At 70.6% G+C, this 53,256-nt stretch carries 70 protein-coding genes and 1 pseudogene (1 of these 71 running past the window's edge); 18 read left to right on the plus strand and 53 right to left on the minus strand.

The window, feature by feature from the left end; translation table 11 throughout:
- The 46 genes from H613_RS0107280 to H613_RS0107520 form a co-directional block, all read right to left on the minus strand.
- On the minus strand, nt 1-1,782 hold the 5' portion of the coding sequence (locus tag H613_RS0107280; protein ID WP_026923290.1) for a phage tail protein. The gene continues 459 nt to the left of window position 1, outside the view; only the first 1,782 of its 2,241 coding nucleotides appear in the window; the start codon lies at nt 1,780-1,782; its stop codon lies off the left edge, out of view.
- Nucleotides 1,783-2,010: 228 nt separating this feature from the next.
- Nucleotides 2,011-2,556 carry a DUF7426 family protein gene (locus tag H613_RS30715; protein ID WP_156925882.1) on the minus strand — a complete coding sequence of 182 codons (546 nt, stop codon included), beginning with the start codon at nt 2,554-2,556 and terminating at the stop codon, nt 2,011-2,013.
- 9 nt (nt 2,557-2,565) lie between these two features.
- Nucleotides 2,566-3,303, minus strand: coding sequence for a phage tail tube protein (locus tag H613_RS29015; RefSeq protein WP_084546430.1), 738 nt, complete (start codon nt 3,301-3,303; stop codon nt 2,566-2,568).
- Nucleotides 3,304-3,312: 9 nt separating this feature from the next.
- Nucleotides 3,313-3,762, minus strand: coding sequence for a minor capsid protein (locus H613_RS0107295; RefSeq protein ID WP_026923292.1), 450 nt, complete (start codon nt 3,760-3,762; stop codon nt 3,313-3,315).
- Nucleotides 3,746-3,955, minus strand: coding sequence for a hypothetical protein (locus tag H613_RS0107300; protein ID WP_026923293.1), 210 nt, complete (start codon nt 3,953-3,955; stop codon nt 3,746-3,748). Before H613_RS0107300 ends, H613_RS0107295 begins: the two co-directional genes overlap by 17 nt.
- The gene (locus tag H613_RS0107305; RefSeq protein ID WP_026923294.1) at nt 3,955-4,302 is read right to left on the minus strand and encodes a hypothetical protein; all 348 of its coding nucleotides are present in this window, start codon (nt 4,300-4,302) and stop codon (nt 3,955-3,957) included. The genes H613_RS0107300 and H613_RS0107305 overlap by 1 nt, the downstream gene beginning before the upstream one ends.
- Nucleotides 4,303-4,315: 13 nt before the next feature.
- On the minus strand, nt 4,316-4,645 hold the full coding sequence (locus H613_RS0107310) for a hypothetical protein (protein WP_026923295.1): 330 nt from the start codon (nt 4,643-4,645) through the stop codon (nt 4,316-4,318).
- Complete coding sequence (locus H613_RS25025; RefSeq protein WP_051393058.1) at nt 4,633-5,046, minus strand: hypothetical protein; 414 nt, start codon at nt 5,044-5,046, stop codon at nt 4,633-4,635. Before H613_RS25025 ends, H613_RS0107310 begins: the two co-directional genes overlap by 13 nt.
- 2 nt (nt 5,047-5,048) lie before the next feature.
- Entirely contained in the window at nt 5,049-5,471 is a 423-nt protein-coding gene (locus H613_RS25030) for a hypothetical protein (protein WP_156925883.1), read from the minus strand.
- Nucleotides 5,472-5,478: 7 nt separating this feature from the next.
- The gene (locus H613_RS0107325) at nt 5,479-6,672 is read right to left on the minus strand and encodes an SU10 major capsid protein (RefSeq protein WP_026923296.1); all 1,194 of its coding nucleotides are present in this window, start codon (nt 6,670-6,672) and stop codon (nt 5,479-5,481) included.
- A 45-nt stretch (nt 6,673-6,717) separates the two neighbouring features.
- On the minus strand, nt 6,718-7,434 hold the full coding sequence (locus H613_RS29020; RefSeq protein ID WP_051393059.1) for a hypothetical protein: 717 nt from the start codon (nt 7,432-7,434) through the stop codon (nt 6,718-6,720).
- Nucleotides 7,435-7,481: 47 nt separating this feature from the next.
- Nucleotides 7,482-8,102, minus strand: coding sequence for a hypothetical protein (locus H613_RS0107335; protein ID WP_026923297.1), 621 nt, complete (start codon nt 8,100-8,102; stop codon nt 7,482-7,484).
- A gap of 10 nt (nt 8,103-8,112) precedes the next feature.
- Nucleotides 8,113-10,302 (minus strand): phage minor capsid protein, encoded by a 2,190-nt coding sequence (locus tag H613_RS29025; protein ID WP_051393060.1) that lies wholly within the window; start codon nt 10,300-10,302, stop codon nt 8,113-8,115.
- Entirely contained in the window at nt 10,302-11,990 is a 1,689-nt protein-coding gene (locus H613_RS25045) for a phage portal protein (protein WP_211234740.1), read from the minus strand. Before H613_RS25045 ends, H613_RS29025 begins: the two co-directional genes overlap by 1 nt.
- Before the next feature lie 13 nt (nt 11,991-12,003).
- On the minus strand, nt 12,004-13,236 hold the full coding sequence (locus tag H613_RS0107350) for a PBSX family phage terminase large subunit (protein WP_026923298.1): 1,233 nt from the start codon (nt 13,234-13,236) through the stop codon (nt 12,004-12,006).
- A 2-nt stretch (nt 13,237-13,238) separates the two neighbouring features.
- Nucleotides 13,239-14,045: an HNH endonuclease gene (locus H613_RS29030; protein ID WP_084546431.1), complete on the minus strand. Its 807-nt coding sequence runs from the start codon at nt 14,043-14,045 to the stop codon at nt 13,239-13,241.
- A gap of 72 nt (nt 14,046-14,117) precedes the next feature.
- Entirely contained in the window at nt 14,118-14,621 is a 504-nt protein-coding gene (locus H613_RS25055) for a hypothetical protein (protein ID WP_051393062.1), read from the minus strand.
- An 18-nt stretch (nt 14,622-14,639) separates the two neighbouring features.
- Entirely contained in the window at nt 14,640-15,140 is a 501-nt protein-coding gene (locus H613_RS0107365; RefSeq protein WP_084546432.1) for a PH domain-containing protein, read from the minus strand.
- A 167-nt stretch (nt 15,141-15,307) separates the two neighbouring features.
- Nucleotides 15,308-15,520 (minus strand): hypothetical protein, encoded by a 213-nt coding sequence (locus H613_RS0107375; protein WP_156925884.1) that lies wholly within the window; start codon nt 15,518-15,520, stop codon nt 15,308-15,310.
- On the minus strand, nt 15,517-15,987 hold the full coding sequence (locus H613_RS0107380) for a DUF6221 family protein (RefSeq protein WP_026923301.1): 471 nt from the start codon (nt 15,985-15,987) through the stop codon (nt 15,517-15,519). The genes H613_RS0107375 and H613_RS0107380 overlap by 4 nt, the downstream gene beginning before the upstream one ends.
- Complete coding sequence (locus H613_RS0107385) at nt 15,984-16,190, minus strand: hypothetical protein (protein ID WP_026923302.1); 207 nt, start codon at nt 16,188-16,190, stop codon at nt 15,984-15,986. Before H613_RS0107385 ends, H613_RS0107380 begins: the two co-directional genes overlap by 4 nt.
- Nucleotides 16,187-17,035 carry a hypothetical protein gene (locus tag H613_RS29035; protein ID WP_026923303.1) on the minus strand — a complete coding sequence of 283 codons (849 nt, stop codon included), beginning with the start codon at nt 17,033-17,035 and terminating at the stop codon, nt 16,187-16,189. The genes H613_RS0107385 and H613_RS29035 overlap by 4 nt, the downstream gene beginning before the upstream one ends.
- Nucleotides 17,036-17,123: 88 nt before the next feature.
- The gene (locus H613_RS0107395; RefSeq protein ID WP_026923304.1) at nt 17,124-17,519 is read right to left on the minus strand and encodes a hypothetical protein; all 396 of its coding nucleotides are present in this window, start codon (nt 17,517-17,519) and stop codon (nt 17,124-17,126) included.
- Between the two features lie 52 nt (nt 17,520-17,571).
- Complete coding sequence (locus tag H613_RS0107400) at nt 17,572-17,964, minus strand: hypothetical protein (protein ID WP_026923305.1); 393 nt, start codon at nt 17,962-17,964, stop codon at nt 17,572-17,574.
- On the minus strand, nt 17,957-19,102 hold the full coding sequence (locus H613_RS0107405; RefSeq protein ID WP_026923306.1) for a hypothetical protein: 1,146 nt from the start codon (nt 19,100-19,102) through the stop codon (nt 17,957-17,959). Before H613_RS0107405 ends, H613_RS0107400 begins: the two co-directional genes overlap by 8 nt.
- A complete protein-coding gene (locus tag H613_RS0107410; protein WP_026923307.1) occupies nt 19,099-19,641 on the minus strand; it encodes a hypothetical protein in 543 nt (180 codons plus the stop codon). The genes H613_RS0107405 and H613_RS0107410 overlap by 4 nt, the downstream gene beginning before the upstream one ends.
- 53 nt (nt 19,642-19,694) lie before the next feature.
- Nucleotides 19,695-20,198, minus strand: coding sequence for a hypothetical protein (locus tag H613_RS29040; RefSeq protein ID WP_051393063.1), 504 nt, complete (start codon nt 20,196-20,198; stop codon nt 19,695-19,697).
- A 21-nt stretch (nt 20,199-20,219) separates the two neighbouring features.
- On the minus strand, nt 20,220-20,552 hold the full coding sequence (locus tag H613_RS0107420) for a hypothetical protein (RefSeq protein WP_026923308.1): 333 nt from the start codon (nt 20,550-20,552) through the stop codon (nt 20,220-20,222).
- Nucleotides 20,549-20,797 carry a hypothetical protein gene (locus H613_RS0107425; protein WP_026923309.1) on the minus strand — a complete coding sequence of 83 codons (249 nt, stop codon included), beginning with the start codon at nt 20,795-20,797 and terminating at the stop codon, nt 20,549-20,551. The genes H613_RS0107420 and H613_RS0107425 overlap by 4 nt, the downstream gene beginning before the upstream one ends.
- On the minus strand, nt 20,794-21,474 hold the full coding sequence (locus H613_RS25070) for a DnaA ATPase domain-containing protein (protein WP_051393064.1): 681 nt from the start codon (nt 21,472-21,474) through the stop codon (nt 20,794-20,796). Before H613_RS25070 ends, H613_RS0107425 begins: the two co-directional genes overlap by 4 nt.
- On the minus strand, nt 21,474-22,364 hold the full coding sequence (locus H613_RS0107435; RefSeq protein ID WP_026923310.1) for an LvrA C-terminal domain-related protein: 891 nt from the start codon (nt 22,362-22,364) through the stop codon (nt 21,474-21,476). Before H613_RS0107435 ends, H613_RS25070 begins: the two co-directional genes overlap by 1 nt.
- Complete coding sequence (locus H613_RS0107440) at nt 22,365-22,838, minus strand: RusA family crossover junction endodeoxyribonuclease (RefSeq protein ID WP_026923311.1); 474 nt, start codon at nt 22,836-22,838, stop codon at nt 22,365-22,367.
- 192 nt (nt 22,839-23,030) lie between these two features.
- The gene (locus H613_RS0107450; protein ID WP_026923312.1) at nt 23,031-23,411 is read right to left on the minus strand and encodes a hypothetical protein; all 381 of its coding nucleotides are present in this window, start codon (nt 23,409-23,411) and stop codon (nt 23,031-23,033) included.
- Complete coding sequence (locus H613_RS31655; RefSeq protein ID WP_084546433.1) at nt 23,408-23,797, minus strand: WhiB family transcriptional regulator; 390 nt, start codon at nt 23,795-23,797, stop codon at nt 23,408-23,410. The genes H613_RS0107450 and H613_RS31655 overlap by 4 nt, the downstream gene beginning before the upstream one ends.
- Nucleotides 23,790-24,131, minus strand: a complete 342-nt coding sequence (locus tag H613_RS25085; protein WP_051393065.1) for a hypothetical protein — start codon at nt 24,129-24,131, stop codon at nt 23,790-23,792. Before H613_RS25085 ends, H613_RS31655 begins: the two co-directional genes overlap by 8 nt.
- Nucleotides 24,124-24,594, minus strand: a complete 471-nt coding sequence (locus H613_RS0107470; RefSeq protein ID WP_026923313.1) for a hypothetical protein — start codon at nt 24,592-24,594, stop codon at nt 24,124-24,126. Before H613_RS0107470 ends, H613_RS25085 begins: the two co-directional genes overlap by 8 nt.
- A complete protein-coding gene (locus H613_RS25090; protein ID WP_026923314.1) occupies nt 24,591-25,409 on the minus strand; it encodes a Rad52/Rad22 family DNA repair protein in 819 nt (272 codons plus the stop codon). Before H613_RS25090 ends, H613_RS0107470 begins: the two co-directional genes overlap by 4 nt.
- On the minus strand, nt 25,409-25,831 hold the full coding sequence (locus tag H613_RS0107480) for a hypothetical protein (protein WP_026923315.1): 423 nt from the start codon (nt 25,829-25,831) through the stop codon (nt 25,409-25,411). The genes H613_RS25090 and H613_RS0107480 overlap by 1 nt, the downstream gene beginning before the upstream one ends.
- 2 nt (nt 25,832-25,833) lie before the next feature.
- Nucleotides 25,834-26,661: a phage antirepressor KilAC domain-containing protein gene (locus H613_RS29045; RefSeq protein WP_051393066.1), complete on the minus strand. Its 828-nt coding sequence runs from the start codon at nt 26,659-26,661 to the stop codon at nt 25,834-25,836.
- The gene (locus H613_RS0107490; RefSeq protein ID WP_026923316.1) at nt 26,662-27,186 is read right to left on the minus strand and encodes a hypothetical protein; all 525 of its coding nucleotides are present in this window, start codon (nt 27,184-27,186) and stop codon (nt 26,662-26,664) included.
- A gap of 51 nt (nt 27,187-27,237) precedes the next feature.
- Nucleotides 27,238-27,570 (minus strand): hypothetical protein, encoded by a 333-nt coding sequence (locus H613_RS0107495; RefSeq protein WP_026923317.1) that lies wholly within the window; start codon nt 27,568-27,570, stop codon nt 27,238-27,240.
- Nucleotides 27,567-27,806 (minus strand): hypothetical protein, encoded by a 240-nt coding sequence (locus H613_RS0107500; RefSeq protein WP_026923318.1) that lies wholly within the window; start codon nt 27,804-27,806, stop codon nt 27,567-27,569. Before H613_RS0107500 ends, H613_RS0107495 begins: the two co-directional genes overlap by 4 nt.
- Entirely contained in the window at nt 27,803-28,063 is a 261-nt protein-coding gene (locus tag H613_RS0107505; protein WP_026923319.1) for a hypothetical protein, read from the minus strand. The genes H613_RS0107500 and H613_RS0107505 overlap by 4 nt, the downstream gene beginning before the upstream one ends.
- Nucleotides 28,063-28,221 (minus strand): hypothetical protein, encoded by a 159-nt coding sequence (locus H613_RS30720; protein WP_156925886.1) that lies wholly within the window; start codon nt 28,219-28,221, stop codon nt 28,063-28,065. Before H613_RS30720 ends, H613_RS0107505 begins: the two co-directional genes overlap by 1 nt.
- Before the next feature lie 164 nt (nt 28,222-28,385).
- Nucleotides 28,386-28,619, minus strand: coding sequence for a hypothetical protein (locus H613_RS0107515; protein WP_026923320.1), 234 nt, complete (start codon nt 28,617-28,619; stop codon nt 28,386-28,388).
- Nucleotides 28,612-28,854, minus strand: coding sequence for a helix-turn-helix transcriptional regulator (locus tag H613_RS0107520; protein WP_026923321.1), 243 nt, complete (start codon nt 28,852-28,854; stop codon nt 28,612-28,614). Before H613_RS0107520 ends, H613_RS0107515 begins: the two co-directional genes overlap by 8 nt.
- Nucleotides 28,855-29,097: 243 nt before the next feature.
- Here H613_RS0107520 and H613_RS0107525 point away from each other — a divergent pair, with 243 nt between their 5' ends.
- The gene (locus H613_RS0107525) at nt 29,098-29,565 is read left to right on the plus strand and encodes a hypothetical protein (RefSeq protein WP_026923322.1); all 468 of its coding nucleotides are present in this window, start codon (nt 29,098-29,100) and stop codon (nt 29,563-29,565) included.
- A gap of 163 nt (nt 29,566-29,728) precedes the next feature.
- Nucleotides 29,729-30,163: a hypothetical protein gene (locus H613_RS30725; protein ID WP_026923323.1), complete on the plus strand. Its 435-nt coding sequence runs from the start codon at nt 29,729-29,731 to the stop codon at nt 30,161-30,163.
- Between the two features lie 47 nt (nt 30,164-30,210).
- Here the strand turns inward: H613_RS30725 and H613_RS0107535 are convergent, their stop codons facing one another.
- Nucleotides 30,211-31,737, minus strand: coding sequence for a recombinase family protein (locus H613_RS0107535; RefSeq protein ID WP_026923324.1), 1,527 nt, complete (start codon nt 31,735-31,737; stop codon nt 30,211-30,213).
- Nucleotides 31,738-31,763: 26 nt separating this feature from the next.
- Here H613_RS0107535 and H613_RS25100 point away from each other — a divergent pair.
- The 7 genes and pseudogenes from H613_RS25100 to ddaH all read left to right on the plus strand — a co-directional run.
- Nucleotides 31,764-32,351, plus strand: a pseudogene (locus H613_RS25100) (ATPase, T2SS/T4P/T4SS family); the annotation flags it as partial.
- Nucleotides 32,348-33,001: a type II secretion system F family protein gene (locus H613_RS25105; protein ID WP_051393068.1), complete on the plus strand. Its 654-nt coding sequence runs from the start codon at nt 32,348-32,350 to the stop codon at nt 32,999-33,001. The pseudogene H613_RS25100 and the gene H613_RS25105, both read left to right, overlap by 4 nt.
- Nucleotides 32,998-33,621, plus strand: a complete 624-nt coding sequence (locus H613_RS25110; protein ID WP_051393069.1) for a type II secretion system F family protein — start codon at nt 32,998-33,000, stop codon at nt 33,619-33,621. Before H613_RS25105 ends, H613_RS25110 begins: the two co-directional genes overlap by 4 nt.
- 465 nt (nt 33,622-34,086) lie before the next feature.
- The gene (locus H613_RS32555; protein ID WP_211234746.1) at nt 34,087-34,233 is read left to right on the plus strand and encodes a DUF4244 domain-containing protein; all 147 of its coding nucleotides are present in this window, start codon (nt 34,087-34,089) and stop codon (nt 34,231-34,233) included.
- Entirely contained in the window at nt 34,230-34,688 is a 459-nt protein-coding gene (locus H613_RS25115) for a TadE family type IV pilus minor pilin (RefSeq protein WP_051393070.1), read from the plus strand. Before H613_RS32555 ends, H613_RS25115 begins: the two co-directional genes overlap by 4 nt.
- A 167-nt stretch (nt 34,689-34,855) precedes the next feature.
- Entirely contained in the window at nt 34,856-35,239 is a 384-nt protein-coding gene (locus tag H613_RS0107565) for an Rv3654c family TadE-like protein (protein ID WP_051393071.1), read from the plus strand.
- A gap of 461 nt (nt 35,240-35,700) precedes the next feature.
- Nucleotides 35,701-36,552 carry a dimethylargininase gene (gene ddaH / locus H613_RS0107570; RefSeq protein ID WP_051393072.1) on the plus strand — a complete coding sequence of 284 codons (852 nt, stop codon included), beginning with the start codon at nt 35,701-35,703 and terminating at the stop codon, nt 36,550-36,552.
- A gap of 52 nt (nt 36,553-36,604) precedes the next feature.
- On the opposite strand, the gene H613_RS25120 is transcribed toward ddaH, so the two are convergent.
- Together H613_RS25120 and H613_RS29050 are read right to left on the minus strand one after the other, a co-directional pair.
- On the minus strand, nt 36,605-37,174 hold the full coding sequence (locus H613_RS25120; protein ID WP_211234741.1) for a hypothetical protein: 570 nt from the start codon (nt 37,172-37,174) through the stop codon (nt 36,605-36,607).
- Between the two features lie 129 nt (nt 37,175-37,303).
- Nucleotides 37,304-37,819, minus strand: a complete 516-nt coding sequence (locus H613_RS29050) for a hypothetical protein (protein ID WP_026923328.1) — start codon at nt 37,817-37,819, stop codon at nt 37,304-37,306.
- Nucleotides 37,820-38,013: 194 nt separating this feature from the next.
- On the opposite strand from H613_RS29050, the gene pdhA reads away from it, so the two are divergent.
- The 8 genes from pdhA (at nt 38,014) to pstB (ending at nt 48,074) form a co-directional block, all read left to right on the plus strand.
- On the plus strand, nt 38,014-39,171 hold the full coding sequence (gene pdhA, locus H613_RS0107585; RefSeq protein ID WP_026923329.1) for a pyruvate dehydrogenase (acetyl-transferring) E1 component subunit alpha: 1,158 nt from the start codon (nt 38,014-38,016) through the stop codon (nt 39,169-39,171).
- Complete coding sequence (locus H613_RS0107590) at nt 39,171-40,145, plus strand: alpha-ketoacid dehydrogenase subunit beta (RefSeq protein ID WP_026923330.1); 975 nt, start codon at nt 39,171-39,173, stop codon at nt 40,143-40,145. Before pdhA ends, H613_RS0107590 begins: the two co-directional genes overlap by 1 nt.
- Nucleotides 40,146-40,155: 10 nt before the next feature.
- Complete coding sequence (locus tag H613_RS0107595; protein ID WP_026923331.1) at nt 40,156-41,511, plus strand: dihydrolipoamide acetyltransferase family protein; 1,356 nt, start codon at nt 40,156-40,158, stop codon at nt 41,509-41,511.
- 439 nt (nt 41,512-41,950) lie between these two features.
- Nucleotides 41,951-43,399 (plus strand): mediator complex subunit 15 domain-containing protein, encoded by a 1,449-nt coding sequence (locus tag H613_RS0107600; protein ID WP_026923332.1) that lies wholly within the window; start codon nt 41,951-41,953, stop codon nt 43,397-43,399.
- An 83-nt stretch (nt 43,400-43,482) separates the two neighbouring features.
- Nucleotides 43,483-45,285 carry an NHL domain-containing thioredoxin family protein gene (locus tag H613_RS0107605; RefSeq protein ID WP_026923333.1) on the plus strand — a complete coding sequence of 601 codons (1,803 nt, stop codon included), beginning with the start codon at nt 43,483-43,485 and terminating at the stop codon, nt 45,283-45,285.
- Between the two features lie 121 nt (nt 45,286-45,406).
- Nucleotides 45,407-45,604 carry a hypothetical protein gene (locus H613_RS0107610; RefSeq protein ID WP_026923334.1) on the plus strand — a complete coding sequence of 66 codons (198 nt, stop codon included), beginning with the start codon at nt 45,407-45,409 and terminating at the stop codon, nt 45,602-45,604.
- Nucleotides 45,605-45,933: 329 nt separating this feature from the next.
- Nucleotides 45,934-46,788 carry a DUF6042 family protein gene (locus tag H613_RS0107615; protein ID WP_026923335.1) on the plus strand — a complete coding sequence of 285 codons (855 nt, stop codon included), beginning with the start codon at nt 45,934-45,936 and terminating at the stop codon, nt 46,786-46,788.
- A gap of 344 nt (nt 46,789-47,132) precedes the next feature.
- Nucleotides 47,133-48,074, plus strand: a complete 942-nt coding sequence (gene pstB / locus H613_RS0107620; RefSeq protein ID WP_342673009.1) for a phosphate ABC transporter ATP-binding protein PstB — start codon at nt 47,133-47,135, stop codon at nt 48,072-48,074.
- 161 nt (nt 48,075-48,235) lie between these two features.
- Here the strand turns inward: pstB and H613_RS0107625 are convergent, their stop codons facing one another.
- The 4 genes from H613_RS0107625 to H613_RS0107640 form a co-directional block, all read right to left on the minus strand.
- A complete protein-coding gene (locus H613_RS0107625) occupies nt 48,236-49,237 on the minus strand; it encodes a hypothetical protein (RefSeq protein ID WP_156925888.1) in 1,002 nt (333 codons plus the stop codon).
- Nucleotides 49,238-49,308: 71 nt separating this feature from the next.
- A complete protein-coding gene (locus tag H613_RS0107630; RefSeq protein ID WP_026923338.1) occupies nt 49,309-50,169 on the minus strand; it encodes a hypothetical protein in 861 nt (286 codons plus the stop codon).
- Nucleotides 50,170-50,217: 48 nt separating this feature from the next.
- Complete coding sequence (locus H613_RS0107635) at nt 50,218-50,784, minus strand: hypothetical protein (protein WP_026923339.1); 567 nt, start codon at nt 50,782-50,784, stop codon at nt 50,218-50,220.
- Between the two features lie 3 nt (nt 50,785-50,787).
- Complete coding sequence (locus H613_RS0107640) at nt 50,788-52,233, minus strand: aldehyde dehydrogenase family protein (protein WP_026923340.1); 1,446 nt, start codon at nt 52,231-52,233, stop codon at nt 50,788-50,790.
- Between the two features lie 105 nt (nt 52,234-52,338).
- On the opposite strand from H613_RS0107640, the gene H613_RS32000 reads away from it, so the two are divergent.
- Nucleotides 52,339-53,031, plus strand: coding sequence for a DUF2254 domain-containing protein (locus tag H613_RS32000; RefSeq protein WP_026923341.1), 693 nt, complete (start codon nt 52,339-52,341; stop codon nt 53,029-53,031).
- The last annotated feature ends 225 nt before the right edge of the window (nt 53,032-53,256 follow it).

Below are 53,256 nucleotides of genomic sequence, written 5' to 3' on the forward strand. Positions count from 1 at the left end.
GTCCATGATCCGGTCCGGGAGGCCCTTCACCCAGTCGATGAGGTCCCAGAATTTATCGACCGCGCGGTCCTTGAGGTCCCCGATCCAGCCCGCGACGCGGCCGGGGAGCTGTTGCAGCCAGCCGACGATGTCGAGGAATTCGTTGATCCGGTCTTGCACGTAGGAGACGATCGACTGCCAGATGCCCTGGAGCCAGCCAACGAATTCCGTCCACTTTGAACTAAAGAATCCGATGAAGGATGAAATGCCCTCCTGCATCCATTCGACAAAGGACGCCCATTTCTCCTTCAGCCAGTCCCAAGCTTGCCCGATCGCAGCGGTGACCGAATCCCAGTTCATGACCAGGAGGATGATGATCGCGATCAATGCGACGATCGCCAGAATGATCCAGGTGATCGGGTTCGCGAACAACGCGGCATTCCACGCCCATTGGGCGATCGTGGCGACGATGAGGATCGCCCGCCAGACTTTGATCGCGCCGACGATGATGAGGATCGCCGACGCCAAGGGGATCAGCACGGGCGCGAGGTCGAGGACGAGCCCGACGATTTCGGCGAGCGGCGGCAGCAGATCGGAGGCAATCCGCAGGAAGTCGCCGAGCGCGTCGGCGACGGTGTCCACGTCGATGCGGGACAGGGCCTCCCCGATGCGGTCGACCACGTGCTCTAGGTCGGGGCCGACCTCCTCGGCGATGGTCGCGACCTTCGGGGCGAGCTGCGTCGCGAACACGTCGGCCAGCTCCAGCACGATCGGGATCACGGCGTCAGCGACGCGGCCCAGCGCATCGAAGAACGTGTTCAGGGCGGTCTGGCCCTCGGCGGAGTTGAAGAAGTCGGCGAGGCGCCCGGTCAGTTTCTCGACCGTGCCGAGCAGGCCGCCGGACTGCTCGTTGGCGGCCCCGAACACCGAAGAGAAGATCGACCCGACGTTGCCGATGATGCCGCCGATGGTCGACAGCGTGTCCTTCATCGTCTGGATCAGGTCCGCGAGGATCCCCGCGTCCTCCGCCTTCGCGATCCACTCGGCGAACCGGAAGCCCAGTTGCCCGGCGGCGGACCCGGCGTCGGTCAGCAGCGGCGAGAACGCGCCGATGAGGATCGCGATCCCCTCCAGCCACGGCCCCACACCCTGCGCGAACTTCGCGAGCCCGGCCGCGACGTCGTCAACGACGGTCCCGAACGTCTCGACGATCCGCTGGGAGCCGAGCGCCTCGGCGGCAGCCGAGACGACGTCGTTCCACCCCCCGGCGACCTTGCCCAGGCCGTCTTCGAGCAGCGGCAGCCACGTGGCGGCCAACTTCTCGATATCCCCGGCCAGGCCCTGCCAGAACGCCTCCTGCGCGGAGCGGACCACATCGTCCCAGGCGTCGGCCTGGTCCTGGAGCACCGACACGACATCAGCGGCGGCCGGGGAGAGCCGCTCCAGGGCCTCCTCGTCCCCGGCTATGGCGTCGCCCATGTCGGTGAACGCGAGCGTGACTGTCCCGATCGCGACCGCTGCACCAGCGGCGAAGGCGGGTACCGCAGCCGCGAGCCCGCCGACGGCGACCACGAGCTGAGACACCAGACCCAGCACCGGCCCGATCGCCGAGGCAGCACCGGCCGCGCCGGTCGCCAGCACACTGAACGCCGTGGCCTTCCCCAGCACCTTCAGCATGCCGGTCAGGCCGTCCATGCGCTCGGCGGTGTCGTCCATCTTCCTGTGGACACGGTCGATCGTCCGATTGAAGCCCTTGTCGTCGCCGTCGATGATCGCGTTCAATTCGCCCAGGTTCAGAGCCACGGCTCACCTCCCCTCATCTGCGGCGCCCACGCGGCACGTGCGGCATGGACGGTGCCTTGGGTTGTTTCTCGGGGGGCGCGAGCTTGCGCTGAATGCGGGATTCGCAGGTGAGGAGGCCGAGGAGGCGGCGCCTCAGCCACGGCCACGACCGCTGGTCGAGGATCCCGGAGGCGGTGTCGATGCCGTAGATCTCGTGCAGGTCGGCGTCGACCAGGTCCCAGTGGCGCCTTACGAGGTCGCCGAGGGTCGTCTCGGGGTCTTTGTACTCTTCGTAGAGGCCCGACGCTTCGTCGTACTCGCCGACGCCCCACTGGCCGAGCTCGGCGAGCCAGACGCGCGCTTCTTCGGGGCCGCCTTCTTGGCTCGGCGTTCGGCCCGGTTCGCTTTTGGGGTCCCGCCGGACTCCCACACCCTCCGGGCTCCGCTCACGCCGCTCAACACCCACGCATAGGCGATCTGGCCTACCAGCATGGCTTTGCGGTGGGGGACCTTGTCGGCCTCCATCGCGTCGTAGGTCGCGCCCAGGAGGGTCTCGTACAGGTCCTCTTCGGCCTCGTCGGACAGGTGGAGGTCGGCGTCGATGTCCTCGGCGTCCTCCCCGGCGTCGAGGCGGCGTTTCGCCTCGGTGGCCTTGTCGGTCAGGCGGTGCACCCACCGGCCGGTACCCGCCGAGACGTCGTCGACGACGTACTCGCGGGGCCCTGCCTTGAGGTCGAGGAGGACCACGAGGTTGCCGTCGTCGTCCTCCCACACGTGCTGTTCAGCGTCGCTCACGACAGGCCCCTAAGCGGTGTAGGTGTAGGCGTCGGTGCCGGTGGTGGAGGCGCCGTTGGTGGTGGTCACGACGACATCGACCGCGCCCGCACTGCCCGCGGGGGTGATCGCCGAGATCTTCGTGTCCGAGATGACGGCGAAGTCCTCGGCGGCGACCGCATCGAAGGTCACCGCGGAAGCGCCGGTGAAGTGCGCGCCGGTGATGGTGACCAGCTCGCCCCCGGCCGCCGCGCCCGACGACGGGCTGGCAGTCGAGACGATCGGGACCGGCGAGGCGTTGACCGGGTTCGCGATGGTGACCAGCGCCGGAGACGTCGCCGAGGGCGTGACGGTGATGGAGACGCGCTCCAGGTCGGCCATGCCGCCCCCGTCGGGCGCCCACGTGATCAGCCCGTACCCCTCGTACGCCTCCACCGAGCCGTTCTTGTCGAACCAGCGCATGTGGATGACGCCGTCCTCGGGGTCGATCGCTGTCGCCGCGAGCCGCAGCTTCGCGTGCACGGCGTTCTCGACGTGCGTCGAGGTGTCCTTGCGGTGCGAGATGTTCCCCTCGATGCCCCACACGAGCATCGTGCGCGTGGAGCCGCCCCACCCGTCGGACTCGTAATCGTTGTCCTCCTGGTCGGTCGGCTCGGTGCTCGGGGTGAACTCCTGGAGACCGACGACGGTCTGCCAGTCCTCCACGGCGGCGGTGCCCATGTTGATCTGCCAGCGCCATTTGCGCTGCAACGCTGTTGCCTCAGTCATGAGGTGCTCCTATTCGGTGAGCAGCGCGGACGTGCGCTGCGCTTGGATGTCGTAGTTGTCGGACCGCTCATGCCGCCCGTTGCCGTCGACGCCCATCGGGGTGCCGTTGATGTGGTTGATCTGCGAGACCGTGACCTGCCCGAACGTGACGAAGGCGAGGCCGTCGAGGGCGTCGCGGGCGTCGGAGGCGAGGTCGATCGCCGAGACCGGGTCGTTGCGCGCGCCCCGGCAGCGGACCTGCACGCGCGGGGTGACATCCCCTGCACTGTTGCCCCCCGCGGGGTCGTAGTCGGTCAAGACGATGCACCGGTCAGGGCCGGTGGCCCCGCCGGGCGGCATGTAGGCAATGAACACCCCGACCTCATCGGTCGTGTAGAGCCCGTCGGGGCGCCAGACGCCGACACCCGCAGCAGCGAGAGTCTCGGCGATCCCGACGAGGAGGTCACTTGTCCAGGACACGGGCCACCTCCCCGCAGTCCATACAGGCGCGGATCGCGCCGAGGCGGATGATGTTCGGCACCCGGTGGCCGGGAGTCGCGGGCAGGCCGTACACGGTGTAGGAGACCGCCGAAGGGAGCGCGCAGGCGTCGCACCACGCGCCCGTGCGGGCACGGCCGAGGACCGGGTAAAGCGTGAGATGGGTGGACGGCATCAGCCGCGCAGGCTCCGACGGATCTGGGCGGCGATGATCGCTGCGATGGTCTTCGCCTCGGTGTGCATCGGCTGCTCGAGGTATTTCGCCTGGCCCTTTTTCGGGTGGTGGTAGTCGAGCTCTTCATGCTGGCGGACCGCGTACGGCGTATCGAACGACACGGCGGCCGTGCCAGCGGACTCGTCCACGCTGGCCGTCCCGGAGTCCTCGAGGATCGCATCGCGCAGCGGCACGAGCGGCAGCGCGGCACCGAGGAGATGCTCGGCGCTCAAGCGCAGGCCCCTGTTGCGGCCCTCGCGCTCGCGGCGCTTGACCTCGTCGCCGTTCCAGGTGAACCGAACAGCCATCACCGCACCTCCTTCACTCGAACGCCACTTGCAGGTGCGAGGGGAGCGGGAGCGTCTGGCCGTCGAGGTGGGAGACGGCGACCACTTCCGTGACCTTCCCCGAGGGGAGCGTGCCCTTCGACAGCTCGGGCACGTCGGCGCCCAAGTCGCAGTGCAGCTGCGTCGAGGAGACGACCTCGGCGCCGTCCTTGTTCCGGACGACCTTCCGCGTCTCCTCAAGCCACCCCTGCACCGGCATGGCCTGGCCGTACTGCTTACGGCCGTACCCGTCGGTGCCGAGATACGGCTCGATGGACACGGTGTGCTGCTTCCACATCGACAGGAGCCCGGTCACCGCGTCCACGGCTCCCTGTTGGTGAGGTTCTGGCGCCGGAGGATCTGGAGTACGCGCGGGGCGTAGGCGATCCCGCCAACCCGCACCTCGGGCGCGGCCTTCTGGCGGGTGATCGAGGCGGACCCGATCGACGCCGACGACACGCCCGCCGGGAGTTCCCCCTCGGCGAGCCCTGCGGCCGGGTCAATCCCGTAGGAGGTCTGCGCGATCGTCGCGTCCCGCAGCGCCTCGGCGGTGTCGGTGTCGGTCGGCTGGCCGTCGTCGTCGACGTCGTAGACCGCGGTGACGATCAGGTCGTCGATGTCGCGCGAGGCGATGGCGAGCCGGTCGTCGATGTCCTCAGGCGCGGTAGCCCTCCCGTAGGGAGAGGCCCCGTATTCCTCGGCTGTCGCATAGACCGGCTGCGCCATCGCTACTCGCCCCCGTCGCCCTCGGAGCCGTCGAGGTCGCCCTCGTCGTCGCCCTCGGAGCCGTCGGCCTGGTCCTCGTCGCCCTCGCCGTCGGCCTCGGGGGCGTCGGGGAGGGCCTGAAGGTCGGCAACGGTCATCGCGCCCACGGCTCCGTCGGTGAGGCCGTGGACGTGGACCGCCCACGCGACCCACGGCGCCCGCGGCGCCGACTTCGCGGGCCGCTTCGACGGGTCGACGGGGGCCGACTCGACGGCCGAGGACCCATCGACCCATACGACAGCGCCGGAGCGCGCCAGGGTGGCGAGCTCCTCAGCGGGGATGTCCTCGGGGAGGCGGGCGCCGGCCGGGAAGTCGACGCTCGCCCGCCCGGGGCCGATACGGGTTTCGGCGGTCACGTAGCCGCGCTGCACTTCATAGGGAGGCATGAGTCACCTACGCCTTCAGGTTCACGATCTTGCCGTGCGCCATCTCGTTACCGGGCATGAGACCGACCTCGCCGTAGAGCTGGGTCTTCTCGTTCGCGCCGGTCTTGGCGAGCGCCTCGGCGAAGAAGTGGCCCTTGCCGGGGGTCTCCCGGTACACGGGCATGCACTGCTCCATGGAGACGATCGCGAGCTGCGAGGCGGGCATGTGCCGGTTGAGCATGACGTTCAACGGCCCGAAATCGGTGTTGATCCGGTCGACGGTCACGCCGCCGACGTTGCCCTGGAGCTCCTTGGTGACGTACCCCTCGGAGCTGTAGGCGGCGGTGACGGCGCGCTTGAGACCAGAGTTGACCATGATCGTTGCGGTCGCGTTCTCCTGGATGCCGCCGTTGTCGTAGGCGAGCTGGCACACCGAGTCGACGTGGTCCTTGGTGAGGGTCACGGTCACCTTCGTCCAGGACACCGAGCCGTCGGCGGTGATGTCGACCGCGGGGCCGTTCTTGACCGCCGAGACCTTGAACACGCCCGTGGTGAGCCCGTCCTCCAGGACGTAGTAGGTGGTGCCGACGGTCAGCGGGGCCGCGGCGGAGGCGGTCATGACGATCTGGTCCCCGGCGGTGAGGCCGTGCGTGGTCAGGGTGATCAGGTCCGTGGACTCGGCGGCGGCGCCGGTCTGCGCTGCCTCGGCGTCGAGGGTGATCACGTTCGAGGTGATCGCGGCGAGCAGGCCCCGGGTCTTGCGCGGGGTCGTGTTGTCGGTCGGCTTCTGGTAGGTGCCGCGGATGAACGAGTATTCGATGTCGCGGACCATTTCCTTCAGCTTCTGCTCCACCTGCCAGTCCAGCTCGTTCGTGACCGGGTTCGTCGCGTTGTTGTTGACGCCGGCCTTCTGCTGGTCGGCGGCGAGCTTGCTGTAGGACACGCCCACCGAGTCGTGCTGGATCTGCACGATGTTGGTGCGGTTCGCGCGGACCCGGTTGGTCGGGGTCGGCGCGTCGGCGCCCTCAAGGGCGACGTTCTGGCCCGCGGACCGCAGGTCGAAGTCCTGCCACTCGAACTCGTCCGAGGAGGTCTGGCCGCCGCCGGACAGGCCCCCGATCGCCGAGAAGAACGGCGTGTCGCCGGGGGTGAGCTGGTGGAGGATGCCGGTGTAATTGGGCAGGTTGTAGACGGTGCCCAAGCCTGTGATCTTTCCCGCCATGGCGGAAGTCTCCTTACTGGATCATGGGCACCACGGGTGCCCTGGTTACTGCCCGCCCTGGTTGGCGAACTTCTGGTTCTGGAGGCGGATGACCTCGCGGGCGTCGCCCTTCTTCTGCGCCTCGGCGATCTGCGCGTCAAGCGACGCCGGGGGCAGGTTGGGGCCGCCGCCGAAGTCGCCGCCGGAGCGGTGGGCGCCAGCGCCGGGCTGGGCCTTGAACTTCGGGTTTGCGGTGACGAACTCGGTCACGTGCGCTTCGAGCTTCTGGCCGAAGTCGGCCCCGACGTGATCGGTGTCGAGCTCGGCGAGCGAGTCGAGGAACGCAACGGAGTCGAGCAGTCCGTCGGCGTCGACGCCGAGCCGGGGCGCGGCGCGGAGGAGCTTGTTCTCCACGACGGTCTCCCACTCGCGTGCGCGCATCTGGTCGACTTGCGCGGACAGCTTGTCGGGGTCGACGGCTTCGGAGCCGTCGGCATTGAGGCCGTATGCCTTGAGGACCGCATCGCGCTGCGAGGCCGCCGCCTGGGCGTCCTTCTGCGCGGTTTGGTACTTGGTCCGGTAGTCCGCCTCTTTCGTGCGGCCCTTGGTGATGAGGTCCTGCGCCCACTGGGGGAGCGAGGACACGTCCTGCGGGCCGTCCGGCGCCTGGCCGGGATCGGTCGCGGGATCGGTGGTGGTTCCCTGCTGCGGGGACGCTTCCGGCGCCTGGCCGGTCGGTCCCGCGTCGGTTGGCGCGCCTGGCGCCTGCGACGGCTGGGTCATTGGTTGGGTCCTTTCGGAACACCCGGCCGCACACCGCGGCCGGGAGACTAGTAGTCGCCCTTGAGCGACGTGATCAGCGTCGACGCCTGCTGTTTGGTGAGCTTGGCGACGCCCGCGCGCGTGGTCGGCATGCCGCCGATGAACCCGCCGCCTTCGCCGGAGCGGCGGCGCTGGCGCATCAGCGACATGATGTAGTCGACCTGGCGGGGCGTGGCCTGGCCGGTCATCTGCTGCGGCTGGGCGCCTTTGTCCATCTGTTGCCGGAACTGGCGGCGGCGCTCGGCGATGTCCTTGTCGTGCTGCTCGGCCGCCCGTTTGATATGCGGGTCGAGGGCGCGGTCGACTTGACGGGCGGCATCGATACTGGGCATGACCCATGTTTTGGTCTGCCGGTCGAATTTGCCGCCGAGGCGTTTAGCGAGGGCTCGCGCGTCGTCGTGCTCGAACGGGATGTTGACGTTCTTGGGGCGGGTGATACCGCCGATGCGCGGGGCTCGGCCGTCGCGGTTCCGGTCGGCCCGGGCTCGGTCCCTGGTGCTCGGTTTGCTGGCGGTGGGGTTGGCCCGTTTCCCGTCGGCGCCTTTCGGGCGGATCTTGCCGTCCTCGGACATGCGGGCGAACGCGGCCCGCTTGGCCTTGAGTGGCAGTTCTAGGAAGTCGAACGCCATGGTTGCCTCCTCACCTTGCGGTGCCGATCTGCTCGCGGTGCGGCTGGCGCTGCGGGCCGGTTTCGGCGACGTGAGCCCGGATCTGGGCTTGCTTGGCGCGGATCTTCTTGCCGAAGGCGGTCTTCGCGGCGGGGTCGATGACGGCGGCCTCTTGGCGTTTGAGCGCGCGCAGTTCGCGTTCCAGGCGGCGGAGCTTCTGCCGGGCGTGGTCGCCCTCGGGGTCGGCGGTGTGCGTCGGGACCTTCGTGACCCCAGGCAGGTACATTGATATACGATGGCGACAGTTGGACACGACTAGTCCGCCTGCCACATACCAGCCATCCCCTGTCTGAAGGTTGTAGACATGCCCCGCAAAATCCCTGACGTCGACCTTGACGACGTCATCCGCCGTTACCTCGCTGGCGAGAGCCCGCACAAGATTGCGCCCACCATCGGCGTCAGCCCCGCGTGGGTCAGCAAGCGGCTCAAAGCCGCTGGCGTCTCCCGGTCGCCCCTCGAAGCCCGACGGCTGTCCGCTGAGCAGCAGGTCTCCTCTGGCGAGGGATGGGCCGTCGATGCCATCCGGATGCACCTCGAAGGCGTCCCTCAGTCCGAGATCGCCAAGCGCGTCAACCGGTCCCAGTCCACCGTCAGCAGCGTCTTGCTGCGGCGCGGCTACCGCACCGACCGTGGCGAGGCTGAGCGCCGGAAGTGGCAGTCCATGACGGCAGAGCAGCGAGCCGCTCAAGTCGCCGCCGCCCACGAATCCGTGCGCGGCATGGCCCGAACTCTCGACGATCTCGAACGCCGTGCCCTCGGGAAGGAGCGCGCTCGTTCTCACGCCACCCTCGAAGAGCTCGAACTCGCCGAGCATCTCGACAGTCTCGGCGTTGACTGCATCCCGCAGAAAGCCATCGGCAAGTACAACATCGACATCGGAGCCGATCCCGTCGCCGTGGAATTGTTCGGGGGCAACTGGCACGCGGACGGGCGGCATCTGGCTCGACTCCCGCAGCGCGTTGAAGATCTCGCCGATGCTGGCTGGAACCTCATGGTCGTCTGGTGTGCTCAGGGCCGGGGTCTCGACATCCGCGCAGTAGCGCAGGACGTGATCGCCTTCCGTGATCTCGCCCGCCGGGACCCAGCCTTTCGGCGTCAGTATCGGGTGGTTTGGGGTGACGGGGAGTTCATCGCCACCGGCTGTGTGGATGACGACGAGCGGACCCTCATACCAGCGAGCATCAGCCGCTCGAACACCGCTGGGCGCTGAAACGGCCACCTCGGCGGGGAAGCAGTTCGGGTGCATCAGTCCGGCGGCGATGGCTTCGCCGACGGTGGCCTTGACGTCGATGGTGAGCATGTTGAAGTCCTCGATCGCGTGCTCCTCCACACGAGGACCGGCCGGGCCGGAGATCGACAGGACCTGGCCCTCCCAGGGGCGGCAGCGTTTACACTCTTCGGGGGCGTTGGAGACGATCACCAGGTCGGCGCCGGCTTGGGTGATCCGGTCGAGGTGGCCCTCGATGCCGGCTTGTGCGACGGCGGTGCGGGTCGCCATCTCCACGTAGCTCGCGAGCTCCCAGTTGCGGCCGCGCTTGTCGGTGAACCCGGCGACGCCCTTCGACAGCAGGTGCTCCCATGCGACCTGTGCGGCCCTGAGCCTGGTTTTCGTGCCCGCGAGGACGTCGAACACGGGCTGGCCCATGACCTCGCGGTAGGCGTCGTCTTGCCACCGGAGGACGTGCAGGTGCGTGGAGGACATCCGCTGCGTGAGCTCCCGGGCGAGGACCATGATCGAGTCGATGCCGGGCAGGTCGGCCCGGAGTGCGGCGACGGCCTCAGCCAGGCGCATCTCGCGGCGGCGGGCGATCCCGAATAGCCGGGTGATGGCGGCGGCGACACGGGAGCGGCGGGCGAGCCAGTCGACCCACCGTTCACCGGAGAGCCGGGCCATCTCGTCGACAGCGGCGGAAGCGCCGCGCGCGTACGCGGTCATGAGCGCGCGTTCGGCCTCGACGGCGTGGCGGCCTGACAGCTCGGCCAGGACCGCCTCGGACTGGCGCCGGAGCGATGCGAGCGCGGTGAGGCGGTTGTCCGAGGAGGTAGTGATGTCGGTCCGGATGCGGCGGGCGAGGTTCTGCGCGAGGCGGGTCTCGGCGTCGCGGTACAGGGCCGCGAGGTTGGCCGCGAGGCCCTCGGCGAGCGTGCGCGAGACGGGCATTACGCCGCCTCGGTCGCCTCAGGCTCGCTCGCCTGCTCCTCGTCGGCCTCGGTGTCCTCGGGTTGCTCGTCGCCGAAGGACCCGCCGGTGAACTCGCTGGGGTCCTCGGCCTGGCCGATCGCGTACTCCTCCTTGAGCCGCTCCACTTCGGCTTCGACCTGCTTCGCTTTCCAGTCAGGGTGCAGGCGGCGGGCCTTCTCTTCAAGGGAGATCGCGCGCGCGGATTCGAGGTTGGCGAGGGTGCGCGATTCGGTCTCGGGGTCGACGGCTACGGCAGGGGGCCATTCGATGAGGGGCCGCTGCGGAACGATCTTGGTGTTGAACTGGTGGGCGTCGACGGCGAGGAGGGCTTCGAGGATCGCGGGCAGCTCCACACCCCAGTATCGGGCCTTCCTGCCCGTGGTCACGTGGGACTTGCGTTCGTCGGCGTTGACCTCGGTGGCGGTGACAGCCTGGCCGCCGTCGGTGAGGCCGAACGTGGCCGCCGAATACCCGGCGGAGGCGACGATGTCGCGCTTGATCTGGTTCACGGTCTCTTGGTGCTCGGCCCAGCGGATCGGGAACTGCACTTGCGTGATGTCGGTCTTCTCGTCGTCGCCGCCCGCGTTGACGCCCTCATAGAGTTCCCGGTCGAGGTCGAAGGCGGCGCCTTGTCCGGCGCCGAGGTTCTGAAGGTAGTCGGCGGGGACGATCAGGCGGGCCTTGCCGAGTTCGACGTCGCGGGCCCATGAGGAGTAGGTGAGGTCGAGGAAGTCGAGGAGGTCTTCGGTGCCGGAGTAGTCGGAGGCGCCGAGCGCGGAGGCGTCGGGGAGTCCTCTCCAGATCCGGTTGGGCCGCATGTTGGGGACGTAGACCGCGGTAAGTCCGGCGTGGCCGGTGTCGATCTCGTCGCCCCAGTCGATCGAGGACGCGAGACCAGAGGTTTCGGGGAAGTCGGTGAGGGCGGCGAGGTTCCCGAGGCTCGCGAGGCCGCCGTCATAGACGCCGTGGCGGATGATCCCCCGCGGTGTCTCGCCGGTCCGGTCGACTTCGTGGCGTTCGAGGTGGCGGACCACGCGGTTGCCGTTGACGAGGATCGACCGCCAGAACGTGACGGCCCACAGGCGGCCGTACCGCCATTCGGGGACGGCGGCGTCAGGGTGGACAGCAGCGATCCACGGCCGGTCCGGCTCAACCTCCTTGTCCCACACGACACGCAGGTACACCCCGCCCATCGCGGCGGCGATCTCGGCGGCTTCCAGGAACGCGGCTATGGCGCCGTCGTCGATCAGTTCGTCGAGGCGGGTCTGCGTGGGGTCCTCGGCTTCGTCGTCGACATCCCCGCCTTCGCCCTGCTCGCCCTCGTCGGGCTCTGTGCCGGGTTCGTCGACGTGTATGCGAATCTTCGGCGGGTCGGAGAACAGCAGATCGGCGGAGGTCGCGGCGACGTCCCCGGCGAGGGGCACGTGCACCCGCTGGCGGGGCCGAGACTCGCTCTCGGTGTTCCCCCAGAACCAGCGCCTGACGGTGGTGACGAGTCGACCGAGGAAGGTGCGGCGGGTCTGCGGTGTGGCGGCGCCTTCGTAGACGGCGGCGAGCTGCTCGGGGTCGCCGGAGTGCCACGCGGACCATTCGGCGTACTTGGCGTACACCGGCTTGAGGTGCTCGGGCGGCCAGGTCTCTTCGGTTCCACCAGTCGGGAGCGGCATAGGTGTCTCCCTTCTATGCGGCGAGGACGTAGGGGCGCCACAGGCGCCGGGTGGTGAAGATGGCGTACCGGCTCGCGTCGATGCCGTGGTCATCGAGTTTGATCGGGGCGTCTTCGCCGAGGAGGGCCTTGTCGGGGTCCCACGTGTAGCCGGGGATCTCGTCGAGCAGGTGCGTACAGGAGGCGTGGATCTTCAACTTGTCGGTGGCGAACAGGGACGACATGGTGCGGATGCCTTCGATCACCGAGTTGTTGCCCGGCCTGGTGGGGCGGCCGTCGGCCCGGAGCTGCTCGCGGAAGTCCCGGGCGGCGGGGTCGACGACCACCCATGTGGGCTGCTCGGGCTGCTTCGCGAGCCATGCCCGGATGCGCTTGGAGTACTCCACGGGCGAGAGCGATCCGAGCTGGATGCGGGAGTCGTAGCGCCACTCGGAGGTCACATAGAGCCGGTTGTCGTCGCCGAGGCCGAGCATGACCGCGTGCGTGGGGTTGGTGGTGCCGTAGTCGATCCCGGCGGCGAGGTAGCGGCGGATCGCGGGCAGTGTGGGCACGACGTGCCTGGTTTCGTCGAAGGCGTCGAATATGGCGCCGTCGGCCATGACCCACAGGCCCTGGATGAACCGCTTGTACCACAGGCCCACGTATTCGGCTTTGAGGTTGGCGACATAGGCGGGGTCGAGGCCGGGGTTGTCGTCGAGCGTGAAATGCCATGTGGCGAGGTCGAGCTCTGCGGCGCGGAGGATGAACTTCTTGCGGAGCCAGTGCGCCGGGGAGTCCGGGTTGGTGGTGGCGAGGAGCCGCGCGCCGGGGACCGAGAGGCGGGCCAACAGTTGGTTCCAGAACGACTCGGGAACCAGGGTGGCTTCGTCGACGTACGCGAGGTAGACGGTCGCGCCCCTGATGCGGCCTTCGGCGCGGGCGTCGGAGGCGCCGATGAGGTGGACGGTGCGGCCGAGGATGACCGCGGTGGTGGCGCCGCGCGTGTGGTGGACGTGGTCGGCGACGGTCCCGAAGATCGTCCGGTCCTGCAACGGGTCGAGGATGTTCCGCTCGATGGTCTGGAGGGTGCGGCCGACGCATAGAACCAATCCGGAGTCGGGCGCTTCGGCCACGGCCATCAGGAACGCGAGGAGGCTCGCGATCGTTTTACCCGACCTGACTGCCCCCGTCCAGCATGAAATTCTGGCCTGCTTCGACTCGACGATCGACTGGATCTGCTTGGGCGACAGCGGGAGGCTGTCAATCATGCTCACTCCAGTCTGGCGAGAAGCACCTCCAGCAAGGGGCGGTCTTTCTTGGCCGAGTTGCAGGATTGGCAGGCAGGTGCGAGGTTGGTCCAGCGGTCGGAGCCGCCGTGCATGACCGGGCGGATGTGGTCGATTGCCTCGCTTGGACCTCCGCAGTACACGCACGGGTCGGTGGCGATGAGCGCCCGGTATTCCTTAGCGCGGCGTCGGCATTCGTCGGTCATGCCTGCGTTGTTGGCGGCCAGGCGTTCGCGCCGGAGGAGGGCCCATCCGCGCGGGCCGTCGGCGGCGCAGTTGGGGCAGTAGTGGTACGAGCCAGTCTTGCCGAGCGTTCGCGTGAAGACGGTCCCGCATCGGCGGCAGGGGATCTCGGGCTCGGGAGCGCCGCGACGCAGGGTGGCCTTGTAGTGGCCGATGCAGTAGCCCTTGCCGGAGTGTTTCGCGGTGCACCCGTCGACGGTGCACTGTTCACGGAAGGTCGCGATGGTCTTGAGCGGGTCTCCAGTGCGGCGGAGCCGTTGGGCGTGCACCCCGCAGTAGCCGCCCGCGTGGTACGGAGCCTCGCATCCGTCGACTGCACACCCGGCGGCCTTCCCTGCCCCCTGCGGAGGGGCGTCGAAGGGAATCCCTTTGCGCTGGCGCTTGTAGTGCATGGAGCACATGCCCTTGGCGGCGTAGGGTCGTTCGCACTCGTCAACGGAGCAGGAGCGCTCGGCCTTCCATATGCGCTGGTAGTGCATTCCGCACATGCCGCGCCGGGAGGCGGCGGGGCGATCGCATTCGGGCACGGAGCATGTAGATTGGGGCATGTCGGCCTGCTTTCATCAGGTCGTCCACGACCCGGGAGTGTTACCAGCACTCGCCGGGTCCTTTGCTGTCGATTATTCCTCGGGGGTACGACAGTTCTGTTCGTACATCGCGCTGAGCGCCTTGTCGAGTGAGCCCAGAAGCGATTTCGTGGCGTCGGCGCCGGAGTCGTTGTCGGTCACGCGCTCGGCGGCGGTCGTGTAGGAGGAGACGGCGGCGGCGAGGTCGCGCTCGTCGCGGGCGGGTGGGTGCTCGGTCTCGACGGTCACCACGGCGCCGTTCGGGGCGACTTGCTTCGAGCTGTAGGTGTCGGCGTCGAGCCGGTCGAGGACCTTGTGCGCGCGGCGGAGGGTGCGCTCGGCCAGGCGGGCGCGGAGTTCGCGGATGTCGGCGAGCCTCGCGCGCGTCGCGTGGACGGTCTTGGAACGGTCCAGCGCGAGCCCTGCGTCTTTGGCGATGCGGGAGACGCTGGCGTGTCCGACGCCGTGCCGTTCGGCGATGTCGCGCGTGGAGCCGTTCTCGGCTTGGAGGTCGGCCAGGATCGCCGCTCGGGTCTGGTCGTCGATGCGGGGAGGCATGGGCACCTCCCCGTGGGCTTACTGGGTGATCTTGGCGACCGCAGCCCGGTAGGTGGCTTCGTCGATGGTGCCGTTCTGGCGCATCTGGCCGAGTTGGGCGAGCTGTTCGGGGATGGAGGGCCCGGCAGCTTGCGGCGCTTGGACGGGCGCGTGGGCGACGGTGGCTTGGTGCATCCTCATGCGGATGATCCGCTCCAACTCCGCGGGGTCGCCGTCGACGATGCCGCGAATCGAGAGGGTGTGCTCGGTGGAGTGGATCTTGAAGTTCTTGCCGCCGACGGTTCTACCGGCTTCGACGGATCCAATGGAGCCGTAGGAGACGGCCTGGAACTCGTCGCCGCCCAACTTCTTGACGAACAGGACGACTCTGCCGGTGGTGGCGGCGAGGACGCCGAGGCGGGGGACCGACTGGTGGAACACTTCGGATTCGGCGAGGCCGCACGCGGAGGCTACGACGTGTTCGCCGGGTTCGAGGTGGGGCTGGAGCTGTGAGAGGAGCTTTTCGAGTTTCTTACCCATCGGCCCAGGGTACCGGTGTTCGGCAATGTGGACATCCCCCGAACGGGCGCGGGGGAGGCCTGGGTGTGCCTCCCCCGCTGGTACCCCTACCCCGGAAAGGATGACGGGCCGGGTGCCAATGCTCCCGACCCTAGTGAACGTATGTTCTCACATCGAACTTAATCGTGTCAAGACGGGGGCGGTAGTCGCCTGAACCGGCGCTCGATGCGCCAAGCCCATTCGCTGAAGCGGTCGAAGGCGACGATGAACGGCCATGCCATCCACGCCGCGGCGTCCTGGAGTGCGCCAATCGTGGCCTCAAGCGCGGCCCCGGTCTTCGCGAGTCCGATCCACCAGGCCCATATGAGGCGGTCGATCCAGGTGAAGCCCTGTGGTGTCACGGCCGCCACTCCTCGCGCCAGTCGGGATCGTCGGCGTAGGCGGCGGCGAGGTGGCGAAGGTCCGGGCACGGGGCGTCCTCCTCGTCGAGGTCGTGCCTTGGGGCGTCGCAGTCCACATCCCATTGGCAGGCGGTGCAGAGCTGGCTCTCGTAATCGTCGCTGGGGCGGTGCCGCTTGATGATCGCCCGCTTGGCTTCGACCTCGCGGAGGACACGGGCCGGGTCGAATCGGGCGATGTGCTCGCCGTACGAGTCGGTCATGTGGATCTCGCGGGAGTCGGCCGGGTCGTCGCGGCGGGTGGCGACGTTCCACCTGCCGTGCGTGGCGCGCACGGCGAATGCGTCGCGATCATATACCCAGGTCTCTCGGTCGCCCCCGACGGTCGGCGGCATGCCCGCGTTGCGCGCGATCTGCTCGTCCTCGTCGAGGCGGGCGGCGATGAACTCGGTGATGGTCGGGGCGGTCATCGGAGCCGCTCCAATCCGGTTGCGGCGTACAGGGCGGCCCGCTGCTCGTCGGTCATCGCGTCGAAGGAGACGAAGAACCGAGGCTCCAGGGTGATGCCCCCGTCGTGGACTTCGTAGCCGGGGTCGGCGAGCACCCGGTCGGTGGGGATGCCGAACGCTTGGAGTGCGGCGGCCATCTTCTCGTTGTACTCGTGATTCATCATGCTGCGGTCTCCTTCTCGGCCGACTTCGCGGCCTTCAGTATGGCTTGCTGGATGTCGAGGTCGTGGAGGCGGCGGGCGTCGCCGAGGCGGTAGAGGGGGCGGCCTCGCTGGTCGCGGTCGACGGGCCGGAGTTTCCCCCATTGGACTCGGTTGGTGATCCATTTCTCGGGGCGGATGATGAGCCTGCCGTCGGGGTAGCGGTCGCCGAGGGCGGTGAGGATGCGGGCGAGGCGGGCGGCACCGAAGCGCCTCTGGTCGGCGCGGGCGAGGAGCTGGTCTCGGCGTTTGGCGACGTCGTAGGCGGTGCGGCAGGCGGGGCATTTGGTCCAGGGCGCCTCGGGGTGTGCCCGTAGTTCGCCGTCGCAGTCGTCGGCGTCGCAGGTGCCGAGCGCGATCATCGGGGGTGGGGTGTCGATGGCGCGGGCGAGGTCGACCGCTACCCGGCCGATGTCGTCGAAGCATTCCGGGCCCCACTCTTGGCGTGCGATCCACCCGGTGACGCCTCGGATGAACCGGGCGATCTCGGCGAGGTCGTCGTCTGGTTCTTGGAAGCCGCGCTCGTCGATGATGACCCGTGCCCACGTGGTAAGGGTGTTCCTCAGGCGGTGGCCGACGTCGGAGGCGCGGAGGTTGATCGGGAGGGGTGCCTCGTCGGTGGCGTGTCGGCCGCTGCCGGGGGCGGTGACGCGGTCCTGTCGGGTGAGGGTGACGTCGAGGTCGTCTACGTCCTCGGCGATGGAGTCCAGGTTCTCCTCGGTCTGGTGGACGCATGGGGTGCAGCAGTGGGCGCCGTCGGCGACGGGACGGGCGCAGCGGCGGCAAGTGGTGGTGTTCTCGGTGCTCATGGTTCCCCCTGGTTTGAGTGTTTCAGACATGCGAGGGGCGCCCCTGGCATGTTTATTCGTCTCATTCGGGTGTCGGATGGGAGGTCGCCTACGGCTGGATGAGGCGGGCGGCGGCCTGGTCGATCTCGTCGGCGCGGTCGCGGAGCCTTCGGGATTCCTCATGCAGCCGCGCGGCCTCGGCAGCGGGGTCGGCGCAGGTGTACATGACCCCGGGGCTTCCGTCGCACCGGTTGGCCTCCTTGTCGAGGTGGTACTTGATCAGGGGGCCGCGGCGCGTCCAGATGTCCTCGGCGAGGTACAGCTTCCCGGGGATGCGCCCCTTGGGGCTCCACAGGCGCACCATGTCGCCGTCGCGCGGGCCGCCGCTGATGTAGGCGTCACGGGTGCTGGCGCTCCCCCACCGCTGGTCGGACGGGTCATCGATCACCTGGACTCCGCCCGCGCCCTTGGCGGTGTCGCCGATGTGCCTGAACTTGGCGCTCATGTCGTTCCTTTCGGGTGTGCCGGCCCCGCGGGGTGCGGGGCCGGCGGATCGGTCAGGTGCGGGCGAACGCGGCGAGGCGGTGCTCGGCGACGTGCTCGGTCGCGGCCTTGTGGAGGGCGGGCAGGTTGAGGCACCAGACCCGGCCGTCTCCGTGGCGGAAGATGTGACCGCCGGGGCCGCTGCCGTCGCATTCGGCGACCCAGGCGCGGCCGTCGTCGTCGATCTGCTGGCGGATCTTCACGCGGCAGTGCCGGTCACACCCGGTCTTCGGCGCGCACCCGCAGGGGGCGGGCAGGTTCTTCGACTGTTCGAGCATCAGGCCGGAGGCGCGGCGGATCATGTCGCGGGCGATCTCCGACGGGGTGCGGCCCGTGTACTCGGGGAGGGGGCGGGCGCCTTCGCCGGTGACGAGCTGGGCGAGTCCTTCGCTGTTGAGGTCACGCATCGGCCTGGCCCTCCTCGTCGACCCGGCGGGCCTCACGGGCCCTCTTGGCGACGTCCCGCCACGCTTCCCCGAGCTGGCGGAAGGAGGCGCCGAGGCGCTCGGCGGCGGCCTTCAGCTCGTCTCGCTGACGCTCGCGCACTGCGCGCTCGTAGGTCGCGCGGGCGGCGATCCAGTCGGCGGCGGCCTGGATGCCGCGGATGACGTCGGCCTCGCCGTGCGGCCAGTCGCGGCGGGCGCCGGTGGTGAGGTCGTCGGCCCACTGGTGGAGGGCCTCGGCGGTCCGGTCGAGGGTGAGGCGTTCGGTGTCGCCGGGGGCGGCGACGTCGAGGGCGGGCGGGGCGGCCTCCTCGCCTCCGGTCTCGCCGAGGGCGCGGGCGGTCGCGCACGGCCACGGGACGGCGTACCCGTCGAGGGGACCGCACCCGTGGCAGGCGGTCCGGATCGCGCCCCAGGCGACGTCGCCGTGGTGGCCCATAGGGGTGTGTCCCTCGTCGGCGGTGACGGGGTAGTGGATCGCTCGGACGGCGTCGAGCCGGGCGGCCAGGGCGTCCCGCTCATCTGAGGAGCGGTCGGCTGCCTCCACGAGCGCCGAGTTCGCGAGCCTGGTCGCATCCCGCTCGGTGCGGGCGTCGCCGAGGTCGTCCATGTGCTCCCCGAGACGGCGGTGCAGGTCGGCGTTCCTGGCATGGAGCTGGTCGACCCACCGCACCAGCGACACGATCCGAGGCCCAGGGTCCCGCGTATCGGGGGAGGCCACGGTCGGGAAGATGCCCTCCGGATAGTGCTGCTCGACGAGGGCCATGAGCCCGTCCCAGGTGTGGTGGAAGGCGACCTCGCCGCGGGCCTCGTCCAAAGCGGCGGAGAGCTGCTTGGTGTGGTCGTTGTAGGCGTTGCCGACAGCGATGGTGTGGCTCATGCGGCGCCTGTGCAGCTCGTCGGCCTGTTCGGCGTTCACCTCGCGGAGCCGATCGACCTCGGCGAGGAGGACGTCGATGTCCTTCAGCTCGTCGGGGTCGACGACATGGACCGCACGCCAGAGCTGGGCGTGCGAGCGGATATCCTCCAGCGCTTTGTCGGACAGCGGTGTGGTGTCGGTGTTCTCGCGGGCGGCGAGCCCTTCGGGGGTCTGGTCGGTCATCGGGTGGCGTCCTCTCGGTGCTGGGCGAGGTCTGCGACCAGGCCGCGGGCTTTCTCTTCGGGTAGGTCCAGCGGGCCCTTCAGGAACTCGTAATAGGCGGAGTCGAGCCGGGCCGCTGCGGCGACGTTCATGACGTTCATGACGTGGTCGTGCGCATCGACCGGTTCCCACTGCGTGAGCGGGTGCCCGTCGACGTCGATGCGGACGTACGGGCGGCGGTCGCGCTGCGAGATGAGCGGGACCGCGCGGACGCCGTCGGCGAGGTCGAGGCCCTTCCATGCCTTGCCCATGAGGTCGCCGACCGTCGGGGCGGCGTTGTCCTCGTCGACGCCGATCGTGGTGAGCTGCCGCAGGACGGCCGCGGCGTACTCTGCGGTGCTGATCGCGCCGGTGACGTCGCGGGCGTAGGCCCGTGCGAGGGGCGCGTTGAGCGAGATGGAGCGGTCCGGCGTGTAGTGGATCGCCACGGTGTAGGCCCCATCGGGCAGCGGCTCGGATTCGACCCAGATGGCGTTGGTGTAGTCGGGTTCGGTGGTCATGTGTGCCTTTCGGGTAGGGCGGCGGCCGGGGGCACCGGCCGCCGCCGGGGGGATCAGGACTCGGCGAACTCGCCGCGCGCGGCGGCCTTCAGACCGTCAGCGATCGCCTTCAGCTCGTGGCGCAGCTCGGTCTGCGTCAGCGACGGCTCGGACAGGACCCGGTCGGCGTAGTGCGACCAGTGCCGGGCGGCCACGGCGAGGTGTGCGGCCTTGACGGCGTTCACCTCGCCCGCGGTGGCCGCGAGGGTGGATTCGGAGAGTTCGAGTTCGCCGTGCTCGTTGAGGGTGCCGGAGGCGGTGCGCTGGGTGTAGAGCGCGAGGAGTGCCTCCCGGACGGCGTCTTCCTGCTTGTCGTCGGCGACTTCCAGGTGGGCGACTTGGAGCTTGACGGAGGCCGTGCCGTCGGAGTCGGGGGCCGGTTCGGTGCGTTCGATGTGGCGGAGCTCGACGATGCCGACGACGCGCAGGCCCGGCTTGGCGTAGATCGCGGGGACGTGGGGCTCCAGGCCCGCTTCGGCGGGGGCGCCGAGTTTGGTAGCGAGTTTCGCTGTGGTCACGGTGTGTCCTTTCGGGTTGGGTTAGAGCGGGGTTCGGGTGGTCGGGTAGGGGCCGCGGCGGAGGCGGCGCTTGAACTTCTTGCGCCAGCGGGTCTCGCGCCAGTCGTAGAGGCGTCTGCGCCACCACGGCAGGGCCGCGTAGGTCTCGGCGGCCTCCGCTTCGTCGCGGGCGATGTCGGCCCGTATGCGGGCGCTGGCGAGGGCGTGGAGGCTGTAGTGGGTCGCGTCGCGCCCGTGATCGGCAGCCTCGGCGAGGTAGGCGGCGGCCTCGATGTCAGCGAGGGCCTCGGCGCAGTCGCCGGGGTGGACGTCGGCGCCGCCGGTGGGGTGTCCGCAGATGCAGCAGTAGGTCATCGGTCGCTCCTTTCGGGGAGGTGCTTGAACTTGTCGACCAGGACGGCCGGGTCGACGTCGGTGATGTCGGCGAGGGGTCGGGGGCGGTCGCGGTCGCGCTTGTAGGCGCGGGCGACCTCGCGGGCCCTGCGGAGCGTTTCGGACACGCCCGGCTCGGGTTCGGGTTCGATCACGCGGCGGTGCTCGGCGATGGCCTTGCGGCACATCTCGGCGCCGCGGTGGGCTCGTTCGGCGCGCTCGTTCACTTGGCCCTCCTGCGGTCGGGGCCGTCGAGGACGACCAGGCGGCAGGACTCGGCCAGGCGGGAGGCGATCCGGTCGCCGAGCGCGTGCTTCAGCTCGGCGGGCGGCAAGTTCGTGGTGAAGATCGAGGGCCGCATGTCGTCGTAGCGGCCCGACAGGATCCGGTAGGTGGTCTCTTCGACGAACTCTGAGTTCTTGGCGGCGCCGAGGTCGTCGACCAGGAGCATGTCGACGCGGCGGTAGGTCTCCATGACCGCTTCGGTGTCGACGCCGGTGCGGGGCCGCAGGGAGGCGTACAGGTCGGCCGAGGTGACCGCCTCCCACGAGGGGCCGGGCACCCGGTTGATGAACCGCGGGTGCTGGCGGACGGTCGTAGCGGCCTCGCGGAGCGCGGCGTACGCCTGCCAGGTCTTCCCGACGCCGACGGCCCCGGCGAGCAGCAGCGAGGGCGCGGCCTCGGGGTCGGCCCGCCAGGTCTCGACCCAGTCCTTGACGTCCGGGTGGTCGACGGCGGCCGCGGCGAAGCGGCGGGGGAACCGGTCGTCGCAGTCGGCGGCGAGCCGGGCGGCGCCCCACATCCGGAGTCCGGCGGCGTCGCGGGCCTCCAGGAGCTCATCGAAACATTCCTGGCAGGCGACGGCGGGCTGACGGGGGTGCGTGGGGCATTGGGTGTCGGTCATCAGATGCTCCCTTGGTGGTAGGCGGACCGGTCAGGGTCCTGGTACGGCTGGTGGACGTTGCGGCCTTGGCGCTCAGGAAGCGAGCCGTTCTCCCACGAACCGGCGTTGAGCCAGGACGTCGGGAGCTTCGTGTACTTCGGGTCGCGGTTGGGGTCGTCGCGGTAGCGCTGGGCGCCGGCGATGATGTCGGCCGCCTCGGTGTCCTTGACCGCGGACTTCCACGCCGACCACGCTTTCTTCTTGTCGTCCTTGCGCGGGTAGGCCGCCCAGAACTCGCCGAAGGCGGGATCGTCGTAGCGATTGCGCTTCGACTTGACAGGCTCGGGCGGTTCCGGCGCGTCGATCGGCAGCGGCTCGGAGAGCCGCGGTGGGTTCTGATGGGAAAGGGTGGGTAGGTGGGTATCTTTTCCGTCCGGCTCCCGGACTAGGTCTGGTCCGGCTCCCGGACTACCCCCGTCCGGCTCCCGGACTAGGTCTGGTCCGGCTCCCGGACTAGGAGCCGTCGTGTCCTGGTCCGGCTCCCGGACTAGTCCGGCTCCCGGACTAGAAGAACCGGGCGGAACGGACACGTCCTTCTTCGTGGGTTTCACGCCCGCCTTGGGGTCGCCAACGGCCAGCGCATACCGGGTTCTCACTCCCGAACGCGCCTCGGCCACGGTCGGGCGGTCGCGCTTAACCCAGCCGCCAGCCTCCAGATCGTTGAGGCGGTCGGCGACAGTGCCGCGGCCGAGGCCGGTTCGGTTCACCAGGTCGGTCAGCGAGGGCGTGAACCGCGCGGGGATCACTCCATCCAGTCCCGCGCCGTCGAGGAAGACGAGCATGATCAACCGCATCGGCGGCGGCATCTTGGACGCCAGTACCGCCTTCGCGATCTCCCACTTCAACTCCACTCAGACCTCCCTCACGCGGATCACGGCGCCGGGCGCGGCGAGCGCGTCGGGGTCGGCCGGGTCGAGGACGTAGACCTTCTCCAGGCGCCCATAGGCGACGACTCGGGCGTCATCAGCCCACACGCCAGCGGTCGTGAGGGCGTCCTCAGTCGCCCGGCACAGCTTCGAGAGGTCCGGGACGCGGTAGGGGCGCGCCGAGGCGTACCGGGCCTTCAGGACGCCCTCGTTGCGCCCGGTCCCGTAGTGCGAGCGCGGCCGGGGCATCGTGAACACCATGTCGGCGATGAGCGGGCCGTCGAGCGGGACGGCCGGGAGGTGATCGGCGGCGGCGGCCACGACCGCGGCCCGCCACGGCTTGACCTTCCGAGAGGACTCGACGAGGATCACGGACCCGTTGCGGCGGCGGCCCTTCGGCGATTTACTGCCCTGCGGGCCAGGGAGGCCGTAGGCGACGAACGCGACGGGGTAATCCACGGTCCACCGCCCTCCTGTGCCCGATGTGGAAATTGCGACAGTCAGGCTCGGGGCACCGGTACGTCTTCCAGTCCGAGAGCTGCTCGCCGTTGAGCTGGCACGTGGCGCGTTTCGCGGCGTTCGCGGTCTGGCGGTTCTCGTAGGAGCGTTTCCCGCTGGTCGGGCAGGTGGAGAGGTAGCGCTGACGAGAGGTCATGCCGCACCGTCCCGCGGCTCGTAGTCGCGGCAGGCGGGCCAGCCGGACCGCAGGTCGGTGGCCTCGGAGTGCGCGCACCGCGGCCACACCTCCCGGTATCCGGCCCCGTCTGGGACACGGACGGCCCCGACGTCGCACTTGGGGTAGGCGCGGCGGTGATGGTGCGGGCGGGCCTTGTGCGCGCACGTCCCGCACGTGCCTGTCCCCGCAGGGGCGAGCGGGATGCGTTCGGGCCGCTCGCCGACGCCCGACAGCGGGTGGAGTCCCGCGCGGATCTTGTCGGCCTGCCGCTCATACAGGGGCACCGTCCGGCGCGCGGCCGGGACGGGCACGATGCCCGCCTCGGCCGCGTCGAACAGGGGCTCAGGGGCGCTCATGAGGCGGCCTTCGCTTTCTGGCGCGCCCGGTGGCGCCGCCCGCCTTCGGCCGCGCACGCGCGGCACACCCGCTGGCCGTTGTAGCCGCTGATGCGCGTGTTCTCAGGCGTGAACTCGTGCCCCCACTTGCAGTGCGTTTTAGCGGCGTTGGCCCTGCCCAGGTCCGTTGTGGCGCCGCGGCGCATGTAGGCCCGGCTGCTGCTGCTCCTGCCACCCCAGATGCCATCCAGGTCAGGGATGGCGAGGGCGTACTCCAGGCAGGTCCGTTGGACCGGGCATTCCGAGCAGATCTCCTTGGCGGGCCCGGCCAGCTCGGCCCGGTCGGGGAAGAACAGCTCCGGATCGGCGCCGCGGCACGCGGCCTGGAGCCTCCACTCCTCATCCATCGAGCGCCCCCTCGGTGATCTCGGCCCAGGCCCAGCCGCCCTCGTCGTCGAGCAGCAGCGGGCCCATGTGGGTCTGGACAGGGATGGCGTGCTCGTCGTCCCAGGACCGGACCGACCAGCCCTTCAGGCACGCCTCGTCGGGGTGGGCGTGGATGTAGCCGTGGCATCCGGTCGTCCCGGAACCGCACACGTCGAGCCCGTTCGCGGCGCTCCAGGGGCCGCCTTGCGAGCGGTTCTTGCGGTGCTGGTAGTTGGTGGCGCGGGCGGCGCCGCAGACCTCGCAGACGCCGCCCGAGCGCTCCCTGACCAGCTGGCGGGCGCGCTTCTCACTCACCGGTGCCCCCGGCGAGCTCCAGCAGCCCGGAGGAGGCCAGCAGGCCGTGCATCCGCTCCCGAGCCTCGGGCGTCGGCCGCGCCGAGACGTAGGCCGATCCGGTCTTGATCTCCACGCCGGGGATGACCTCACCGGTGGCGACGTCGACCGGCTCGCCCGCTTTCTTCGCGGCGTTCAGCAGCCGCAGCCGGACGTCGGGGTCGACGGTGCGCACGATCGCGTCGGGGTAGGTCTTCTCGACCCAGTCGGCGAAGGCGTCCTCGTCGACCACGGTGGCCGAGACGCGCCCGGCGCCCTTGGAGACGACGCCGAGCTTGACGTCGTCGACGTCCTTGACGGTCACCCGGTCGGCGCCGGACGCCTCGAACTCGTCCATGAGTCCGGCCTTCGCGGCCTTCTCGATGTCCTTGAGCTCGTCGGCGATGAGCTTCGCCGCGAGGGCTTTCTGCGCGAGGTCTTTCACTGCTGGGCTCCTGTCTCGATCAGCTCGCCCTCCAAGGCGGCCGGGGTGTCCTGCGGGGTGGTCTCGGTGGCGTCCTGCACGTCGGGGTCGGGCGGCAGCTCGGGGGCGCGCTCGCCAGCGCGGGCGCGCAGCCAGTTCGCCTCGGCCTCGTCGATCGCCCCCGCCTTGAAGGCGTCGACGACGCGGGACCACACTCGGCCCGCTGCGCCCTGGTGCGCGGCGGCGTTGACCGACGCCATGAGCCCTTGGGCCTCGGCCCCGGGGTGGAACTCGGGGGCGGCGACTGGGGCGTCTTCGCTCTCGCGGATGTAGTCGCCCTCATCGGGGATCAGGGACCACTTCACGACCGCCTCGGCGGCGCCGTTGTTGTACAGCGACAGCCCGAACTGGTCGCCGAGATTGACCGCGCACCGCTTGATCGCCTGCGACATCGCCGTTTTCAGGGCCATGTCGTGCGCATCCCCGACTGACGGCTGGTTGATGGCGTCCCCGGCGGCGCCGTCGTCGTAGGCGGCGATCACCTCGCCGGTCTCGTCCTTGAGGATCAGGCGGCCGGTCACTCGGTAGACGACCGTGTGCAGGTACGCCATGTACTGGCGGCCGTCCTTGTCCTTCTTCGGCCGCTCGGTCACGCTGGTGTGCACCAGCTCGGTCTCCATGACCTGGAAGTCCCAGCCGCCGAGCCCGAAGATGCGGATCAGGTAGCGGCGGACGTCCCACGCTTCGAGGTGGGCCATGCCGCGGAGCATCTGCACCCGGCCCTCGTTGATCGGCGAGAGGAGCGCGGCGCGCTGCTTGTCGGTGAGGCTCGCCATCAGAAAGGCACCTCGGCGTTCTTGGGGGTGAACCCGTCGGCCTCGTACTCGGTCTGCCCGCGCTCGGCCCAGCCGCGGACGAGCGCGCGGGCGTCGAGCTGGTCGAGCGCGATCCCGTCGAGCCAGTCCTCGAAGAGCGTCTCGGCGATGCTGGCGAGGTCTTCGCCCTCGGGGCAGGGCAGGCCCTCGTCGTCGCAGGCGGGGCCGATGTAGTGCGCGGCCAGCAGGGCGCGGACGGCCTGCTCGGCGCGGTCGGCCCGCTCGGTGGCGGCACGGCGGGCCGCGTCGGCGAACGCCTCGCGCTGCTCGGCGCGCTCGGCGGCGGCGCGGGCGATGCTCGCCTCGTCGTCGAGGTGGACGTCCAGTGCGGCGATGGCGTCGAGCTGGACGTCGGACAGGGGACGGGTGGTGGTGTCGGTCATGGCTACTGGGCTCCTTCGGTGGAGGCGGCCGCGAGCGCGGCGCGGTGGCGGGCGGTCTCGGCGTCGATGCGCCGACGGATGAACTCCACGCCAGAGGGCCGGACGTAGAGCGTGTAGTGCGAGCAGGCGCCCCACGTGTGGTCGACGACCTTCTCGACGGGCTTGAAGTGCTGGGCGTGCGCGGCGTACACGTCGTACTGCGCGGTCCCGCACGGCGCCTGGCGGTAGAAGATGATCTTCTGATCGAGCAGGAACCGGCGCAGGTCCTTCTCCTTGAGGCCCAGCAGCTTCGCGACCTGGCGGACGAGCCGGTCGCCCTTGTCGGCGGCGAGGTAGGCGTCGTGCGCGAGCGCCTTCGGCTCCATCTCCTTGCGGGCGGCCTCGGAGGCGATCAGGTCCCGCGCGGTCTTGGCGGCCATCTCGGCGAGCGCCAGCACGCCCTCAGGTGTGGTGAGGTCGGGCAGCAGCCGGGCGGGTGCCACTTCGGCCTCGCGGGTCTTGATCGCGAAGTACGCCTGCGCGGCAGCCACTTCGGGCTTGTTCGGGTCGCCGTTCATGGCGACGAGGTAGGCGGCGAAGCGGGTCAGGCGGAAGTCCTCGCGTGGTCGGCCGCCGGTGCCTTCTTCGGTGACCACCGAAAAAGCCTGGTCGGCGTCGTGGCCGGAGTTCTTCGCGGACTGGTAGGCGCGCTCCACGATGCGGCGGAAGTCCTCCCATCGTGCGTACTGCATGACGGACTGGAGGTCGCGGCCCATCCAGTGCTCGCCGCGCTCGTCGGTGCGGGCGATCTGGTCGAAGGGGGACAGGCCCCCGATCATCTCGGGGAGCATCTACTCGGCCTCGCCTTCGGCGGCGGCGCGGGAGCACGGGCGGTTGACGCCGCCCCCGCCGGTCTCGTGCCGCTCGTGGAGCATGTTGTGGCGGCCGCCCTCTCCCATGCACTCGGGGCAGCGGCCGGGCTCGTCTTCGCCCCCGGCGTGGACGGGCGGCTCGATCAGGTTCAGGGCGTACTCGGCGTACGACCGGAGGCGATCGGCGCGGATGGCGATCGTCTCCAGGCACCGGACGGCGTCGTTGACGCGCTCCATCTCGGCGCTCACCACGGCAGGGTGTTCGTCCTCGTCGATGCCGTTCATGTAGTCGATGACGGCCGACTCGCGCAGGCGGGCGACCGCCTCATCGATGGGCATGAGTTCCTCGAACTCGCCGAAGCCGTCCAGGGCCCGGTTCAGGACGTCGTTCAGGTACCGCTGTTCGTCCTTCATCTGGCCGGCCCAGTGGGCGGCGCGGGCGAGGTCGATCAGGCGGTGGGTGAGCACGTCGGACCCGGCGATCAGATCGGGATTGGTGGTCATGTCTCCTCTTTCGGGTGGTGGTGCGGGGCGCGGCGTGCGCGCCCCGCAGGGCTACGTCTGGTTGGGCCAGTTCTCGGCGACGATCGCGTGGAACTGGCGGTTCATCTCGGTGAACTCGGCGGCGGTCATGTGGTGGATCTCGCGGACCGCGCGGGGCCGGTCGACGATGTCGAGCGGCTCGGTGGCCTCGGCGAGCGCGGCGAGGTCGGCGTCGACCTCGCCCCGACACAGCCGGTCGGCCAGGTCGCCGGAGGCGGCGCACTGGGGGGCCTGGCGGTCGGCCCGGGTGTCGGCGGCCAGCGAGCAGACGACCCAGACGATGACCGCGAGAGCGGCCAGGCCCACCAGTGAGGCGGCGGCGATGACGATGTAGGGCGTGCTCACTGGGACCTCCAGTCCTCGCGCGGCCAGGCGGCCGTGCTGTCGTCGTGCAGCACGGCCGCCAGGCGGCGCCTGGGCGCCCGGTGCGACCGGGGCGCGATCAGGCGGCCGTCCTGGTCGATCACGACCGGCTCGGGCTCAGGGGCGGGCGCATCGGTGAGGTGGTCGGCGAGGACCCACGCGCCGATCCAGACGACGGCGAGCAGCGCCAGCGCGGCGACGATCACGGGGCCGGTCACAGCGCACCCCCCTCGTCCAGGTGGGACATGACCTCGTCGAACTGCGCGGCGGCCTCCACCTGGGCGTCGGAGTCGGCCACGGCCAGCGCGAGAGCGCGCAGCTGCTGCGCGGCCGGGATCAACTCGTCGAGGACGGCGGCGATCTGCGCGGCCTGGGCGGCATCGTCGATCAGGTGGATACGGGAGTGCAGGACCCGGGAGCCGGACACGACGATCTGCGTCAGCTCGACCGGGGAGAGAATGCGATCGGTGGTCATCAGTTGTCGCCGTCCTTCCGCGCCTGCTGCGAGGCCCAGAAGCCCCGGGACTCGGTCATGCGGCGGTGCTGCTCGGAGTCGTCCGACGCGGTGCGCGGGTCCGGCTGGCGGTCGTCGCGGTCCCGCTCACGGGCGGCGCTGTTACGCTTGCTGTTCATGGGTTGCTCATCTCGGGTGAGTGATTCCTAGGCCCGTCGTCCTGTGTCATCAGGCGGCGGGCCGCTTCCGTATGTGGTGTGTGTGGAGGGGCTTAGGGAGTGGGCCGCCCCCGACCCCTCAGCGGGGGCGGCCCGTGCCAGCCTGGGGACTGGCGGAGGAGGGTCTAAGCGGCGCGGGCGTGCTCGGTGCGCTTCGCGGTCCGGACGGCGGGGGCGACGATGAGGCCGAGGCGGCGGGCGATGTGCGGAGGGATCGGCGGGTACGCCTGGCCCCTGGGCGGGTCGTCGACGGCGCGGAGGCGCTTCGGCGGGGCGGGGTCGGGCGGGCCGCTGGGGGACGGCGGGGCGCCAGTCGGGCGCGGCCTCGGGCCGCTGTCGGGAGGAGTCTGGTTAGGCATGGGTTCGCCTCGCCTTCGATCGCTGCTCGTCGAGCTCGTGAACCTCGTCGGTGGGGACGCAGATCCCCTTGCTGTCCGCGTCCGGGTAGTGGCGTTTCGTGAGCGTGCCGTCGTCGAACCAGCGGTAGACCTGGCGCTCGCTCACTCCGAGGAAGGCCATAACGTCCGGCACGAGGTAGTGGGGTATGCCCGCCAGGAACACCTGACATGTGGGGAGCGGATGTGTCAACTTCACCTGACGATCGTAGGCACGTCGAGACCATGGTGTCAACTGAACCGGACACCTAATTTTCCGACCGTCACTCGCGAGGTGGATAGGCGGGGGGTTGAATGTCAACTTGAACTGACATAACATGACGCGGTGAACGAAAATCTGAGCTCGCGACAAAAGCGACGACGTAAGCAGGGCGTGTCAATCAGACTTGACGGTCGGGAGGCGCGCTGGCGGGCGCACTATCGGCGTCAATACCCTGGGCTTATGTCAAGTCAAGCTGACGGCACCCCCGAGCAGATCGCGTTCGGGCGCTGGGTAGAGGAACACCTCGCCTATCTCAAAGAGGTCAAGGGCATCTCGATGCGTGCCGCGTGCAGGCGGGCCGACGTCAGCCACACGCAGGTGTACGCCTGGATGGGGCAGCCCGAGTCCACCGGGTACAACGACGCCTCGCCGGCGGCAGTCAAGAAGTTCTGCACGGCGTTCGGGTTCGACTACGCCGAGGCCGCTCGCATCCTCGGGTGGACCAAGTCTGAGAAGCCGGAGACGCACCGCGACCTCGACGGCTTCATCCGGCGCGCGAAGGCCATGGCCGCGCACCCGAAAACCAGCGAGGAGCGCCGCCGGGAACTCCAGGAGCGCATCGACGACGCCGAGGCCACCCAGCGCATGCAGCGCAGGGCCGAGGAGCTCCTCCGCGAGGCGCTCGGCGAGGACCAGCCCGAGCGGTGAGTGTCACCTATCCGACACTCCCCCGGCACGGGTGAGGTTGCGTCCGGACAGTTCATTGTGTTAACCGATCGGATGATGTGACGTGTGACTCAGCGTGAGAGGATGGATCGATCCGGCAATGGTCCCCCAACCTTTCCCAGTACCACCCACAACAAGGACCGCCATGGCATCCCCAAGCGCCGCAAAAACAGTCACCATCACCGTCCCCCGCTCGGCACTCTGGCACCTCGCCATCGGCGCCGTCACCGCCGCCGTCACCGCAGGCGCGTTCGTCGCGATCACCCGACTCCCCGCCGTCTCCCCCTACCGGCTCGCTATCGGACTCGGCGGCGCCGTCGTCGCCAGCATCGCCGTCGCCTACTGGCTGTGGTGCACCCTCAAGCGCAACCGCACCGACGAAGCCGACGCGCACGAAGCGATCCAAGGAGAAATCGCCGACCTCATCGCCACCGTTGCAACGCTCCAAAGCGACGTCAAGGAACTCGCCGCCGTCATCGAGGCACTCGCCGCCGCCGTCGGAGTCCTCACGGACTGCTACCTCGAAGAAGGACGAGTCCAGGACGAGACACCCGCGCCGCCCCCGCGCGAACTCCCCTGACACGACAAGAGGCGCGCACCCGAGGGGGGTGCGCGCCTCGCCTTGTCCTACTCCCCGCCGTCCCACCGCCGCCAGGCGTACTCAATCCGGCCCGGATCGAACGTGTGCCCGCGCCCCCTCCCAACCGAACGGAGCCGCAGGTGACCGAACAGCAGCTTCACCAGCTCCCGCCGGCCCGCGATCGGGATCTCCTCCCACGCCCGCAACACCAGGTCGTACCGCTCCCCAGTCCCAGGCGGATCGGCGAGCGAGAGCAGCAGCGGCGGTACCGCCGCGTTCTCCGCCGCCGCCTCCGCCGCCGCGATCTTCGGCTGACGGAGGGCCTTCAATGCCGTGTACTCCTCAAGGGACAACTCCTCGGTGAGCACCTTCTTCCACGCGAGCTCGATCTCCCCCCGCAGCTCCTCGGCACGCGCCCGCGCCCCCGCAGCAGCCTCATCGTCACCATCGAGCAGTACCGACACCAGATCCGGTTGCGCGAGCCGCTCCGCCACGAGACTGACCACATACTCATCCGCCCAGTCCTTCCTCATCGTGGCGCAGCCCTCACGCCCCGACCGGCGAGCGCCACCCAGATTCCCCCGGCAGGTGTACCGAAGCGCCCCACTGATGGTCTTGATCTCGATGAACGCACCGCACGTCGCGCACGTCATGATCCGCGTCAGCAGATGCCGCGCCCGCCCCGGCCGCGAGGCCGTCCGCCGCGACGGGTCCGACAGGATCCGCTGCACCGCCCACCACTTGTCCTCCGGCACGATCGGATCCCACTCCGCAGGCAGCAACTCCGACGTGCCGGTCCTCGCGATCTTCCCGACGTGCGCCGGCCTGGTGGCGATCTGCCGGACCGCCACCGCCCGGTACGACCCGCCATACGGCAGGACCGGCACCCACTTAGGATCCGACCGGCCCAGTTTCGTCCGGGCCTCCAGGTCCCGCGCGATCCCGATCAGCGTGTCCCCACCGGCGAGCCGGTCGATCACCTCCCGCACCACCGGCGCCTCATCGGGGTGGGGGACCTGCCGCAAGAGGTCGCCGGTGTCCGGGTCGTACTCGCGCCGCCACCCGAACGGATACTTCCCGTCCGGGCGGCCCTTCGCCCGGGTCGCCGCCTTGTCCCTGCGGACCCGCTCGCTGGTCTTGTTCGACTCGTCCGCCGAGTCCACGCCCTCACCCGCCAGGGCCTTCCAGTGGCGCCGCTTGCGGACGTCGTAGGTCTCGCCGTGGCTGACGATGTGGATCAGCAGGCGGTGCTCCTCGGCGAGTTCGAGGAACCGCGCCCACTCGGAGAGCTTGCGGGAACCGCGCGAGGTCTCCCACATGATCAGCACGTCGAGCCTGTCGGCGTCGATGTCGGCCAAGAGCCGCGCCCAGTGCTTGCGGGCCTTGCGGCCGTACTTCGAGGCGGACACGTCGTTGTCGGGGTAGACCTCGACGACGTTCCAGCCGTTGTCCTCGGCGGCCTGGCGGGACTCGGATTCTTGCGCCTCAACCGAGGCGCCCTCACGGATCTTGCCTCGGTTGGTGTCCTTCGATACGCGCGTGTAGATGCCGGCGCGCAGGGGGTGAATGTTCATCCCTGGAATATACCCCCTAGTAATCAGTAACTGGTGGCACCGGCACGGGGAAAACCACACTCCTATCGAGCCTGCTCTCGGCCGTGCCGCCGTCCGAGCGGATCGTCATCGTCGAGGACGCCGCCGAACTCGCACCGGACCACCCGCACCTGCTGACGCTCGAGGCGCGGCCCGCCAACATCGAAGGCGCCGGCGCGGTCGACCTCGCCTCGCTCGTCCGCCAGGCCCTGCGCATGCGGCCCGACCGCATCGTCATCGGCGAATGCCGCGGCGCCGAGGTGAGCGAACTGCTCGCCGCGCTCAACACCGGCCACGACGGCGGCGCCGGGACCCTCCACTGCAACGCCGCGGCCGACGCCCCGGCCCGCCTGGAGGCCCTCGCCCTGCCGCACGGCATGCCCAGGGCCGGGCTCCACGCCCAACTCGTCGCCGCACTGCGCGTCATCATCCACTTGCGACGAAAAGGGTCGAGGCGCCAGGTCACCGAGATCGCTCTCATCGACACCGGTGACACCGGCGCCCGCGGCCTCGGCGTCGCCACCGCCTGGACCCGCCACGGCCCCGGCCCGGCCGCCGGGATCCTCGAACGCCTCCTCAGGGAGCGTGACGCATGAACGGCATCAACCTGGATCACCGCCCGAAGACCACGACCGCGGCCGCCGCGGTGGCCGCGGCCCTCACCGCGGCCTGGCTCGCCTGCGGCCTCGGCCTCCTCGGCGCGCTCACCGCGTCCGCCGTCGCCGCCGCCTACACCGCCGCCGCGGCCGCCGCCTGGCACGCGGCGCGGAGCCGCAAGCGACGCCGCGAAGTGCACCGCGCCGCCGCCGACACGATCGCCTACCTGGCGGCCGACCTCGCCGCGGGCACCGACCCGGCCCGCGCGATAGCCGCGATCGAACCCGACTGGCCGCGCGGCGCGGTCGCCACCACCAGGCGCCTCGCCACGGCCTGGGCGGTCGCCGCCGAACTCGGCGCCCCGGCGGCCGAACTGTGCAGCCGGCTCGCCGACCACCTCCGCGAGGACGAACGGGCCGCCTCCCGCGCCAGAGCCCAGACCGCCTCGATCCACGCCACCGCCGCCCTGCTCACCGCCCTCCCCGTCGCCGGAGTCGCACTGGGAGAGGCGCTCGGCGTCGGCGCGGTCGCCTTCCTCTTCGCCACGCTCCCGGGACTCGCCTGCCTGGCCGCGGCGATGGCCCTGCAAGCGGCGGGTCTGGCCTGGACGAGGGCACTGATCCGATTCGCCGCAGGGGAGGCCGCATGAGACGCACCGACCGCCGCAGGCTCGCCACCGAAGCCCTGAGCCCGCTCATCGGGATCGCGATCGCGCTGGCGATCGGCGGCCCGACCGGAGCCGTGATCGGCGTCGCGGCCTGGTGGATCGGCCGCAGGCTCCTGCGGACCGACCCGGACCGGGCCGAACGTCTGGCCGCGTCCCGGCTCGCGCCGCAGTGGCTCTGGTCGCTCGACCTGATCGCGGCCGGGATGCGGGCCGGAGCGCCGTTCCCGCAGGCCGCCTCCGCCGTCGCGAACGCCGAGCAGGGGGCGGTGGGCGAACGGCTCGCCCGGTTCGCCCAGGCCGTCCACCTCGGCGCCACCGCCGCCGAGGCCGCACCCGAACTGGGACGGCTGCCCGGCGCCGACCGGCTCGCCAGGCAGCTCGACCGCTCATCCAGCAGCGGCGCCGCGATCGCGGGAGGACTCGAACAGCTGGCGGCCTCGCTGCGAGCCGAGCACCGCACCCAGACCGAGGAACGCGCCGGACGCGCGGCCGTGGCCCTCATCGGGCCGCTGTGCCTGTGCTTCCTTCCGGCATTCGTCATAGCGGGCATCGGACCGGTGGTGTTCGGCATCGTCGCCGACACCGTCACCGCCGGGCTGTGACCCCAAGACCATGACCCCAAGACCATGACCCCAAGACCATGACCCCAAGACCATGACCCCAAAACCGTGACCACAGATCCGAACCGGAACACCGCAAACAGAAAGGCAACCGCCATGACCGCGACCGACCCGAACCCGACCGCCGCGACGCGACTCGACCTGAGGCCGACCGGAGCCCGGCAGTGCCCGAGCACCTGCCGCCTCAAGGCCCAATGCCGCCAGGGCGGCCCGGCGGGAAAGGACTGCCCCATGCGAAACCGGCCCACCCCGGCATCGCCCGAATCCGATACCGCACAGCGGCAGAGCACCGCGCCGCGGCAGAGCACTGCGCAACAGCAGGACACGGCCCGCCAGACGCAACCGCAACCGACCAGGCGCCGCCAGCGCCCGCGCGAGGACGAATGGAGCCCGGGGCGGATGAAGGGCGTGACGAAACCGAGCTGGGGCGGCAAGTTCGCCTCGAAGATGCGCGGCGAGAGCGGCATGTCGACCGCGGAATACGCCGTCGGGACGCTGGCCGCGGTCGCCTTCGCCGGGGTGCTGCTGAAGGTGCTCACCTCCGACACGGTCCAAGGCGCCCTGTCCGCCCTGATCGAACGCGCACTGTCATGACCGCGGGCGAGCACCCACCGAAATCCGCAGGAGAGCGCCACGAACCCGCGGGGAAACCCAACACGGACGAACTTCGCTCAGTTAACCCGAAAGCCAGACGCGATAAGAGCACCGACGCGCGCCAGAGCGGCTTCGTCACCGCCGAACTGGCCGCCGTGCTCCCGGTCGTGGTGGCGGTGCTCGCGCTCTCGGTGTGGGCGGTCGCGACCGCGGGGATGAAGGTCCGCGCGATCGACGCGGCCAACACCGCGGCGCTCGCGGCGGCGAGAGGCGAGGACGCGCAGGCGGTCGCGGCGCCGTATCTGCCGGACGGGTCGTCGGTGTCGATCACGCACGACGGCGACCTGGTGCGGGCGACGGTGACCGCGCCCTCGCGCCCGCTCGGCGTGCTGACCCCGGCAGTGGAGATCAGCGCCCAAGCGGCCGCGCTGAGAGAACCGGGGCTGCCCGAATGAACGAGCGACCCGAACCGGAACACCGGCACGCCCCGAGAACATCAGGCCGCAGAGGACCGAGACCGCCGGACCCCGGCCACTCGGCCGGGAAGCGACGACCGGAGACCCGGACTCGCGCACCGACCCCGAACGGCGCTCCCGACCGGGAACGGGAATCGGCGCGCGGCATGCGGTTCAGCCGCCTGCGGGCCGGCCGAGGTCCCGACCGCGAACGCGGATCGGCGACGGTCCTGTCCGTGGGGGTGATGGCGGCGCTGGTGCTGTTCGCCGGCGCGTTCGCGGGCCTGGGCCAGGCGAGCGCCGCGCGGCACCGGGCCCAAGGGGTGGCCGACGCCGCGGCGCTGGCCGGAGCGGCCCGCGTCCTCCTCGGTGAGGGGGAGGCCTGCGGGCAGGCGGAGAAGCTGGTCGCGGCAAGCGACGCCGAACTCGAACGATGCGAGGTGAAGGACTTGGAAGTCACGGTCCACGTCGCGGTCGAACCGGCCGGTATCCCGGCGCTGTTCGGCCCGGCCCGAGCGGTCTCCCGAGCGGGTCCGGTCATGGCGCATTGACCACGGTCTGTCCCGGCGTCCCGACGACGCTCGGCTCGGTCCGAGCGGTGCGGTCAGGTCTTTGAGCGACCCGCCCGCGTCCCGCCGCTATCGCCAGGCCCCAGTGGCCCGGTCATGGCGCATTGACCACGTTCCATCGACAACGAGACGCACAACAGGGCCGCGGCGGCCGGAGGCCAGGCCGCCGCGCCCCTCATATCGCATATCGAGCCGGTGGGAGGCCGGCAGAGGCAAAAGGTCGACTTAGCGGGTCGAGGAGGTGCGCGGGACGCGGTCCCGCGGCCGGATCCCCGCGCGGGCGCGAGCCCGCTCTCGAAATGGGTGCTGGTCGGCGGTGGGTGGGCATGGGGAGGGGAGGCCCGGAAGGGGCAGGCGCACGAGAGCGGCGGTTCGGTCACATCTCGCGTGTTCCCGGGCCCACCGCGAGCGGTCGGGCCCGCCGTCTGTCTACACTCGCTGACATGGTGAAACGCCGTTCTTCTGCCGAGGCCCCCGCGATCCGGGAGCCCGGCCGCCGCACCTACCTGATGTGCCGCCCCGCCTACTACGCCGTCGAGTACGCCATCAACCCGTGGATGGACACCTCGACCCCCGTCGACGCCGCCCGCGCCTGCGCGCAGTGGGAGACCCTCGCCGATGTCTACACCGACCTCGGCCATGAAGTCCTGCGCATCGAGCCCGAGCCCGGCCTCCCCGACATGGTCTACGCCGCCAACGGCGCCTTCGTCGTCGACGGCATCGCCTACGGCGCCCGCTTCCGCCACCCCCAGCGCACCCCCGAGGCCGACGCCCACGAGAAGTGGCACCGCGCCGCGGGCCGCACCTTCGTCGAGCCCGAGCACACCAACGAAGGCGAAGGCGACTTCACCTACCTGCCCGGACGCGAGCTCATCCTCGCCGGCTGGGGCTTTCGCACCGACGCCCGCGCCCACGCCGAGGCCGCCGACGTCTTCGGCCGCCAAGTCGTCTCGCTGCGCCTGGTCGATCCCCGCTACTACCACCTGGACACCGCGCTGGCGCCCCTCGACGGCGAGCGGATCGCCTACTACCCCGACGCGTTCTCACCGGGCAGCCGCCTGCTGCTCGAGCGCCTCTTCCCCGACGCGGTCATCGCCGACGCCGACGACGCGGCCGCCTTCGGCCTCAACTTCGTCTCCGACGGCACCCACGTCGTCGTCAACGCCGAGGCCACCGGCATGGTCCGCAAGCTCCGCGACGCCGGATACGAGCCGGTCCCCGTCGACCTGTCCGAGCTGAAGAAGGGCGGCGGCAGCGTCAAGTGCTGCACCGCCGAGCTGCGTCCGCAGCGCTGAACCGACGAGCCGGGAGTCGGCCGCGCCTGCCGTGGTCGGCGCCCGGGCCGCCTCACACCGCCGCGAGGCTCGCCCCGAAGCCCGGAGCCTGAGCCGGGGACGCACCCCACGGCGGTGACTGCGCGTCGTCGACCGGTCCCCTCGGCGAGGTCTGCGAGCCGTCAATTGGCACCGCCGTCGCCTTGGGGCGCCGGAACGCCCGCGCCAGCAGCGCGTCGATCCGCCACACCCGCTTGGCGTGCGAGGCCGGCAGCCAGAAGTGCCACCGGTGCGGTGACACCGCGCTCGGGCTCTCCGGCACCGTGAAGTTCAGCTCGACGCCCGGCCCGTTCGGGTCGGCCGACCAGCGCAGGTTCTCCACGGCCGCCACCGGCGCGTCCAGGCACAGGCGGATGCGGCCCAGCAGCCGCGACTGCCGGGTGACCACGATGCGTTCGGAGGTGAGCATGAGCATGCAGTCGCCGCTGCCGAGCCCGTCGGAGCCGACGCAGCCGGTCAGCAGCGCCACGCGGTCCGCGGGCCGGACGTTGCGGCGGAGGAGTGGAACGTGCCTGCTGAGGGTGGTCGTGGTCAGGCCGGCCTCAGCTGAAGAGGCGAGCATGGTGCGGGAGAAAAGGTCCATCTTGTACCCCACAGGTATCCGTGTGCGTTCGTCACTCTGCGATGCGCTCTCAATACCTGTAACGGAAATCCGCGTATGCAGGTTACGGCTGCGGATGCGGATTTCGCACGCTCACCCCTTCGGGCGAGCTCACCGCGCGTTCAGCTCCCCGAGCAGGGACACGCGGTCGGAGCACTCGCCCGCGGGCTCGCCCTCATCGTCCGGGACGAGCTCCAGCGACGGCTCGATCGGCACCAGCATCCGCTCCTCGCCCGCCTCCTCCACCGGCGGCTCGGGTTCGACGGGCACCAGCCGCGGGTCCACTTCGGCGGCCTCGGCGACGTGCTCCGGCTCCGGTTCGTCCGGCGCCGACTCGACGGGCACCGTCGCCGCCTCCGGCTCGGGCGCCGACAGCGCCTCGGCGGTCGGCTCCGCGCCACCCGGCGCCGACGTGTCCCCGGGCGTCTCCTCGGGCTCGATCACGACCCTGTCCTGGTCCCACGCGAGCGGCTCGGCATCGCCGGACCCCTCGCTCGGCCCCGTCGCGTACAGGAACGCCCATCCCACCGCGGCGAACGACGCGACGGTCCCGGCGCTCACGCCCACCAGCGCGAGCCACACCCCCCACGGCCAGCGTCCCACCTGGTCGCTGCCTCTGCGGCGCACGAGGCGCTCCTTTCCTACCACCCCCGTGCGACGAAACGGCCGTTCAGGGCCGATGATGTCTCGAGTCGCGACGAGGACGGCTACTCAGCGTCGAATGTCAGCCTACAAATCGTAGTCGGACGCGAGCTGTGAAGCGGGCACGCCACGGCTCTGCGATGCTGGATACACCGGAATATCAATACGAGGAGGCAACCATGGGCTCAGTTGACCGACCGCGCCCCGCCAAGAAGACGGCCAAGAGCCGTCGGAATTCAGCCTCGGCGAACGAACCAGAGTTCGTCCAACTGCTGACCCCCGAGGGGCAGCGCCGTTCCCATCCCGACTACGACGTGAAGTTCACCGACGAGGAGTACCGCGGCCTGTACCGCGACCTCGTCGTCACCCGCGAGCTCGACGCCCAGGGCACGGCCCTGCAGCGCCAGGGCCAACTCGGCCTGTGGCCGAGCCTGCTCGGCCAGGAGGCAGCGCAGATCGGCTCCGGCCGCGCCCTCAAGCCCCAGGACACCGTCTTCCCGGCCTACCGCGAACTCGGCGTCCAGTGGTGCCGCGGCCTCGACATCATCTCGGCGTTCTCGCTGTTCCGCGGCGTCGACCTCGGCGGCCGCGACGTGGCCGCCGACCGCTTCAACATGTACGAGATCGTCATCGCCTCCCAGACCCTCCACGCCGCCGGCTACGCCATGGGCGTCGCCAAGGACGGCGCGGTCGGCGGCGACGACGGCGAGGCCGTCATCGTCTACCACGGCGACGGCGCCACCGCCGAGGGCGACTTCAACGAGGCGCTGGTCTGGGCGGGCGTGTTCAACGCGCCGCTGGTGTTCTTCTGCCAGAACAACCAGTACGCGATCTCCGAGCCGAACACCCGCCAGTTCCGCGTCCCGCCCTACAAGCGGGCCGAGGGCTTCGGCCTGCCGGGCGTCCGCGTCGACGGCAACGACGTCCTGGCCTCGTACGCGGTCACCAAGGCCGCGCTCGACCGCGCCCGCGCCGGCGAGGGCCCGAGCCTGATCGAGGCCTTCACCTACCGGATGCAGCCCCACACCACCTCCGACGACGCCACCCGCTACCGCGACGAGGCCGAGCTGGACTACTGGAAGGCCAAGGACCCGATCCTGCGCTACCGCTCCTGGCTGGAGGCCGAGTCGCTGGCCGACGCCGACTATTTCGCCGCGGTCGACGCCGACGCGGCCGCCGAGGTCCGCGAGCTGCGGCAGCGGGTCATGGACCTGCCCGACCCGGACGTGACCGAGATGTTCGACGCGCTGTACGCGCAGGCGCCTGCGCCATTGCTGGAAGAGCGGGCGGAGGCGGTCGCCTTCCGCGCCTCGCTCGACGAGGGGAGTGAGTCCTGATGGCGACGATGACGATGATCAAGGCCCTCAACGCCGGGCTGCGCCGCGTCCTCGAGGAGGACGACAAGGCGCTCATCATGGGCGAGGACGTCGGCCGCCTCGGCGGCGTGTTCCGCGTGACCGACTCGCTCCAGAAGGACTTCGGCGCCGAGCGCGTCATCGACACGCCCCTGGCCGAGTCCGGCATCATCGGCACCGCGATCGGCCTGGCCCTGCGCGGCTACCGGCCGATCTGCGAGATCCAGTTCGACGGCTTCGTCTACCCCGCGTTCGACCAGCTCGTCTCGCAGCTGGCGAAGATGCCGAACCGCTCGGGCGGGCGCGTGCGCCTGCCGGTGGTCGTCCGCATCCCCTACGGCGGCGGGATCGGCGCGATCGAGCACCACTCGGAGTCCCCCGAGGCCTATTTCGCGCACACTGCGGGCCTGAAGGTCGTCACCTGCGCGGACCCGGCCGACGCCTACTGGATGATCCGGCAGGCCGCCGCCTCGGACGACCCGGTGATCTTCTTCGAGCCGAAGCGCCGCTACCACGCCAAGGCCGAGGTGGACACGACCGAGGCCCCCCTGGGCCTGCACGACGCCCGCGTCGTGCGCTCCGGCACGGCCGCGACCCTGATCGCCTACGGCCCGACCGTGGACGTGGCGCTGAACGCCGCCGCGGCCGCCGCCGAGGAGGGCCTGGAGCTGGAGGTCGTGGACCTGCGCTCGCTCTCGCCGATCGACTGGGAGCCGCTGGAGGCGTCCTTGCGCAAGACCGGCCGCGCGATCGTCGTCCACGAGGCGCCGGGCACGCTCGGCATGGGCTCCGAGATCGCCGCGCGGCTCTCGGAGCGGTGCTTCTACTCCCTGGAGGCGCCGGTGCTGCGGGTGACGGGCTATGACGTGCCTTATCCGGCGAGCCGCCTCGAAGACGACTACCTTCCGAACCTGGACCGGGTGCTCGACGCCGTCGACCGGTCCCTTGAGTACTGAGGAGCGGGACATGGGTCAGAGGATCACGTTCAACCTGCCCGACCTCGGTGAGGGACTCACCGAGGGCGAGGTCGCCGCGTGGCTCGTCGAGCCGGGCGGCGAGGTCGAGCTCAACCAGCCGTTCGTGGAGGTCGAGACCGCCAAGGCGCTGGTGGAGGTGCCCAGCCCGTACGACGGGAGGCTCGCCGAGCACCACGCCTCGGCGGGCGACACGGTCGACGTGGGCGCGCCGCTGGCGTCGTTCGAGGTCGAGGGCGCCGAACCCGAGGAGCCCTCGGGGGACAAGCGCACGCCGAACCTCGTCGGCTACGGCGCCAAGGAGTCGGCTCCGAAGCGGCGCAAGCGCAAGCGCGAGAACGGCGAAGCTCAGGCGGCCCCTCCGGCGCCCGCGGCGCCGGTCGCCCCGGCCCCCGCTCCGACACCGGCTCCGGTGGAGGCGCCCGCCCCGGCGCCCACGACCGCGATGCCGACCGGGCCGACCCTCGCCAAGCCCCCGGTGCGCAAGCTCGCCAAGGACCTGGGCGTCGACCTGAGCCAGGTCACCCCGACCGGGCCGCACGGCACCGTCTCCCGCGCCGACGTCGAAGCGGCGGCCTCGGCGACGCCCGCGAGCCGTGCATCGGCACAGCGGGCCCCGGCCGGTCGCACCGCGGCCCCCTCGGGCGGCGAGGAGCGGATCCCGATCAAGGGCGTCCGCAAGCTCACCGCGCAGAACATGGTGGCCTCGGCGTTCACCGCCCCGCACGCCACGGTGTTCCTCACCTGCGACGTCACCGGCATGATGGACGTCGTGGCCGAGCTCAAGGGCCGCCGCGAGTTCGCCGACGTCAAGGTCTCGCCGCTGCTCCTGGTGGCCAAGGCCGTCCTGCTGGCGTGCCGCCGCCACCCGATGATCAACGCCGCCTGGGACGAGCCCGCCGGTGAGATCGTCGTCAAACGCGACGTCAACCTGGGCATCGCGGCGGCCACGCCGCGCGGCCTGGTGGTGCCGAACATCAAGGCCGCCCAGGACCTCAGCCTCGTCGAGCTGGCCGAGGCGATGGCCGACCTGGTGGGCACCGCCCGCGACGGCAGGACCCAGCCCGCCGACATGGCGGGCGGGACGTTCTCGATCACCAACGTCGGCGTCTTCGGCATGGACACGGGCACCCCGATCCTCCCGCCGGGGGAGTCGGCGATCCTGGTGTTCGGGGCGGTGCGGCCGCAGCCGTGGGTCCACGAGGGCGAGATCGCCGTAAGGCAGGTCACGACGCTGGGCCTGTCGTTCGACCACCGGCTCATCGACGGCGAGCTCGGTTCGCGGTTCCTCGCCGATGTCGGTGCCTTCCTTGCCGATCCGGGAGCGACCGTCCTCGCCTGGACGTGATGCAACGCACCGATGATTCAATGGCGGTTCTTGGTATTCGGTGTTGTAATTGAGGCAATGAAACAACGAGGAAACACAACTTCGAAGTTTCATACCGTCGCCGTTCGATGACGGGGAGTCGAGCATCGAACAGTGGCGAACGCCTCGGTCGCAACTGAGGCCGCGAACTTCTCTCCTCCCATTGGTGCGGTGGACAGCGCCGAGTCCCCGCACCGCACGGAGACCCTCTCCAGGGGGTTCTCACACCGGCCGGGCGCCGCGTTGCCATGAGGGGTGGGCAACTGCCGGCGCCCGGCCTTTATCTTTTTCCATTCTTCGCACGAAGTGCGCAATTCGCGTGTAACCCTGTCGAGTGAGAGCGTGTCTTACTGCTGTACCGTGTGCTTCGTCCGGCATTCTCCTCGGAACGCCGGGCCGAAAGCACCATTGAGGAGCAGCCGTGACCTCCGAGCAAGGCAACGCGTCAGCGCAGGGCGACGCCCCCAAAGAGGGGGCCGACGAGAGCAGCGCGCCCGAGAACAGCGCCCCCGTAGAGGACGGCGCGGCCCAGGGCAGCGCCTCCGAGCCTGCGGGCGCCCCTGAACCCGAAGCCGCTCCCGAGCCGCAGCCGGTGGCCGAGAGCGCCCCCGAGGCGGACGGGACCGAGCCGCCCGCCGAGCCCGAGAAGCCGGCCGAGGAGACTCCCGCTCCGCAGCCCCAGGCCGCCGAGCCGGAGGAGCCCGCACCGGCCCCCGACACGGTCGACGAGGGCGTCACGCAGGCCATCCCGACCACCTCGTCGCTCGACATCGAGATCCCGCAGGCCCCCGCCGCCGACACGGCCCCGGCGCAGCAGCCGCCCGCGTCGCAGGAGCCCCCGGCCGCTCCGGCCTCCGAGCCGCCCGCATCGCCCTCGCCCCAGCGCTTCGAGGACGAGGGCACCACGGTCCTCAAGTACGCCGTCCCTCCCGGTGACCAGCCGCAGCAGCCTCAGGCTCCCGAGCCGCCGAAGGACGTCGCCGACGAGGCCACCGAGGTGCTCCCGGCCCAAGGCGTCGGCTTCAACCCGCCGGCCCCCTTCGGCGCCGAGCCCGGCGCCCAGCAGCAGCAACCCCCGGCGCAGCCGCCCGCGGCCCCGCAGGCGCCCAGCTCGGCGTGGCCCTCGCCGCCGCCGAACCCGCTCGGCGGCGTGATGCCCCCGGCCGACGGCGGCCTGCCGCCCGGTCAGATGCCGCCGCAGGCCCCCGGTCAGATGCCGCCCGCGGCGCAGCAGCCCCCGCCGCCGCAGTCCGACGACACGCAGCGGCTCATCATCGGCGCCCAGTCGCCGCAGAGCGAGCCGCCGCAGCCGGTCGGCTACGACTCAGGCCAGCCGCCGATGTCGTCCCAGCCGCAGATGCAGCCGGGCATGTACCCCGGTCAGATGCCGCCCGGCTCCCAGCCGCCCGGGCAGATGCCCCCCGGCTCGGTGCCTCCGGGGCAGATGCCCACGGGCCAGGTGCCGCCTGGGCAGGTCCCGCCCGGCATGATGGGCCCCGGCCAGTACCCGCCGCAGCCCGCGGGCGGCGGCTCCAAGAAGAAGTGGCTCGTCCCGGTCATCGCGATCGTCGCGGTCGTCGTCCTCGGGGCCGCCGCCGCGGCCGCCTACTTCCTGTTCCTCAAGCCGCCCGTCTTCGAAGAGGGCGGGTGCGTGCGCCACACCGGCGGCGACACGGCCGAGGCCATCGACTGCGAGGAGGCCGTCGACGGCGAGGACTACGAGATCACCTCGAAGGTCGACGACGGCCAGGAATGCGCCGACGCGGGCCGCGAGACCCTCACCGTCGGCGAGGACGTCTACTGCCTCACGCTCCGCGGCGATGAAGGCGAAGGCGCCGAGGAGTCCTCGGCGCCCGTTGAAGGCGAGTAGCCGCAGACTGAGCAATATGGCCCCGGAGTTTATAGGGTATAACCTATAAACTCCGGGTTTTTGCGCCGCGCTACGCTCTTCGGGTGACTCAGTCTCGTGTGCGTGCGGCCGAACTCGTCGGCCGAGGGTGGCTCAACACCGGTGGACGGCGCCTCGATCTGGAGGGCCTCCGCGGCAAGGTCGCCGTCCTGGATTTTTGGACGTTCTGCTGCATCAACTGCCTGCACGTCCTCGACGAACTGCGGCCCCTGGAGGAGAAGTACGGCGACGCGCTCGTCATCGTCGGCGTCCACTCCCCGAAGTTCGAGCACGAGCGGGACGCGAAGGCCCTGGCCGCGGCCGTCGAGCGCTACGGCGTCGCCCACCCCGTCCTCGACGACCCCGACCTCAAGACGTGGGACGCCTACGCCGCGCGCGCCTGGCCCACCCTCGTCGTCATCGACCCCGAGGGCTACGTCGTGTCGACCATGGCCGGCGAAGGCCACGTCGAGGCCCTCGACGCGATCGTCGGCGACCTGGTGGCCGCCCACACCGCGAAGGGCACCCTCGACCCCGAAGGCAGCCCGTACGTGGCCGAGGCGCCCGCCGAGACCGCGCTGCGCTTCCCCGGCAAGGCCCTCGCCCTGCCCGGCGGCGACGTCCTGGTGTCCGACTCGGCCCGCCACCGCCTCGTGCGCCTCGCAACCGATCTCGAGACCGTCACCGGCGTCATCGGCACCGGCGAGCGGGGCCGCGCCGACGGCGCCGAACCACGATTGAATGAGGCGCAGTTCAGCGAGCCCCAGGGCCTCGCGCTGCTCCCCGCCGACGTCGCCGAACGCGTCGGCTACGACGTCGTCGTCGCCGACACCGTGAACCACCTCCTGCGCGGCGTGCGCCTCGCCGACGGCACCGTCACCACCGTCGCCGGGACCGGCCGCCAGTGGCGGTCCGACACCGGCGTCACCGCCGCCCTCGACGTCGACCTCTCCTCGCCGTGGGACGTCGCCTGGTTCGACGGCGCGGTCATCGTCGCGATGGCCGGGATCCACCAGCTGTGGCGCTTCGACCCGGTCGCGGGCACCGCCGCCCCATGGGCCGGCACCACCGTCGAGAGCCTCAAGGACGGGCCGCTCGCCGAGGTGTGGATGGCCCAGCCGTCCGGACTGGCCGCCGACGGCGACCGCCTCTGGATCGCCGACGCCGAGACCTCCGCGCTGCGCTACGTCGAAGGCGGCCGGATGCACACCGTCGTCGGCCAGGGCCTGTTCGACTTCGGGCACGTCGACGGCCCGGCCGCCGACGCGCTCATGCAGCACCCGCTCGGCGTCGGGGTCCTGCCGGACGGCCGCATCGCCGTCGCCGACACCTACAACGGCGCTCTGCGATGCTACGACCGGGCCACCGGCGAGGTCGCCACGCTCGCGAGCGGCCTGGCCGAACCCAGCGACGTCATCGTCGCGGGCGGCAGGCCCGTCGTGGTCGAATCGGCCGCGCACCGCCTCGTCGCCCCCGATCTCGACGAGGCCGCCGTCGACGGCGAGCACCACCGCGTCACGCGCAAACGCACCGCGGTCGCCCCCGGGAGACTCCGCATCGAAGTCCTGTTCGAGCCCGCCGCGGGGCAGAAACTCGACTACACGTTCGGCTCGCCGGTCAAGGTGACGGTCTCGGCCGACCCGCCGGGGCTGCTCGCCTCCGGCGCGGGGAGCGGCGAGGAGCTCGTCCGCGAGGTCGAACTGGCCGATGGCGTGGACCGCGGCGTCCTCCAAGTGGTGGCGCAGGCCGCCACGTGCGACGCCGGGGCCGAGCACCCCGCCTGCCACCTGACCCGCCAGGACTGGGGCGTCCCCGTCGAGGTGACCGAGGGCGGCACCGATACGCTCCGGCTGATCCTGCGCTCCTGAGACGCGGCCTCTTTCTGCTGATTCGTGCCAATTCACGTTCGCGCGGCGTGTCGCCGGACCGCGCGAACGCCGCGCGCATTAGCTTTGGCCAGACCACATTGCTCACTAAGGGAGGAAACCCGTGACCGCCGAGGCAGACGCCCGGGAACACTACGCAGCGTACGAGCACTGGCTCGTCCTCAACCCCGCCGACCAGATCGTCGAGGTGGGGCAGCTGATCGCGCAGCAGGTCAGGACCGTCGAATACCTCGCGCCGCAGTACGCCGGCACCCTGGCCGACTTCGAACCGGACCTCTCGGGTATTCAATCGAACGGATAGCCGATAGCGGCCTTTCAGTCGATATTCGGCAGGGTCGATCGGAGTAACGTCAGCAGCGACGCGAGCGGTGCACCAATGTGTGAACGGGACATAGTCCCTGGTAGAACGGTGTATCGCGCGCGACGGGCCGCCTCAGCGCAAAGGGCACTCAACGGGCACTGAGCAACACCGACAACGAGCCGCTGAGGCGGCTTCACGCTGCGCGGCACAGTGCCGCGTTCGATGCGCGGCGACGGCGCGAGGGGAATGCCGGCCGATTCCGCTAGAGGCGGAACCATCCTGCGGCCGAGCGCCTCGGCGCTGTCAGGTCGCGCTGCTACCGTCGATGGGTGGAAGCTTTCGAAAGGCCCTTCGGCGGCGACGAGTCCGGCCCGGTCCAAGCCCCGATGCACCCCGCCTGGATCAGGCTGATGCCGTGCAGCATCGAACTGTTCCGGACCGTCCCCTCACTGAACCCGTTCCCCGCGAGCTGGTGGGCCGACGTCTTCCCCGAGGACGACATCTGGAACGAGCCGGTCTGGTGCGACCCGGGCGACGTCGACGAGTGGATCGCCGAGGCCCGCGAGCACCACTACGGCGCCTCTCCCGAGGTCATCGAGAAGGAGGCCCGCGAGGAGTACGACCGGGCCACCGCCGAGCGGAGCGAGCGCATCGCCACGTTCACCACCCACTGCGAGCGCACCGGCCTGCCCGTGCCGCACACCGTGCGCGACCTGCTGGAGTTCCTGCTCGCCCTGGGCCTCTACCGCGGGGAGACCCGCGACGGCCAGCTGTTCGTGGCCCCGCAGCTGTACATCAACCCGTTCGACGTGCTCGCCTTCGGCAAGCTCGAGGCCATCGAGGAGGCCGCCGACCAGCGCGGCGACCTCGAGGAGCTCACCGCCATCGCCATCAGGCGCGTCGGCGGCGTCGAGTACGAGTTCGACGACGAGGGCCGCTTCGTCCTGCCCGGCGGCGCCACTTCGGCCACCGTCACGGTCGACCTCCTCTCGCTCGGCGACGACGCGGGCGTCCCGCCGCAGGTGGTCCGCGGGATGCTCATGGAGCTCGCCGAGGACGGCGACGTGAGCACCTCGGCCGACCTGGGCACCGTCCCGCTCGCCGAGCAGTTCACGCTCACGGCCTCCGACGACCTGCTCGGCGGCTACCCCAACGACGAGCTCCTGCCGCCCGAGCACGCCTGAGCGCGCCGCAATCACCGAACGCCCGCTGGGGGCCGTGGGCGGTCGCGGTCTTCCCGCCCGGGCATGGCCCGAGCGCGGCACCGGTGCCGATCGCCTGGAGTAGCCACGAGTGGTGGGATCTTGCCGTGCGAGCGCGCTTGAGCGCGCCAGTGGCACTCGGCCACCTCGCGCGGCCGTGGGCGGTCGGAGCCCTGTCGCCCGAGCAATGACCAAGTGCGCCCTCCGCATCGTTCACCCTCAGTTCACCCGCGCGTCCACCGGCGTGCACCTCGATCGCATTTCATGAGTACAGGATGAGTGCAGGACGCGTTAACGGCGGTTGAAGATCGGTGATTGGAGTTCGCGTGGCAGTGAACGAGACCGACCGGCGGACCGAACCGGTCCAGGTCGAGACCAGGACGTCCCGCGGCGCCCGGCTCACGGACGGCTCGCAGGCATCCCCGCGGGCGCTCGGCCCGCAAGGGCCGCCGAAGGGGCTCGTCGACGCCTCGCACGCCTCCCCGAGCGGCACCGAGACCCTCATCCGGCTCAGCGGCGTCGACATCCACTACGGCAAGACCCACGCCGTGCGCGACGTGTCCCTCCCCGTCGCCCGCAACCGCATCACCGCGATGATCGGGCCGTCGGGCTGCGGCAAGTCCACGGTGCTGCGCTCGATCAACCGCATGAACGACCTCATCCCCGGCGCCAAGGTCACCGGCGAGATCACCTACCACGGCAAGGACATCTACGGCCCCGGCGTCGACCCGATCGCCGTCAGGCGGTACATCGGGATGGTGTTCCAGAAGGCCAACCCGTTCCCCAAGTCGATCTACGACAACGTCGCCTACGGCCTGCGCATCAACGGCATGACCGACGGCCTCGCCGACCGCGTCGAGCGGGCTCTGCGCGGGGCCGCGCTGTGGGACGAGGTCAAGGACAACCTCAAGAAGAGCGCGCTGGCGCTCTCGGGCGGGCAGCAGCAGCGGCTGTGCATCGCGCGGGCGATCGCGGTGGAACCGGAGGTGCTGCTCATGGACGAGCCGTGCTCGGCGCTCGACCCGATCGCGACGGCCCGCATCGAAGCGCTCATGAACGAGCTGGTCGAGGACTACACGATCGTCATCGTCACCCACAACATGCAGCAGGCGGCCCGCGTGTCGGACGCGACGGCGTTCTACTCGGCCGACGTGGACGGCGCGGGGGAGCGCTACGGCTTCCTCGTCGAATTCGACGACACGCAGCGGCTGTTCTCGAACCCCTCGGACCCGCGCACCGAGGACTACATCACCGGCCGCTTCGGCTGAGGGACTGCATCGGCGCCGCGGCGCACCGCCGTCTCGCCCCGACGGGCCGCATCCGCAGACACCCTCTTTCTTATATTCTATAACTTATATGATGTACATATGTTATATGTTATAGTCATATCTTATAGGGTATAGGCTTCATTTTGCTGTGCTTGCGGCACTCAGAGGCCGTTGCCGCACAGGATCGAGGTGGTGCGGTTCTCGACGTCGGTGACCTGCCAGAAGAATTCGCCGCCCGAACACGGTGCGGACGCGTCGTTCGCCTCGTCGGTGGTCATCTCCTCCGGCGGATCGACCGCGACGGTGTCGACCACTTCGTACAGCGCCAGGTCCGAGTCGCACGGCACGCTCCACCAGGTGTCGCTGTCGTCGAAGCACGAGCCCGTGTCGGGCGTGACCGGGGTGCGGCCCTCGCTGTCGGCGTTCCCGATCGCCTCGACGCAGTACAGCTCCTCGACGCCGCCGGTCGCCTCGTCATAGGTGAAGTACCAGTCCTTCCACAGCTCCCCGAGCTGGAACGCCCCGTACTCCTCACCGCACACGTCGTAGGCGGCCTGGACGTCGGCGAGCATGCCCTCGTCGTCGACGGTCGCGCCGGTGTCGTCGCTGACCGCCGTGATCTGCCAGAACGCCTGCTCCCCGTCGCACGACGTCGTCAGATCGAACGAGTAGCCCACGATCTGCGGCTCGTACGGCAGGCACAGGCCCACCGCCTCGTCGATCGTCGGCGGGCCAGTGGTCTCCTCCGGCGCCGTCGTGGGCTCCTCGGTGACCTGCTCGGAGGTCTCCTCGATGGCGCCCTGCTCGGGTTCGTCGTCGCCGCGCAGGTTCATGAAGATCAGGACGGCCGCGGCGATGACCACGACCGCCCCGGCGACGGACAGGCCCGCGATGAGACCCGTCCGGTGCTTCCGCGGCGGCGGCCCGGGAGGGCCGAACTGGTAGGGATAGCCGCCCTGCGCGCCCGTGTAGCCGGACCCCGTGGACGGAGGCGGCCACGGCGGCGGGACGCCTCCCGGCGGTGGCTGCCCCGGACCCTGGCCGGGGGACGGATACTGGGGCGGACCCCCGCCTTCCGACGGCGGCTGCCCGGGGCCCTGTCCGTACGGGTGCTGCGGGTCGGGGCCCGAGGGAGGGCCGCCGTAGTTGGGAGGCTGCGACATGGCCTCAGACTATGAGCAATCCTCGCCCGAAGCGGTGGAACCGGCCGAATCCCCGCACCGCCCGCGGCGCCCTACAACTCGTTGCCGCAGAGGATGGCGGTCGTCAGCCCCTCGACATCGGTGATCTCCCAGTAGTACTCGCCGCCGCACGTGGCCGCCTCGGCCGCCGCGTCGTCGTCGAGGTCCTGCGGCTCGTCGAACACGACCGTGTCGACGACCTTGTAGACCGCCAGGTCGGAATCGCACGGCACCGTCCACCACTGGTCGCTCTCGTCGAAGCAGTCGCCGGTGTCCGGCGTGTACGGCAGGCGCCCCTCGTCGTCGGGGTTGCCGAGCGCCTCGATGCAGTACAGCGAGTCGACCGAGCCCGAGGAGTACACCCAGTGCCAGTTGGTCCACGGCTCGCCGAGGAAGGACGTCGCATAGTCCTCGCCGCACAGGTCGTAGGCGACCTGGTTGCTCTCCAGGTTCCCCTCGTCGTCGACGGTCGCGTCGATGTCGTAGGACTGGTTCGTGATCTTCCAGAACGCCTCGGCGTCGTCGCAGTCCGTCAGCTCCAGGCCGTCGCCGACGATCACCGGCTCGTAGGGCAGGCACTGGCCGATCTCGCCGTCGTCCCCCGCGGGCGTGGTCGTGTCGTCCTCCGGCGTCGTCACGTCGTCGGCCGGAGTCGTGCTCTCGTCCTCGGCGGGCGTGGTCGTGCCGTCGTCGGCCACGGGTTCGCCGTCGTCGCCCTGGTTCGCCACGAACGCCACCAGCAGGATCGACCCCAGCGCCAGCACGGTGCAGCCGACGACGATGGCCCCGATGAGCCCGTAGTTGCGTGGCCCCCGTTCCTCTGGGAGCGACGGGCCGCCGTACTGCGGCCCGAAACCGTAGCCGGGGTTCGGCTGACGTTCGGGCGGCATGCTGTAGTTCGGGGGGACGGTCATATTGCCAAGCTATACAGCCGTGTCAACCGCGCCGGGCGGGGCCGGTGCTCAGTAGGAGAAGCCGCACGCCTTCCAAGCGCCCTCCTCGACGATCAGGTCGACGGTGCCGATCGGGGTCTCGCTGCCGTACATGACCATGGCGACCTCGACGGTCACGCCCTCGTCGGTCTCGGTCGTGTCACTGGCGACGATGTCGTCGATCATCTCGAGCATGTCCCCGAGCGTGTCGGTGACGGTCGCCCCCGTGGTCTCCAGATCGCTCAGGTACATGCCCGGGTCGGCGCACACCAGCCCTTCAGCGGACTCCTCGCTCATCCCGAACATGATCTTCGCGACCGTCACCGCGACCGCCTCGGGATCGCCTTCGGCCGTCTCGTCGGCGGCTTCCTCGTCGTCGGCGGCCTCCTCGGCGCCCGCGCTCGCCTCGGTCGCGACGCCGCCGCCGTCACCCCCCCGGTTCACCATGAAGGCCACCAGCAGGATGGAGCCGAGCACCAGCGCGGTGCAGGCGACGACGATGCCGCCGACGAGCGCGGTGTTGCGGCGCGGCTGCGCACCGCCCGCCGAGGCGTAGGGGCCGCCGGGCGTGTACGGCGACTGCGAGGGGTAGTTCATGCACTACAGCGTATCGGGCAGGATCAACACCCGCTCGGTCGTGTAGTCGTCCATAGCGGACGCCACGCCCTCGCGGCCCACCCCCGAGGCCTTGACGCCGCCGTACGGCATCTGGTCGGCCCGGAACGAGGGCACGTCGCCGATGACGACGCCGCCGACCTCCAAATCCCGGTGCGCCTGCATCACCTGCGGCAGCCGCTCGGTGAACACCCCCGCCTGGAGCCCGTACCGCGAGTCGTTGATCGCCGCCAGCCCCGCCTCGAAGCTGTCGACGCTCTGGAGCACCAGCACCGGCCCGAAGACCTCCTCGCGCAGCACCAGCGCGTCCTGGCGCACCTCGGCGAGCACCGTCGGCTCCAGGGTCGCGCCCGAGCGCGGCGAGCCCCCGCACAGCACCTTCGCGCCGCCGTCGACCGCGTCGGCCACCCACGACTCGACCCGCTCGGCGGCCTCGACGCTGATCATCGGCCCGACCTTGCACGCCGGGTCGCTCGGGTCGCCCGTCGGCAGCGAGCGGACGTGGTCGGTGATCCGCTCGGCCATGTCGGCGAACGCCCCGGCCTCGATGAAGACCCGCTGCACGGCGATGCACGACTGCCCCGCCTGGTAGTTCCCGAACGTCGCGATCCGCTCGGCGGCCCAGTCCCGCCGCGGGTAGTCCGCGGCCACCAGCGCCGCCCCGTTGCCGCCCAGTTCGAGCGTCACGTGCTTGTCCGGCACCTGCCGCATGATCTGGGCGCCGACGGGGCCCGAGCCGGTGAACGAGACGACCGGCAGCCGCGGGTCCTCGACCAGCTGCGCGGCCCGGTCGTTCGGCACCGGCAGCACCGACAGCATCGCCGGCGGCAGGTCGGTCTCGGAGAACAGGGCCCCCAGGTGCAGCGCCGACAGCGGCGTCGCCGGGGCCGGCTTGACCACGATCGGGCAGCCCGCGGCGATCGCCGGGCCGATCTTGTGCGCCACCAGGTTCAGCGGGAAGTTGAACGGCGAGATCCCCAGGACGGGGCCGCGCGGGAAGCGCCGCACGAGCGCCACGCGGCCCTCGGCGGCCGCGTCGGTGTCGAGCCGCTGGAGCGTGCCGGAGAAGCGCCTGGCCTCCTCGGCGGCCCACCGGAACGTCGAGACCGCGCGCCGCACCTCGGCCCTGGCCCAGGAGATCGGCTTCCCGGACTCGGCGGTGACGAGTTCGGCGCACGTCTCGGCCTCCTCGTCGAGGCGGCGCCGGACGTGCTCGAGCGCTTCGGCGCGGACGTGCGCGGGCAGGGCCGCGGCCTCGCGGGCGACCCCCGCGGCCGCGGCGACGGCCGCCTCGACCTGGCCCGAGGTGGCCCAGGACGTGGCGCCGACCGGCGAGTCGTCGAAGGGGTGTGTGACGAAGAATTCCTCCTCGCCGTGCTGCGGACGGCCGGCCACCCAAATGGGCGAAACGGGACGGAGACGTTGCGACATGGTTCAAGCCTACGGGTTCGCGCGGGGCAATGGCCGCGATCCGGCCGCCCGGGCCCATCGCACCCACTTGCCTCGGATATTGCCGAGGCAAGGCATGATGGGGCCATGAGTGAACAGCAATCAGGTGCGGGGTATCCCCAGCAGCCGACCTCCGGCCAACCGCAGCAGCAGGGGTACCCGCCCCAGTACGCCTCCCCGCAGGCGCAGTACCAGGCCCAGCAGCAGTATGCGGCCTATGCCCCCCAGGGTCCGTCGTTCTTCGACCGCCTCGGCGTTCCCTCGATGCCCGCGATCCTGGGCCTGGCGGGCCTCGCCGCGCTCGTCCTGTCCGGCCTCATCGCCGGCACCAGCGACAGCATGGACCCGTCCGAACTGGGTTACATCGTCGGTGACTACTTCGGCGGCATCCAGACGCTGCTGGTCGCCACGGTCGTCATGTTCGCGCTGACGCTCTTCGGCGGCGAGCGCCTCCGCGCGCTGTGGAAGACGCTGACGGTCGCGGCCGTGGCGCTCTTCCTGGCGAGCTTCCTGTATCGACTCTTGTCGCTGTCGGAAGGCAACAACGCCTCGGACGCCTCGTCGTGGATCGGGGCGATCCTGCTCCTCGGCGCGATGGGCCTGTTCCTGGCCGGTGCCCTCATGGCTCCCCTCAACGCCGAGGCCGCCGCGGCGAAGGCCGCCTCCCAGCAGCAGGCGGCCGCGCAGCAGCAGGGCCAAGCGGGCTACGCCACCGGCCAGCAGGGCGGCGCGCAGCAGACCCAGCAGAACCAGCAGTGGCCGCAGGCGCCGCAGCAGTAACGGCAGCGGCACCGACGCGACAGCGAGGCGGTCGCGACCCTGAGGTCGCGACCGCCTCGCATTGTGCTGTATCGCTGGGTTTCCGCCGTGCCGTGACGGCCTGCGCCCTTCGTCGTCGCGGCCGTGTCCGCTGCTTCGGCGCAAGAGGTCGGCAGACCGGCTCGGGCGCGGAGGGCGGCAATGGCAGCGGGTGACGCTGGATTGTGGATTGCAGGTGCCGGATCG

The organism is Glycomyces arizonensis DSM 44726, assembly GCF_000482705.1.
Lineage (GTDB): Bacteria > Actinomycetota > Actinomycetes > Mycobacteriales > Micromonosporaceae > Glycomyces > Glycomyces arizonensis.

Excerpts from the sequence above, each read along its gene's own strand:
- H613_RS0107385 (WP_026923302.1), bottom strand. The coding sequence starts at position 16,190 with ATGATGAATCACGAGTACAACGAGAAGATGGCCGCCGCACTCCAAGCG.
- H613_RS32555 (WP_211234746.1), top strand. The coding sequence starts at position 34,087 with ATGCGCGGCGAGAGCGGCATGTCGACCGCGGAATACGCCGTCGGGACG.
- H613_RS30725 (WP_026923323.1), top strand. The coding sequence starts at position 29,729 with ATGGCATCCCCAAGCGCCGCAAAAACAGTCACCATCACCGTCCCCCGC.
- H613_RS0107380 (WP_026923301.1), bottom strand. The coding sequence starts at position 15,987 with ATGACCGCCCCGACCATCACCGAGTTCATCGCCGCCCGCCTCGACGAG.
- H613_RS0107635 (WP_026923339.1), bottom strand. The coding sequence starts at position 50,784 with ATGAACTACCCCTCGCAGTCGCCGTACACGCCCGGCGGCCCCTACGCC.
- H613_RS0107525 (WP_026923322.1), top strand. The coding sequence starts at position 29,098 with ATGTCAAGTCAAGCTGACGGCACCCCCGAGCAGATCGCGTTCGGGCGC.
- H613_RS29025 (WP_051393060.1), bottom strand. The coding sequence starts at position 10,302 with ATGCCCGTCTCGCGCACGCTCGCCGAGGGCCTCGCGGCCAACCTCGCG.
- H613_RS25110 (WP_051393069.1), top strand. The coding sequence starts at position 32,998 with ATGAGACGCACCGACCGCCGCAGGCTCGCCACCGAAGCCCTGAGCCCG.
- H613_RS25025 (WP_051393058.1), bottom strand. The coding sequence starts at position 5,046 with ATGGCGCAGCCGGTCTATGCGACAGCCGAGGAATACGGGGCCTCTCCC.
- H613_RS29035 (WP_026923303.1), bottom strand. The coding sequence starts at position 17,035 with ATGAGCACCGAGAACACCACCACTTGCCGCCGCTGCGCCCGTCCCGTC.
- H613_RS0107505 (WP_026923319.1), bottom strand. The coding sequence starts at position 28,063 with ATGACCACCGATCGCATTCTCTCCCCGGTCGAGCTGACGCAGATCGTC.
- pdhA (WP_026923329.1), top strand. The coding sequence starts at position 38,014 with ATGGGCTCAGTTGACCGACCGCGCCCCGCCAAGAAGACGGCCAAGAGC.
- H613_RS0107595 (WP_026923331.1), top strand. The coding sequence starts at position 40,156 with ATGGGTCAGAGGATCACGTTCAACCTGCCCGACCTCGGTGAGGGACTC.
- H613_RS0107640 (WP_026923340.1), bottom strand. The coding sequence starts at position 52,233 with ATGTCGCAACGTCTCCGTCCCGTTTCGCCCATTTGGGTGGCCGGCCGT.
- H613_RS0107420 (WP_026923308.1), bottom strand. The coding sequence starts at position 20,552 with ATGACCTACTGCTGCATCTGCGGACACCCCACCGGCGGCGCCGACGTC.
- H613_RS25105 (WP_051393068.1), top strand. The coding sequence starts at position 32,348 with ATGAACGGCATCAACCTGGATCACCGCCCGAAGACCACGACCGCGGCC.
- H613_RS25070 (WP_051393064.1), bottom strand. The coding sequence starts at position 21,474 with ATGACCGACACCCAATGCCCCACGCACCCCCGTCAGCCCGCCGTCGCC.
- H613_RS25055 (WP_051393062.1), bottom strand. The coding sequence starts at position 14,621 with ATGCCTCCCCGCATCGACGACCAGACCCGAGCGGCGATCCTGGCCGAC.
- H613_RS29045 (WP_051393066.1), bottom strand. The coding sequence starts at position 26,661 with ATGCTCCCCGAGATGATCGGGGGCCTGTCCCCCTTCGACCAGATCGCC.
- H613_RS0107490 (WP_026923316.1), bottom strand. The coding sequence starts at position 27,186 with ATGACCACCAATCCCGATCTGATCGCCGGGTCCGACGTGCTCACCCAC.
- ddaH (WP_051393072.1), top strand. The coding sequence starts at position 35,701 with ATGGTGAAACGCCGTTCTTCTGCCGAGGCCCCCGCGATCCGGGAGCCC.
- H613_RS29015 (WP_084546430.1), bottom strand. The coding sequence starts at position 3,303 with ATGACTGAGGCAACAGCGTTGCAGCGCAAATGGCGCTGGCAGATCAAC.
- H613_RS0107410 (WP_026923307.1), bottom strand. The coding sequence starts at position 19,641 with ATGACCACCGAACCCGACTACACCAACGCCATCTGGGTCGAATCCGAG.
- H613_RS29030 (WP_084546431.1), bottom strand. The coding sequence starts at position 14,045 with ATGCCCCAATCTACATGCTCCGTGCCCGAATGCGATCGCCCCGCCGCC.
- H613_RS0107630 (WP_026923338.1), bottom strand. The coding sequence starts at position 50,169 with ATGACCGTCCCCCCGAACTACAGCATGCCGCCCGAACGTCAGCCGAAC.
- H613_RS31655 (WP_084546433.1), bottom strand. The coding sequence starts at position 23,797 with ATGGATGAGGAGTGGAGGCTCCAGGCCGCGTGCCGCGGCGCCGATCCG.
- H613_RS0107325 (WP_026923296.1), bottom strand. The coding sequence starts at position 6,672 with ATGGCGGGAAAGATCACAGGCTTGGGCACCGTCTACAACCTGCCCAAT.
- H613_RS0107365 (WP_084546432.1), bottom strand. The coding sequence starts at position 15,140 with ATGGGTAAGAAACTCGAAAAGCTCCTCTCACAGCTCCAGCCCCACCTC.
- H613_RS32000 (WP_026923341.1), top strand. The coding sequence starts at position 52,339 with ATGAGTGAACAGCAATCAGGTGCGGGGTATCCCCAGCAGCCGACCTCC.
- H613_RS25030 (WP_156925883.1), bottom strand. The coding sequence starts at position 5,471 with ATGCCTCCCTATGAAGTGCAGCGCGGCTACGTGACCGCCGAAACCCGT.
- H613_RS0107450 (WP_026923312.1), bottom strand. The coding sequence starts at position 23,411 with ATGAGCGCCCCTGAGCCCCTGTTCGACGCGGCCGAGGCGGGCATCGTG.
- H613_RS25115 (WP_051393070.1), top strand. The coding sequence starts at position 34,230 with ATGACCGCGGGCGAGCACCCACCGAAATCCGCAGGAGAGCGCCACGAA.
- H613_RS0107300 (WP_026923293.1), bottom strand. The coding sequence starts at position 3,955 with ATGCCGTCCACCCATCTCACGCTTTACCCGGTCCTCGGCCGTGCCCGC.
- H613_RS25045 (WP_211234740.1), bottom strand. The coding sequence starts at position 11,990 with ATGCCGCTCCCGACTGGTGGAACCGAAGAGACCTGGCCGCCCGAGCAC.
- H613_RS0107590 (WP_026923330.1), top strand. The coding sequence starts at position 39,171 with ATGGCGACGATGACGATGATCAAGGCCCTCAACGCCGGGCTGCGCCGC.
- H613_RS0107535 (WP_026923324.1), bottom strand. The coding sequence starts at position 31,737 with ATGAACATTCACCCCCTGCGCGCCGGCATCTACACGCGCGTATCGAAG.
- H613_RS0107480 (WP_026923315.1), bottom strand. The coding sequence starts at position 25,831 with ATGACCGACACCACCACCCGTCCCCTGTCCGACGTCCAGCTCGACGCC.
- H613_RS0107565 (WP_051393071.1), top strand. The coding sequence starts at position 34,856 with ATGCGGTTCAGCCGCCTGCGGGCCGGCCGAGGTCCCGACCGCGAACGC.
- H613_RS0107395 (WP_026923304.1), bottom strand. The coding sequence starts at position 17,519 with ATGAGCGCCAAGTTCAGGCACATCGGCGACACCGCCAAGGGCGCGGGC.
- H613_RS25090 (WP_026923314.1), bottom strand. The coding sequence starts at position 25,409 with ATGGCGAGCCTCACCGACAAGCAGCGCGCCGCGCTCCTCTCGCCGATC.
- H613_RS29020 (WP_051393059.1), bottom strand. The coding sequence starts at position 7,434 with ATGACCCAGCCGTCGCAGGCGCCAGGCGCGCCAACCGACGCGGGACCG.
- H613_RS30720 (WP_156925886.1), bottom strand. The coding sequence starts at position 28,221 with ATGAACAGCAAGCGTAACAGCGCCGCCCGTGAGCGGGACCGCGACGAC.
- H613_RS0107305 (WP_026923294.1), bottom strand. The coding sequence starts at position 4,302 with ATGGCTGTTCGGTTCACCTGGAACGGCGACGAGGTCAAGCGCCGCGAG.
- H613_RS0107405 (WP_026923306.1), bottom strand. The coding sequence starts at position 19,102 with ATGACCGACCAGACCCCCGAAGGGCTCGCCGCCCGCGAGAACACCGAC.
- H613_RS0107350 (WP_026923298.1), bottom strand. The coding sequence starts at position 13,236 with ATGATTGACAGCCTCCCGCTGTCGCCCAAGCAGATCCAGTCGATCGTC.
- H613_RS0107335 (WP_026923297.1), bottom strand. The coding sequence starts at position 8,102 with ATGGCGTTCGACTTCCTAGAACTGCCACTCAAGGCCAAGCGGGCCGCG.
- H613_RS25120 (WP_211234741.1), bottom strand. The coding sequence starts at position 37,174 with ATGGACCTTTTCTCCCGCACCATGCTCGCCTCTTCAGCTGAGGCCGGC.
- H613_RS0107515 (WP_026923320.1), bottom strand. The coding sequence starts at position 28,619 with ATGCCTAACCAGACTCCTCCCGACAGCGGCCCGAGGCCGCGCCCGACT.
- H613_RS0107625 (WP_156925888.1), bottom strand. The coding sequence starts at position 49,237 with ATGTCGCAGCCTCCCAACTACGGCGGCCCTCCCTCGGGCCCCGACCCG.
- H613_RS0107400 (WP_026923305.1), bottom strand. The coding sequence starts at position 17,964 with ATGCGTGACCTCAACAGCGAAGGACTCGCCCAGCTCGTCACCGGCGAA.